At 73.5% G+C, this 57,122-nt stretch carries 48 protein-coding genes (1 of these 48 only partly in view); 26 read left to right on the top strand and 22 right to left on the bottom strand.

Annotated features, from left to right (window positions below; all coding sequences use genetic code 11):
• On the bottom strand, nucleotides 1-198 hold the 5' end (the start) of the coding sequence (gene rfbD, locus AC1C2W_RS02485) for a dTDP-4-dehydrorhamnose reductase (protein ID WP_495388435.1). 648 nt of this gene lie to the left of the window's left edge; the window shows 198 of its 846 coding nt (coding positions 1-198); its start codon is at nucleotides 196-198; its stop codon lies off the left edge, out of view.
• A gap of 138 nt (nucleotides 199-336) precedes the next feature.
• Here rfbD and AC1C2W_RS02480 point away from each other — a divergent pair, with 138 nt between their 5' ends.
• Nucleotides 337-954 (top strand): dTDP-4-dehydrorhamnose 3,5-epimerase family protein, encoded by a 618-nt coding sequence (locus AC1C2W_RS02480; RefSeq protein ID WP_495412278.1) that lies wholly within the window; start codon nucleotides 337-339, stop codon nucleotides 952-954.
• A 300-nt stretch (nucleotides 955-1,254) separates the two neighbouring features.
• Here AC1C2W_RS02480 and AC1C2W_RS02475 read toward each other — a convergent pair whose 3' ends face one another.
• From AC1C2W_RS02475 to AC1C2W_RS02460, 4 genes are read right to left on the bottom strand one after another with little or no spacing between them, the layout of a single operon-like run.
• On the bottom strand, nucleotides 1,255-2,214 hold the full coding sequence (locus AC1C2W_RS02475) for a lysylphosphatidylglycerol synthase domain-containing protein (protein ID WP_495387951.1): 960 nt from the start codon (nucleotides 2,212-2,214) through the stop codon (nucleotides 1,255-1,257).
• On the bottom strand, nucleotides 2,211-3,356 hold the full coding sequence (locus AC1C2W_RS02470) for a glycosyltransferase (RefSeq protein WP_495387952.1): 1,146 nt from the start codon (nucleotides 3,354-3,356) through the stop codon (nucleotides 2,211-2,213). Before AC1C2W_RS02470 ends, AC1C2W_RS02475 begins: the two co-directional genes overlap by 4 nt.
• The gene (locus AC1C2W_RS02465; RefSeq protein WP_495387953.1) at nucleotides 3,353-4,474 is read right to left on the bottom strand and encodes a glycosyltransferase family 2 protein; all 1,122 of its coding nucleotides are present in this window, start codon (nucleotides 4,472-4,474) and stop codon (nucleotides 3,353-3,355) included. Before AC1C2W_RS02465 ends, AC1C2W_RS02470 begins: the two co-directional genes overlap by 4 nt.
• Nucleotides 4,471-6,150, bottom strand: a complete 1,680-nt coding sequence (locus AC1C2W_RS02460; protein ID WP_495412277.1) for a DUF2142 domain-containing protein — start codon at nucleotides 6,148-6,150, stop codon at nucleotides 4,471-4,473. The genes AC1C2W_RS02465 and AC1C2W_RS02460 overlap by 4 nt, the downstream gene beginning before the upstream one ends.
• Before the next feature lie 81 nt (nucleotides 6,151-6,231).
• On the opposite strand from AC1C2W_RS02460, the gene rfbB reads away from it, so the two are divergent.
• From rfbB to AC1C2W_RS02445, 3 genes are all read left to right on the top strand, one after another.
• Entirely contained in the window at nucleotides 6,232-7,227 is a 996-nt protein-coding gene (gene rfbB / locus AC1C2W_RS02455; RefSeq protein ID WP_495387955.1) for a dTDP-glucose 4,6-dehydratase, read from the top strand.
• Between the two features lie 93 nt (nucleotides 7,228-7,320).
• On the top strand, nucleotides 7,321-8,688 hold the full coding sequence (locus AC1C2W_RS02450) for an LCP family protein (protein WP_495412276.1): 1,368 nt from the start codon (nucleotides 7,321-7,323) through the stop codon (nucleotides 8,686-8,688).
• Between the two features lie 13 nt (nucleotides 8,689-8,701).
• Complete coding sequence (locus AC1C2W_RS02445; protein WP_495412275.1) at nucleotides 8,702-10,087, top strand: LCP family protein; 1,386 nt, start codon at nucleotides 8,702-8,704, stop codon at nucleotides 10,085-10,087.
• 108 nt (nucleotides 10,088-10,195) lie between these two features.
• Here AC1C2W_RS02445 and purE read toward each other — a convergent pair whose 3' ends face one another.
• The 4 genes from purE to AC1C2W_RS02425 are packed head-to-tail and all read right to left on the bottom strand — an operon-like array spanning nucleotide 10,196 to nucleotide 14,047.
• Nucleotides 10,196-10,723 (bottom strand): 5-(carboxyamino)imidazole ribonucleotide mutase, encoded by a 528-nt coding sequence (gene purE, locus AC1C2W_RS02440; protein ID WP_495387958.1) that lies wholly within the window; start codon nucleotides 10,721-10,723, stop codon nucleotides 10,196-10,198.
• Nucleotides 10,720-11,955: a 5-(carboxyamino)imidazole ribonucleotide synthase gene (locus tag AC1C2W_RS02435; RefSeq protein ID WP_495412274.1), complete on the bottom strand. Its 1,236-nt coding sequence runs from the start codon at nucleotides 11,953-11,955 to the stop codon at nucleotides 10,720-10,722. Before AC1C2W_RS02435 ends, purE begins: the two co-directional genes overlap by 4 nt.
• Before the next feature lie 37 nt (nucleotides 11,956-11,992).
• Nucleotides 11,993-13,336 (bottom strand): ATP-binding protein, encoded by a 1,344-nt coding sequence (locus AC1C2W_RS02430; protein ID WP_495387960.1) that lies wholly within the window; start codon nucleotides 13,334-13,336, stop codon nucleotides 11,993-11,995.
• A gap of 27 nt (nucleotides 13,337-13,363) precedes the next feature.
• Nucleotides 13,364-14,047, bottom strand: coding sequence for a response regulator transcription factor (locus AC1C2W_RS02425; protein WP_495387961.1), 684 nt, complete (start codon nucleotides 14,045-14,047; stop codon nucleotides 13,364-13,366).
• A gap of 199 nt (nucleotides 14,048-14,246) precedes the next feature.
• Here AC1C2W_RS02425 and AC1C2W_RS02420 point away from each other — a divergent pair, with 199 nt between their 5' ends.
• Both AC1C2W_RS02420 and AC1C2W_RS02415 read left to right on the top strand, forming a co-directional pair.
• On the top strand, nucleotides 14,247-15,656 hold the full coding sequence (locus tag AC1C2W_RS02420; protein ID WP_495412273.1) for a sensor histidine kinase: 1,410 nt from the start codon (nucleotides 14,247-14,249) through the stop codon (nucleotides 15,654-15,656).
• On the top strand, nucleotides 15,653-16,375 hold the full coding sequence (locus AC1C2W_RS02415; protein ID WP_495412272.1) for a response regulator: 723 nt from the start codon (nucleotides 15,653-15,655) through the stop codon (nucleotides 16,373-16,375). The genes AC1C2W_RS02420 and AC1C2W_RS02415 overlap by 4 nt, the downstream gene beginning before the upstream one ends.
• Before the next feature lie 114 nt (nucleotides 16,376-16,489).
• Here the strand turns inward: AC1C2W_RS02415 and AC1C2W_RS02410 are convergent, their stop codons facing one another.
• Nucleotides 16,490-17,422 (bottom strand): hypothetical protein, encoded by a 933-nt coding sequence (locus AC1C2W_RS02410; RefSeq protein WP_495387964.1) that lies wholly within the window; start codon nucleotides 17,420-17,422, stop codon nucleotides 16,490-16,492.
• Between the two features lie 400 nt (nucleotides 17,423-17,822).
• On the opposite strand from AC1C2W_RS02410, the gene AC1C2W_RS02405 reads away from it, so the two are divergent.
• From AC1C2W_RS02405 to AC1C2W_RS02395, 3 genes are all read left to right on the top strand, one after another.
• A complete protein-coding gene (locus AC1C2W_RS02405; RefSeq protein WP_495387965.1) occupies nucleotides 17,823-18,623 on the top strand; it encodes an ABC transporter ATP-binding protein in 801 nt (266 codons plus the stop codon).
• Nucleotides 18,620-21,256 (top strand): ABC transporter permease, encoded by a 2,637-nt coding sequence (locus AC1C2W_RS02400; protein ID WP_495412271.1) that lies wholly within the window; start codon nucleotides 18,620-18,622, stop codon nucleotides 21,254-21,256. Before AC1C2W_RS02405 ends, AC1C2W_RS02400 begins: the two co-directional genes overlap by 4 nt.
• Before the next feature lie 70 nt (nucleotides 21,257-21,326).
• Nucleotides 21,327-25,526: an FtsK/SpoIIIE domain-containing protein gene (locus tag AC1C2W_RS02395; protein ID WP_495412270.1), complete on the top strand. Its 4,200-nt coding sequence runs from the start codon at nucleotides 21,327-21,329 to the stop codon at nucleotides 25,524-25,526.
• On the opposite strand, the gene AC1C2W_RS02390 is transcribed toward AC1C2W_RS02395, so the two are convergent.
• Nucleotides 25,489-25,917, bottom strand: a complete 429-nt coding sequence (locus tag AC1C2W_RS02390) for a hypothetical protein (RefSeq protein ID WP_495412269.1) — start codon at nucleotides 25,915-25,917, stop codon at nucleotides 25,489-25,491. The two genes, AC1C2W_RS02395 and AC1C2W_RS02390, sit on opposite strands and share 38 nt — an antisense overlap.
• 214 nt (nucleotides 25,918-26,131) lie before the next feature.
• Between AC1C2W_RS02390 and AC1C2W_RS02385 the strand changes: the two genes are divergently transcribed.
• Nucleotides 26,132-26,380: a WhiB family transcriptional regulator gene (locus AC1C2W_RS02385; RefSeq protein WP_166849954.1), complete on the top strand. Its 249-nt coding sequence runs from the start codon at nucleotides 26,132-26,134 to the stop codon at nucleotides 26,378-26,380.
• A gap of 84 nt (nucleotides 26,381-26,464) precedes the next feature.
• Here AC1C2W_RS02385 and AC1C2W_RS02380 read toward each other — a convergent pair whose 3' ends face one another.
• Complete coding sequence (locus AC1C2W_RS02380; RefSeq protein WP_495388436.1) at nucleotides 26,465-27,949, bottom strand: sensor histidine kinase; 1,485 nt, start codon at nucleotides 27,947-27,949, stop codon at nucleotides 26,465-26,467.
• A 63-nt stretch (nucleotides 27,950-28,012) separates the two neighbouring features.
• Between AC1C2W_RS02380 and AC1C2W_RS02375 the strand changes: the two genes are divergently transcribed.
• From AC1C2W_RS02375 to AC1C2W_RS02350, 6 genes are all read left to right on the top strand, one after another.
• Entirely contained in the window at nucleotides 28,013-28,534 is a 522-nt protein-coding gene (locus AC1C2W_RS02375) for a DUF2505 domain-containing protein (protein ID WP_495387969.1), read from the top strand.
• Between the two features lie 184 nt (nucleotides 28,535-28,718).
• Nucleotides 28,719-30,071, top strand: coding sequence for an ABC transporter substrate-binding protein (locus AC1C2W_RS02370; RefSeq protein WP_495412268.1), 1,353 nt, complete (start codon nucleotides 28,719-28,721; stop codon nucleotides 30,069-30,071).
• A 109-nt stretch (nucleotides 30,072-30,180) separates the two neighbouring features.
• The gene (locus tag AC1C2W_RS02365; RefSeq protein ID WP_495387971.1) at nucleotides 30,181-31,347 is read left to right on the top strand and encodes a carbohydrate ABC transporter permease; all 1,167 of its coding nucleotides are present in this window, start codon (nucleotides 30,181-30,183) and stop codon (nucleotides 31,345-31,347) included.
• On the top strand, nucleotides 31,344-32,258 hold the full coding sequence (locus AC1C2W_RS02360) for a carbohydrate ABC transporter permease (RefSeq protein ID WP_495412267.1): 915 nt from the start codon (nucleotides 31,344-31,346) through the stop codon (nucleotides 32,256-32,258). Before AC1C2W_RS02365 ends, AC1C2W_RS02360 begins: the two co-directional genes overlap by 4 nt.
• A gap of 79 nt (nucleotides 32,259-32,337) precedes the next feature.
• Nucleotides 32,338-33,912 (top strand): glycoside hydrolase family 1 protein, encoded by a 1,575-nt coding sequence (locus tag AC1C2W_RS02355; RefSeq protein ID WP_495387973.1) that lies wholly within the window; start codon nucleotides 32,338-32,340, stop codon nucleotides 33,910-33,912.
• Nucleotides 33,913-33,921: 9 nt separating this feature from the next.
• Nucleotides 33,922-34,932 carry a LacI family DNA-binding transcriptional regulator gene (locus AC1C2W_RS02350; RefSeq protein WP_495412266.1) on the top strand — a complete coding sequence of 337 codons (1,011 nt, stop codon included), beginning with the start codon at nucleotides 33,922-33,924 and terminating at the stop codon, nucleotides 34,930-34,932.
• A 40-nt stretch (nucleotides 34,933-34,972) separates the two neighbouring features.
• Here AC1C2W_RS02350 and AC1C2W_RS02345 read toward each other — a convergent pair whose 3' ends face one another.
• Nucleotides 34,973-36,583, bottom strand: a complete 1,611-nt coding sequence (locus tag AC1C2W_RS02345) for an APC family permease (protein ID WP_495412265.1) — start codon at nucleotides 36,581-36,583, stop codon at nucleotides 34,973-34,975.
• A 437-nt stretch (nucleotides 36,584-37,020) separates the two neighbouring features.
• Nucleotides 37,021-40,593, bottom strand: coding sequence for a proline dehydrogenase family protein (locus AC1C2W_RS02340; RefSeq protein WP_495412264.1), 3,573 nt, complete (start codon nucleotides 40,591-40,593; stop codon nucleotides 37,021-37,023).
• 53 nt (nucleotides 40,594-40,646) lie between these two features.
• Here AC1C2W_RS02340 and AC1C2W_RS02335 point away from each other — a divergent pair, with 53 nt between their 5' ends.
• Nucleotides 40,647-41,504: a helix-turn-helix domain-containing protein gene (locus AC1C2W_RS02335; protein ID WP_495412263.1), complete on the top strand. Its 858-nt coding sequence runs from the start codon at nucleotides 40,647-40,649 to the stop codon at nucleotides 41,502-41,504.
• Between the two features lie 13 nt (nucleotides 41,505-41,517).
• Here AC1C2W_RS02335 and AC1C2W_RS02330 read toward each other — a convergent pair whose 3' ends face one another.
• Nucleotides 41,518-42,807 carry an Nramp family divalent metal transporter gene (locus tag AC1C2W_RS02330; protein WP_495412262.1) on the bottom strand — a complete coding sequence of 430 codons (1,290 nt, stop codon included), beginning with the start codon at nucleotides 42,805-42,807 and terminating at the stop codon, nucleotides 41,518-41,520.
• A 204-nt stretch (nucleotides 42,808-43,011) separates the two neighbouring features.
• Here AC1C2W_RS02330 and AC1C2W_RS02325 point away from each other — a divergent pair, with 204 nt between their 5' ends.
• From AC1C2W_RS02325 to AC1C2W_RS02315, 3 genes are all read left to right on the top strand, one after another.
• The gene (locus tag AC1C2W_RS02325; RefSeq protein ID WP_495412261.1) at nucleotides 43,012-43,605 is read left to right on the top strand and encodes a biotin transporter BioY; all 594 of its coding nucleotides are present in this window, start codon (nucleotides 43,012-43,014) and stop codon (nucleotides 43,603-43,605) included.
• Between the two features lie 360 nt (nucleotides 43,606-43,965).
• Nucleotides 43,966-45,252 carry a Glu/Leu/Phe/Val family dehydrogenase gene (locus AC1C2W_RS02320; protein WP_495387980.1) on the top strand — a complete coding sequence of 429 codons (1,287 nt, stop codon included), beginning with the start codon at nucleotides 43,966-43,968 and terminating at the stop codon, nucleotides 45,250-45,252.
• The gene (locus tag AC1C2W_RS02315) at nucleotides 45,249-46,139 is read left to right on the top strand and encodes a putative protein N(5)-glutamine methyltransferase (protein ID WP_495412343.1); all 891 of its coding nucleotides are present in this window, start codon (nucleotides 45,249-45,251) and stop codon (nucleotides 46,137-46,139) included. Before AC1C2W_RS02320 ends, AC1C2W_RS02315 begins: the two co-directional genes overlap by 4 nt.
• Before the next feature lie 119 nt (nucleotides 46,140-46,258).
• On the opposite strand, the gene hemQ is transcribed toward AC1C2W_RS02315, so the two are convergent.
• The 4 genes from hemQ to AC1C2W_RS02295 form a co-directional block, all read right to left on the bottom strand.
• A complete protein-coding gene (hemQ, locus tag AC1C2W_RS02310; protein ID WP_495387981.1) occupies nucleotides 46,259-47,020 on the bottom strand; it encodes a hydrogen peroxide-dependent heme synthase in 762 nt (253 codons plus the stop codon).
• Entirely contained in the window at nucleotides 47,017-48,174 is a 1,158-nt protein-coding gene (locus tag AC1C2W_RS02305) for a ferrochelatase (RefSeq protein ID WP_495412260.1), read from the bottom strand. Before AC1C2W_RS02305 ends, hemQ begins: the two co-directional genes overlap by 4 nt.
• 80 nt (nucleotides 48,175-48,254) lie before the next feature.
• Entirely contained in the window at nucleotides 48,255-48,860 is a 606-nt protein-coding gene (locus AC1C2W_RS02300) for a MarR family winged helix-turn-helix transcriptional regulator (protein ID WP_495412259.1), read from the bottom strand.
• Between the two features lie 92 nt (nucleotides 48,861-48,952).
• Entirely contained in the window at nucleotides 48,953-49,714 is a 762-nt protein-coding gene (locus AC1C2W_RS02295) for an isoprenyl transferase (protein ID WP_495387984.1), read from the bottom strand.
• 303 nt (nucleotides 49,715-50,017) lie between these two features.
• Here AC1C2W_RS02295 and trhA point away from each other — a divergent pair, with 303 nt between their 5' ends.
• Nucleotides 50,018-50,806: a PAQR family membrane homeostasis protein TrhA gene (trhA, locus tag AC1C2W_RS02290; protein ID WP_495412258.1), complete on the top strand. Its 789-nt coding sequence runs from the start codon at nucleotides 50,018-50,020 to the stop codon at nucleotides 50,804-50,806.
• 4 nt (nucleotides 50,807-50,810) lie between these two features.
• Here the strand turns inward: trhA and AC1C2W_RS02285 are convergent, their stop codons facing one another.
• The 3 genes from AC1C2W_RS02285 to mca are packed head-to-tail and all read right to left on the bottom strand — an operon-like array spanning nucleotide 50,811 to nucleotide 53,013.
• Nucleotides 50,811-51,794 (bottom strand): carbon-nitrogen hydrolase family protein, encoded by a 984-nt coding sequence (locus AC1C2W_RS02285; protein ID WP_495412257.1) that lies wholly within the window; start codon nucleotides 51,792-51,794, stop codon nucleotides 50,811-50,813.
• On the bottom strand, nucleotides 51,791-52,141 hold the full coding sequence (locus AC1C2W_RS02280; protein WP_495387987.1) for a hypothetical protein: 351 nt from the start codon (nucleotides 52,139-52,141) through the stop codon (nucleotides 51,791-51,793). The genes AC1C2W_RS02285 and AC1C2W_RS02280 overlap by 4 nt, the downstream gene beginning before the upstream one ends.
• The gene (mca, locus tag AC1C2W_RS02275; protein ID WP_495412256.1) at nucleotides 52,138-53,013 is read right to left on the bottom strand and encodes a mycothiol conjugate amidase Mca; all 876 of its coding nucleotides are present in this window, start codon (nucleotides 53,011-53,013) and stop codon (nucleotides 52,138-52,140) included. Before mca ends, AC1C2W_RS02280 begins: the two co-directional genes overlap by 4 nt.
• Before the next feature lie 106 nt (nucleotides 53,014-53,119).
• Here mca and AC1C2W_RS02270 point away from each other — a divergent pair, with 106 nt between their 5' ends.
• The 5 genes from AC1C2W_RS02270 (at nucleotide 53,120) to AC1C2W_RS02250 (ending at nucleotide 57,005) form a co-directional block, all read left to right on the top strand.
• Nucleotides 53,120-53,539 (top strand): DUF4307 domain-containing protein, encoded by a 420-nt coding sequence (locus tag AC1C2W_RS02270; protein ID WP_495412255.1) that lies wholly within the window; start codon nucleotides 53,120-53,122, stop codon nucleotides 53,537-53,539.
• 197 nt (nucleotides 53,540-53,736) lie between these two features.
• The gene (gene greA / locus AC1C2W_RS02265; protein WP_495387990.1) at nucleotides 53,737-54,219 is read left to right on the top strand and encodes a transcription elongation factor GreA; all 483 of its coding nucleotides are present in this window, start codon (nucleotides 53,737-53,739) and stop codon (nucleotides 54,217-54,219) included.
• Between the two features lie 284 nt (nucleotides 54,220-54,503).
• Entirely contained in the window at nucleotides 54,504-55,124 is a 621-nt protein-coding gene (ectA, locus tag AC1C2W_RS02260) for a diaminobutyrate acetyltransferase (RefSeq protein ID WP_495412254.1), read from the top strand.
• A 114-nt stretch (nucleotides 55,125-55,238) separates the two neighbouring features.
• Nucleotides 55,239-56,537 (top strand): diaminobutyrate--2-oxoglutarate transaminase, encoded by a 1,299-nt coding sequence (gene ectB, locus AC1C2W_RS02255; protein WP_495387992.1) that lies wholly within the window; start codon nucleotides 55,239-55,241, stop codon nucleotides 56,535-56,537.
• A 63-nt stretch (nucleotides 56,538-56,600) separates the two neighbouring features.
• On the top strand, nucleotides 56,601-57,005 hold the full coding sequence (locus AC1C2W_RS02250) for an ectoine synthase (protein WP_495387993.1): 405 nt from the start codon (nucleotides 56,601-56,603) through the stop codon (nucleotides 57,003-57,005).
• The last annotated feature ends 117 nt before the right edge of the window (nucleotides 57,006-57,122 follow it).

Here is a 57,122-nt window from a genome sequence, read left to right as displayed (position 1 = left end):
CTCGGCGTCGTCCACCGCCGTCCACGCCGCGCAGTTGACCACCACGTCCACGTCGCGCACGACGGCAGACACCGCCGCCGGGTCGGTGATGTCCAGGTCGGCCCGGCGGGCCGCGACGACCGGCGCGTCCGCGGCGCGCAGCAGGTCGAGGAGGTCGTGGGCGAGCATCCCGCCCGCGCCGACGACCAACCAGCGCAGGTCGCGGGCCCGGGCGGTCGACGCCTCCCGCCGTGCTGCGGCGGGCGAGCGTGCGTCGGCGGCGGCGTCGGTGGTGCTCACCCGTAGGATCCTAGGACCTGGACGTCCCGACCCCCGTCCCGACCACTGGAGCGCAGCGTGGAGTTCCGCGAGCTGGCCGTGCCCGGCGCCTACGAGATCACCCCGAAGCAGTTCGGCGACCCCCGCGGCCTCTTCCTCGAGTGGTTCAAGGCGGGCCCGTTCGCCGACGCCGTCGGGCACCCCCTGGACCTGCAGCAGGCCAACGCCTCCGTCTCCGCCGCCGGCGTGCTGCGCGGCATCCACTTCGCCGACGTCCCGCCCGGCCAGGCCAAGTACGTCACCTGCCCGCAGGGCGCCGTCCTCGACGTCGTCGTCGACATCCGCACCGGTTCCCCGACCTTCGGCCGCTGGGACGCCGTCCTGCTCGACGACGTCGACCGCCGCGCCATCTACCTCGGCGAAGGGCTCGGGCACGCGTTCCTGTCCCTGCAGGACGGGTCCACCGTGCTCTACCTGTGCTCCACCGGCTACAACCCGGGCGCCGAGCACGGCGTCCACCCCCTGGACCCCGGGATCGGCATCGCCTGGCCCACCACCGCCCGCGACGGCTCGCCCCTCACCCCGCAGCTCTCGGACAAGGACCAGGCCGCCCCCACCCTCGCCGAAGCCGAGCAGCAGGGCCTGCTCCCCACCCACGACGCCGTCCAGGCCCACCTGCGGACCCTCGCTGGTTGAGCTTGAGCCGTCCTGAGCCTGCCGAAGGATCGAGACCCCGCCGCGCGAGGTAGTAACGATCTCGACGAGGTAGTCCAAGACCCGGCGAGGTAGTAACGATCTCGGCGAGGTAGTCCGAGACCTCGCCAGGACGAGGCGCGGTCTGCGCACGACGAATGCCGCGAGGTGGTGCGGGACGCCTCGCGACGAGACATCCCGCACCACCGCGCCCGCAACCCGAACTACCTCACGGAGCGGGGAAGCCGGTTGAGACCGCCGAACTACCTCGCGGGGTTTCGCACTACCTCGGCGAGATCCGGACTACCTCGGCCGGGCCAGCGCCCCGAGCGCGGCGAGCAGGAGGTCGGCGAACGTCACCAGCACCCGGCTGACGAGCACCAGCAGCAGCACGGCCGCGTGCGGCAGCACCCCGGCGAGCACGGCGAGGAGCACGAGCTCGCGGGCGCCGGCACCGGCGGGCACGACGACGACGAGGAACCCGACGACCCATGCGAGCGCATAGCCACCCACGGCGAGCGCCACCCCGCGCATATCGGCCGCCATCCCGAGCCCGACGGCCAGCACCCAGACCTGAGCCCCGGCGAGCAGCCACCCGGTCACCGACCACAGGGTGGCGGCGCCGAGGCCGCGCCAACCGAGCGGCCGCTCCAGGGGCGGTCGGCGCGCGACGCGCAGCGCCCACGCGACGAGGCGGTTCAGCACGGGCGGCAGGAGCACGACGGCGACGGCCGGGAGCGCCCACAGCACCGGCGTCGCGGCCCCGAGCGCCCCGGTCGCGACGAGCGGCAGCGCGACCAGGCCCACCACGGCGCCGGACACGACGCCGACGAGGGTCGCCACCGCGGTCGTGGTGACCGACGTGCGGCGCGCGATGCCGTGGTCGGCGCCGATTTCCGCTGCGGCCACCACGTTCCACACCCCGCCCGGCACGTACTTGCCGAGCTGGCTCAGGCCGAACACGCGCAGCGCAGCGCGCGGCGCCACGGGGGGCCCGAGGTCGGCGAGCACCGCCCGCCACGACGCGAAGGTGCAGCCGACGAACGCGACGGACAGCACCAGCGCGAGGGCGATCCGCTGCCAGGACAGGGCGGAGGCCGCGCGCGCGAGGTCGTCGCGGGCCGCCACCACCGCGTACACCGCGAGGCCGACCGCCAGCACCAGGAACCCCCAGCGCACCCACGGCGAGCGCAGCACGGCGAGCGCGCGACCCAGCGTGCCGCGTGTCCCGGCCACCGTGCCCTCCGCCCGGTCCCCCGTCACGACGCGACCCCGCGCGTCCGCAGCGCGTGCACCAGGGGCTCGACGACGGCCGCGGGGCGCACCAGGTCACGACCCGCGGCGGCGGCGGCGCGGGCAGCGTCGAGCACCGCCGGGTCCCGCAGCGCGAGCAGCCGCGCGGCCAGCGCCTCGGGGTCGGCCGGTGGGACGAGCTCGAGGTGGTCGCCCAGCAGCCGCCGCTGCGGCGGGGTGTCGGAGGTGACGACCACGCAGCCCGCGGCGAGACCCTGGAAGACCTTGTTCGGCACGACGCGCAGCCCCTTGGGGGTGGCCGAGAAGATGCCGAGGCAGACGTCGTGCGCCGCAACCAGGGAGGGCAGCTCCGCGGGCTCCACCCAGCCGACCCACGTCACGCCCGGCACGCCCTGCAGGCGTTCGCGGGCGGCGGGGAGGTCCTGCCCGGACCCCACGAGGGTGGCCTCGATCGGGCGGCCCCCTGCCCCCGCGTCGGCCGCCGCCCGCCGCAGCGCGACGGAGAGGGCCTCGGCCAGCACGTCGGCGCCCTGCAGCGGGGTGAACAGACCGAAGAAGACGACCCGCAGCGGTCGGGAGTCGTCGGCCGGGTCGGCAGCACGGGCGGCGTCGAACCACTCCCGCGCGGCGCCCACGGGAACGACGACCCCGCGGCGCCCCCGGGACGGTGCCAGGTCGCCCAGCATCGCGGCGTGCTCCGGCGTGTCGACCAGGACGACGTCGGCGCACCCGGTCGCGAGGCGGTCCAGGCCGCGCAGCAGGACGACCCGCGCGCCGCGGGCGCCGCGGTCGGCGGCGGTGTCCCCCGCGAAGACGAGGTGGTCGAGCAGCACCGGGGTACGCGGGAAGAGGGCGCGCGCCAGGACGACGTCGAAGTGGCCGAGGTAGCCGACCAGCACCGCGTCCGGGCGCCCGTGCCGGCGCCGGTGCGTCGCGGCGTCGGCAACGAGCAGCGCCCAGCACCGCAGCAGCCGCACCGCCAGGCCCGGCAGCCGCCACGGCTGGCGCAGCATCCGCACCCGCTCGGCGGTGCTGAGGCCGAGCGGCCGGTCGACCTCGTGCACCGTGTACCCGTGCGCCCGCAGGCCCGCCACGAGCACCCCGACGCGCGGGTGCCGGGCGGTGTCGTACGTGCCGAACGCGACGATCACGCGGGCGCGTCCTCGCCCCGCGCCGCGCGCCGGGAGAGACCGTCGTCGTGCGCCCCGACCCGCCCGTCGGTGTGGACGCCGTCCGGCCCGTCGACCGGCCCGTCGGCAGCTCCGTCGGCCTCCATGTCCAGCGCCGGGTCGAGCACCGTGTCGAGCACCGGGTCGAGCACCACCGGTCGGGGCCCGTACTGGAGCTCCTTGACGCGCTCGAGCGTCTCCTCCACCAGGGTGCGGTTGGTGCGCTGCAGGTCGGCGATGACCAGCAGCGCCAGGCACAGCAGCGCCCCGACGAGCATCGCGCCGGCGAAGACGAGCGACTGGACGTGCCCGCCCGCGTCCCCCTGGACGAGGAACACGAGGAACCGCACGGCCGGCACGGCCGCCATGAGAAAGAAGACCGCCGCCAGCGTGAGGAACACCAGGTGCGGCCGGAACATGATCGAGGAGCGCACGATCGCCCGGCCGGACCGGCCCATGTGCTGCCAGATGTTGGTGAAGAGGCGCGACTCGCGCGTCTTCGGGTTCGTGGTGATGGGCAGGCTCGCGATCCGCAGGCGCTTGTTGCCCGCCTGGATGATCGTCTCCATCGTGTAGCTGAACTGCGTCACCACGTTGAGCCGCAGCAGCGCGGCCCGCGAGTAGGCGCGGAACCCGCTCGCCGCGTCCGGCAGCGACGTGCCCGCGGCGGCGCTCACCACCCGGCTCCCGAGCCGCTGCATACGCTTCTTGAACGGGGAGAAGTGCTCGATCGTCGCGGTCTGGCGGTCGCCGACGACGATGTCCGCCTCCCCCGCGACGATCGGGGCGACCAGGTCGCCGATGCGCTCCGAGGGGTATTGGTTGTCGCCGTCGGTGTTGACCACGACGTCGGCGCCGTGGGCGAGGGCGTAGTCGACGCCGTCCCGGAACGACCGCGCGAGCCCCATCGTGCTGGCGTGCCGCACCACGTGCCGCACCCCGAGCCGCCGAGCGACCACGGCGGTGCCGTCCGTGGAACCGTCGTCGATCACGACGACCTCCACGCTGTCGAAGCCGTCGACCTCGGGCGGAATCGTCGCCAGCACCAGCGGAAGCGTCCCGGCCTCGTCGAGGCACGGGATCTGGACGAAGAGCTTCATCGCGCTTCCTTCACGGGACCGGAGGTCACCGGCGACACGGGGCCGAGGGGCAGGACCGTCGGCGAGGACGCCGCGAGTCTACGGGGCCACAGGGCCCCGACGACCAGCGCCGACACCGTCGCGACTGCGCCGAGCAGCACCACGGCGAGCAGCGCGGGCGCCTCCATCGGGCTCCAGGCGAGCCACCGGTCGGCGGCGTCGCCGAACGTCTCGCCCGGCCCCTGGTAGAAGGTGCTGAAGCCCCACACCAGCCCGCCGACCCCGGCGGCGACCGCGAGCGCGACGACCACGGGGACGGCCCACGCCAGCCGCCTCCCGCTCCTGCCCACGAGGTGCCACACGGCCACGGCGAGCACGGCGGCGAGCGCCGGCACCCCGCCGAAGACGTACCGCCCCTGGACCGCCACGAGCCCCCCGGTCGCCGCGTGGAAGTCCCAGCTGTTGTACGCGACGCCGAGGGCGAGCCCGCCGGGCAGCAGGAGCAGCACCGCGGACGCCCGCCGGGCCCCGGGCAGCACGAGCGCGGCCAGGGCGGCGGCGATCAGCACCATCGAGCCGGCGACGACCCACTGGCCCGGCAGCCGCACCTCGAGCCAGGAGAGGTTCCCGAAGAACGCCTGCGCCAGCTTCTCCACGATGACCGACGCCACCTGGTCGTCGGGCACCTGCGCGTACGTCGCCGGGTCGCGGACCAGCCCGACGGGCTGGACCGCGCCGAGCGTGATCACGTTGCGAACCCACCACCAGCCGCCGACGACGCCCGCGACTCCGGCGGCCACGGCCACGCGGCCGAGCCGCGCGGGCCACAGGCGCCCGCGCGCCAGCAGGTAGGCGATGCCCACCATCGGCAGGGCGAACGCCACCATCACCTTGGTGAGCAACCCCAGCCCGACCACCAGCCCGATCGCGATCGCGACCCGCCACCGGAGGTCCCCCGTGACGACGCGCGCCGCCAGGTAGGTGGCGGCGGCGCACGCGAGCATGACGAGAGCGTCGTTGTTCACCGCTCCCATGATGTGGCCGAGCTGCGGCAGGAACAGCGGGAACGCCGCCGCCACCAACCCCGCCGACCGGGACCCGGTGACCCGGCGGGCGGTCTCGGCCGCGAGCGGCACCGTGAGCGCGAGCAGCAGCACGTCGAGCAGTCGCAGGGCGAGCATCGCGACGTCCCAGCGCCCGTCCGCGAGCCCGGTGGCGCGCAGCACCCCGGCGCCCACCGCGTAGTAGAGCGGGGGGTGCTGCGTCATCTGGTCGACCTCGGTGCCCGACGCGGCGTCCCCGAGCGCGGTGGTGGCGTCGATGCGGGTGCGCTCGTCGCGCGGCACCGGTTCGACGTCGACGAACTGGCGCGCGTCGGGCCGGTAGGTCCAGCGGCCGGGCGGGTCGGAGTGGTAGGCAGCCTCCTCGACGGCCTGCACGACCGCCGGCGAGAAGTAGGCGTCGCCGGGCGCGGGCCAGCCGCCGCCGTAGGCGATGCGCAGCACGCTGTTGAGGTGGTGCTGCTCGTCGGGCGCCTGGAACGGCGGCGCGACGACGGCCCAGACGGCGCCCCACGCCGCCACGGCGAGCGCGAGCACGACGAGGGCGCGCCGGTAGCCGCGCAGGCTCCGATGCGGGGGGCTCGTGGTGGGAGTCGGGGCAGGCTCCGGGCGCACATGTGGCGTGGTGTCCGTCACGACCTCAGTGTGCCAGGGCTTCACCCACCCCTCTCGACGAGGCCCCTCCCACGGCCCGCGACGCGCCGATAGGGTGCCGCCATGCGTGTTCTCGTCACGGGCGGCGCCGGGTTCATCGGTGCGAACTTCGTCCAGCAGACCGTGCGTTCGCGTGCCGGGGCGCGGGTGACGGTGCTGGACGCGCTCACCTACGCGGGTGACCGGTCGTCGCTGGCGCCGGTCGCGGACGCCGTCGCGCTGGTCGAGGGGTCGATCACCGACGCGCCGCTGGTGGACCGGCTGGTCGCGGACGCGGACGTGGTGGTCCATTTCGCGGCCGAGTCGCACAACGACAACTCGCTGGCCGATCCCTCGCCGTTCGTGCAGACCAACCTCGTGGGCACGTACACGCTGCTGGAGGCGGTGCGCCGGCACGACGTGCGGTTCCACCACGTCTCGACCGACGAGGTCTACGGGGACCTGCCGCTGGAGGGTACCCAGAAGTTCACCCCCGACACCCCGTACAACCCGTCCAGCCCGTACTCCTCCACGAAGGCGGGCTCGGACCTGCTGGTGCGCGCCTGGGTGCGCTCGTTCGGGGTGCGCGCCACGATCTCGAACTGCTCGAACAACTACGGGCCGTACCAGCACGTGGAGAAGTTCATCCCCCGCCAGGTCACCAACCTCATCGACGGGGTGCGCCCCCGCCTGTACGGGGCCGGGCTGAACGTGCGGGACTGGATCCACGTGGAGGACCACAACGCGGCGGTCTGGGAGATCGTCGACGGCGGCCGCCTCGGGGAGACGTACCTGATCGGGGCGGACGGGCAGACGTCGAACCTCGAGGTGGTGCGCACCCTGCTGGAGCTGTTCGGGCACGACCCGGGCGACTTCGACCACGTGACAGACCGGCCGGGGCACGACCTGCGCTACGCGATCGACGCGACCAGGCTGCGCGACGAGCTCGGGTGGGCGCCCCGATACACGGACTTCCGTACCGGGTTGGCCGCCACCGTGGACTGGTACCGCGAGCACGAGGACTGGTGGCGCCCCCACAAGGCCGCCGCCGAGGCCAAGTACGCCGCGACCGGCCAGTAGGGGGAAACCGGTGACCGACCCACACATTTCCTCTACCGTCCCGGTCCGCGGGCACCTCAGCCGCGTAACTCGAACCCTCTATGCTCGCTTCCCGTGACCCGCTTCACCCCTCGCCACGTCGCCTCGCACACCGAGCCCGCCAAGGGCCCGGCGCATGCCCGCGCCCTGCGCCAGCACTCGCTGGCGCGCGCCCTGGGGATGGGGCTGACCGCGGTCCTGGCGTTCGCCGCCGTCGGAGGCGCGACGGCGGCCGTCAGGCTCACCGGCAACATCACGTCCGTCGACGCCGACAAGCTGCTCGGTGACAACCGGCCCGAGAAGAAGGTGCCGGAGGACCCCAACGCCGACGAGCCGCTGAACCTCGTGCTCATGGGCTCCGACAGCCGCGGCGGCGACAACGCCGACATCGTCGGCGACGGCACCGAGGGCGCCCGCTCGGACACGACGATGATCATGCACATCTCGTCCGACCGCTCCCGCGTGGAGATGCTGTCGATCCCGCGCGACACCACCACCGACGTCCCGTCGTGCCCGACGTCGTCGGGCGGCGAGACCTCGCCGCAGTCCGGCGTGAAGTTCAACGCGGCCTTCGCCCAGGGGGTCAATACTGGCGGGGACGTCGAGTCCGGCGCCCTCTGCACGATGCGCACGATCGAGACGATCACCGACGTGCAGATGGACGGCTTCGTCGTGGTGGACTTCGCCGGCTTCGAGAAGATGATCGACGCCCTCGGCGGCGTCGAGCTCTGCGTCCCCGAGGACGTCGACGCTCCCAAGGCCGACCACCTGGTGCTGTCCGCGGGCAAGCAGGAGCTCGACGGTGACACCGCGCTCAAGTACGCCCGGGCGCGGACGGGCAAGGGTCTGGGCGACGGCTCCGACCTCGGCCGCATCGGACGCCAGCAGGAGCTCATGGCCGCGCTGGCCCGCACCGTGCTGAGCCAGAACATGCTCACCGACTCCCCGAAGCTGCTGAAGTTCCTCGGCGCCGTGACCGGCTCGCTCACGATGAGCAGCAACTTCGCGTCGGTCCAGGGACTCGCCGGGCTCGCATACAGCTCCCGCAACGTCCGTCCTGACACCATCTCGTTCATGACTGCGCCGTACGCGTACGACCCGAACAACGCGGCGAACGTCCTGCTCACGGACGAGGCCGATCAGGTCTGGGAGAACCTCTACGACGACAAGCCACTCAGCGACGTGATCGAGACCGAGAAGTCGGACGACAAGGACTCCAAGGACTCCGGCGCGAAGGACTCCGAGGGCGACGACGCGGCGGCCGCCGAGGGCGCGGACGGCACGGACGCGACCCCGGTCTCGGACGACGACACCGGCTCCACCACGGACGGCGGAGCAGATGACGGATCAGATGACAAGGAGAGCGACCCCGAGCCGACGCAAACCCGCGAGGCAGGCGAGGAAGCTTTCACCGGGGCCGACGTGACGTCGGTGTGCGGTTGAGCGCGGAGGTCCCATGAGCAACGACGAACAGCGCATCCCGCCGAGCTTCACGCCGTCCGGCGGCTCGTCCGACCGCCCCCACGGCGCGGGCGACGCTATCCCCGTGGGCGGCGCCTCCCGGGCGGCCGGCCGGCCCACCGGCGGGCGGGTGGGTCGTCGTGACGACGCCACCCCCATGGAGCCGCGCGTGCGGCGCCAGTCGTCGCGCGAGATCCCGACCACCCCGGCCGAGCGGCGCGGCGGCGCACAGCAGAAGCCGCGCTCGATCGCCCCCCGCGGCGCGCAGTCGGCCGCGGCACCCCGGCAGGCGTCGTCGCGGCAGGCTGCCTCCGGGCACGGCTCCGGCACCCGCGTGATGCCCGCCCAGGCCCGCAGCGGCCAGGCGCGCCGCACTCCCCCGCCCGCACGCCCGGGCGGAGCTGCGGCCGCGGCCGCCGGCGGCGGATTCCGCGTGCGTCGGGGCCGCATCGTCGGGCTGGTCCTGGTGCTCCTGCTGGTGCTGCTGCTCGCGTGGCCGATCGGGCTGATCCTCTGGGCCAACGGCAAGATCCAGCACGTCGACGCTCTCTCGGGCGCGGCGAACACCCCCGGCACCACATACCTGCTGGCCGGGTCGGACGCGCGCGGCACCGGCAGCATCGCCGACGACGGCACCGAGGGCGCCCGCACCGACACGATCATGGTGCTGCACCAGCCCTCGAGCGGTCCGACGTCTCTGATCTCCATCCCGCGCGACACGCTCGCGGACATCCCCGGGCACGACCCGAACAAGATCAACGCCGCATACTCGTTCGGCGGTGCCCCGCTGCTCGTCGAGGCGGTCGAGGGCCTCACCGGCCTGACGGTCGACCACTACGCCGAGGTCGGGTTCGGCAGCGTCGAGGAGATCGTGGACGCGGTCGGCGGCGTCGAGCTCTGCTACGACGACGACGTCGACGACAAGAAGAGCGAGCTGAAGTGGGAGGCCGGCTGCCACATGGCAGACGGCGAGACGGCGCTCGCGTTCTCCCGCATGCGCTACTCCGACCTCAAGGGGGACATCGGCCGTGCGGAGCGGCAGCAGCAGGTCATCGCCGCTGCGGCGGCCAAGGTCGTCAAGCCGGGCGTCGTGCTGAACCCGCTCAACCAGGTGCAGCTCGTCGACGCCGGCACCGGCGCGCTCGCCGTCGACGAGAAGACGGGCATCATCGACCTCGGGCGCCTCGCCCTGGCCTTCAAGGCCGCGACCGGGCCCGAGGGCGTCACCGGCACGCCGCCGATCGCGAACCCGGGTTACGACCCCGGCACCGGGGTCGGCTCCACCGTGCTGCTCGACGAGGAGAAGACCGGTCAGTTCTGGACCGACGTGCGCGACGGCGGGCTCGAGCCCGGCAGCACCGTCGGCGGCCTCCCCGGCTGACGACCGGATCGCCGGTCGAGCCTGCGCCGTCCTGAGCCTGTCGAAGGGTCGAAACCTCGTCCCGCTGGTTGAGCCTGCGTCGTCGGCTCAACCAGCGGGAACGGAACGTCAGAAGCCGGGGTGCTGGGCGCGGGACGCCCGCAGCTTCTCGCCCTTGGCGCGCGCGACGTCGCCGAGGTCGGCCTGGAACGCGACCATCCGCTCGCGCAGGGCGAGGTCCTCGGCCTCGGTCCCCGCGCCGAGGATCCGCGCGGCGAGCAGGCCGGCGTTGCGCGCCCCGCCGACCGACACGGTCGCCACCGGCACGCCCGACGGCATCTGCACGATCGACAGCAGCGAGTCCATGCCGTCCAGGTGCCGCAGCGGCACGGGGACCCCGATCACCGGCAGCGGCGTGACGGCGGCGAGCATGCCCGGCAGGTGCGCGGCGCCGCCGGCCCCGGCGACGATCACGCGCAGCCCGCGCTCGGACGCCGAGCGGCCGTACTCGATCATCTCGGTGGGCATGCGGTGGGCGGAGACGACGTCCACCTCCACCTCCACGCCGAGCTCGGCGAGCGCGTCGGCGGCCGCCTCCATGACGGGCCAGTCGGAGTCCGACCCCATGACGATGCCGACGACAGGCTGCGTGCTCATGCGTGCTCCTTGTTCTCGGTGGTTGAGCCGGGCTCGCCCCGCAGCAGCGCGGCGGCCTCGACGGCGCGACGACGCACCCGCTCCAGGTCGGGGCCGCTGACGTTCACGTGCCCGAGCTTGCGCCCCGGCCGCACACCCTTGCCGTACAGGTTGACGCGCGCCTCGGGGTAGCGGGCCATCAGCTCGGGCAGGGCGTCGGTGAGGACCTCCAGCCGTGAGCCGAGCACGTTCGCCATGACGGTCCAGGGCGCGCGCGCGGTGGTCTCGCCCAGCGGCAGGTCGAGCACCGCCCGCAGGTGCTGCTCGAACTGGCTGGTCACGGCGCCGTCGATGGTCCAGTGGCCCGAGTTGTGCGGGCGCATCGCGAGCTCGTTGACCCACAGCTGCACACCGCCGTCGGCGTCCCGCGTCTCGAACAGCTCCACGGCCAGCACGCCGGTGACGTCGAGGCCCTCGGCGACGGCGACGGCGATCTCGCGGGCCCGCGCGTCCACCTCGGGCCGCAGGCCGGGGGCGGGCGCGATCACCTCGGCGCACACGCCGTCGCGCTGGATCGATTCCACCACGGGCCAGGTGCGCACCTCCCCCGACGGCCGGCGGGCGACCAGCGCCGCGAGCTCGCGCACGAACGGCACCTTCCGCTCCACCAGGAGCGCCGGGCCGCCGTCCGCCACCGTCTGCAGCCAGTCGGCGACGGCGTCCGGGTCGGCGACGACGCGCACGCCCTTGCCGTCGTAGCCGCCGCGGGAGGTCTTGACGACCGCCTCCCCGCCGGGCTCGTCGGCGAGGAACGCGGCGAGCGCCTGGCGGGCGTCCTCCGGGACGGTGGGCAGCGCGGCCCAGCGGGGGCAGGGCATCCCGAGCTCGGTGAGGCGCCGGCGCATGACGATCTTGTCCTGCGCCTGCACCAGCGCATGCGGGCCGGGCCGCACGGGCGTGCCGTGGTCGATGAGGTCCTGCAGGAGCGCGTTCGGCACGTGCTCGTGCTCGAACGTCAGGACCGCTGCGGGGGCGCGCCCGTCGTCGGGCGAGATGAGGTCGCGGATCGCCGCGTCGTCGGACGCCGTACCCACGGGGGCGTCGGTCACCACCTGGGCCGCGGACGACGCCGGGTCCTCGACGAGGACGCGCAGGCCCACCCCCAGCTCCGCGGCGGCGGGCGCCATCATGCGGGCGAGCTGACCACCTCCGACGACGGCGACGACGGGGGCGGAAGTGCGGGGTCCGGTCACGGGGATCGAGGATACCGGCCGTGGTGCGGCGACGTGGTCACTCGCCGTGGTGGTGCAGCCACCCGCGACGTCGGCCGCGCGAGGAGATCGTGGTGCCCGGGGGCAGCACCATGTGCGGGTCGAGGGTGCGGGGCACCCCGGCCAGGAAGAGCGCGAACACTGGCGGGCGGCGCTGCGCCAGCTCGATCCGGCCGCCGTCCGCGGCCGCCAGATCGCGGGCCAGCGCGAGCCCGAGCCCGGTGCTGTGGCCCGTCGTCGTGCCGCGCTCGAAGATCTTCGGCGCGATGTCGTCGGCCACCCCGGGCCCCTCGTCGGCGACCTCGATCGCCACGGCGCCGGTGGTGCCCGACGGCCGCGCGCGGACGGTGGTGGTGCCCTCCCCGTACTTCAGCGAATTCTCCAGCAGCGTCGCGATGATCTGCGCCAGGGCGCCGGGCGTCGCGAGCACCTGCATGCCGTCGGGCACCTCGACCACCAGGGAGCGCCCGGCCCGCGCGAACGTCGGCGCCCACTCCTCCTCCTGCTGGTGCACCACGTCGGCCAGCACCACGGCTTCCGTGGTGCCCCCCTGCGCCCGCCGGGACGCGGCGAGCAGGTCGTCCACGACCGTGACCAGCCGCTCCACCTGCTCGAGCGAGATCCGCGCCTCCTCCACAGCCTCGGGGTCGTCGGATGCGAGCGTGATCTCCTCCAGCCGCATCGTGAGTGCCGTCAGCGGGGTGCGGAGCTGGTGCGACGCGTCCTGTGTGAACTGCCGCTCGGCCGCGAGGCGCCCCGCGAGCCGGTCGGCCGAGCGCGCGAGCTCGGCCGCCACGAGGTCGATCTCCTCCACGCCCGAGGGCTCCAGCCGCGGGCGTACCTGCCCCGACCCGAGCTGCTCCGCGGACGCGGCGAGGTACACGAGGGGCGCCGACAGACGGTTCGCCTGCCAGACCGCCACCGCGATGCCCGCGGCGATCGCGACGATGCCGGCGATGATGACGAGCACCACCGTCTGGGCGGACTTCACGTAGGCGCTGACCGCCGACACCGTCATCGACACCGCCACGTTGCGGTCGGTGAGCTTGGCCTTCTCGATCGTCGGCGCGGAGACCGGCTCCCCGGCCGTGAGCTGGGTGCCGTCCGGCAGGGTCACGACCACGTACGCGGGCAGGTCCCCGTCGCGGCCCTCGCTGGCGCGCTCCACCGTGCCCTCGCCGAGCTCGTCACCCTCCTCGAGCGTGTTGTCGATGCTCCGCTGGAGCGTGTCCACCCGGTCCGTGACGCGCTGCTCCTCGTTGGCGAGCACGTACCGGGCACCGAAGATGCCGAGCGGCACGCCGAGCAGGAGCACGGCGACAGCGACCGCCGAGATGGTCGCCAGCAGGACGCGGCGACGCACTTCGTCTGCCCCTGTCCGCCGACGCCGTCAGCTCGCGCCGAGCTCGAAGCGGAAGCCGAGCCCGCGCACGGTCGAGACGTAGCGCGGGGCGTTGGCGTCGTCGCCGAGCTTGCGGCGCAGCCACGACACGTGCATGTCGAGGGTCTTGGTGGACCCCACCGGGTCCGAGCCCCACACGTCGCGCATCAGCGTGTCGCGCACCACGACCGACCCGGCGTTCGCGACCAGCACCTTCAGCAGGTCGAACTCCTTGGTGGTGAGGTGCAGCTCGCGGTCGCCCTGGAACGCGCGGTGCGCGGCCACGTCGACCCGCACGTCCTGCGCGCGCAGCTCCTCGTCCTCGCCCGTATCGCCGTGGGTGCGGCGCAGCAGGGCCCGGACGCGGGCAAGCAGCTCGGCGAGGCGGAACGGCTTCGTGACGTAGTCATCGGCGCCCGCATCGAGGCCGACGACGAGGTCGACCTCGTCGGCGCGCGCGGTGAGCACGAGGACGGGCACGGTGAGGCCCGCACCGCGGATCTCGCGGGCCACGTCCAGCCCATCCATGTCGGGGAGGCCGAGATCCAGGACGACGATGTCCGCGGCCCCGGCGTTGTCGACGGCTCCTTGACCAGTTCCTTGCACGATGACGTCGTAACCCTCACGTGTGAGAGCCCGCGCCAAAGGCTCGGCAATAGCCGGGTCGTCCTCGGCCAGCAGTACGTGGGTCATTCCCTCATGCTAGCGGCATCCTCCCAGGTCCTGGGCCCCGCTCCACGCCGCGTCGTCAGACGTCGCTGTGACATCGAGATGACGGCGGGGCGACGACGCGTACGACGGCGCCCCGTCCGCCCACGGGCCGACGCCGCGCTGGACGCCGTCCGCCCGCAGGCGGACGCGCACCCCGCGGCGCGCACATACCCTGACCGTCATGGCCTGGATCGAGGGGATGAGGCGCTGGTTCGAGGCGCACCGCTTCGGCATCGACGCGACGACGACCGGGCTGCTCGGGTTGTTCATGCTCGTCTCGGCCACCGACCTGTACTTGACCGTGCCGAATCTCTCCCGCACCGGGTCCATCGCCTGGACCGTGGCCCTGCTGGCGCCCCTCCCCTGGCGCCGCACCCGGCCCGTGCCCTCCGCGATAGCCATCTTCGCGGTGGCGCTGGCGCAGATGCTCGCCGGCTACCCGATGATCCTGCCGGGCGACCTGCTCGTGCTCGTCGCACTCTTCTCGGTGACCGTCTACGGCCCGACCTGGGCGCACGTCACCGCGATCTGCTCGACGGCCGTCGGGAGTCTGGTCGTGCTGCCCGTCGCGGTCGCCGTCCACGGCATGCTCGGCGTCGCCGGCATCCCGGAGATGCTCCCCGTCGGCATCTTCTGCTTCGTCACCGGCCTCGCCGTATGGGCGTTCGCCCTCGCACGCCGCTCCCGCCGCGTCACGATGGACGCCCTGCGCGACCGGGCGCACCGGCTCGAGATCGAGCGCGACCAGCAGGCCCGGATCAGCGCCGCGGCCGAGCGCGCCCGCATCGCCCGCGAGATGCACGACATCGTCGCCCACTCGCTGTCCATCGTGGTCGCGCAGGCCGACGGCGGCCGATACGCCGCCGCCTCGGACACCGAGGCCGCGGTGCGCGCGCTCGGGACCATCAGCGAGACCGGCCGCACTGCCCTGACGGACATGCGCCGCCTGCTCGGCGTGCTGCGCTCCCAGGACGACGAGGACGCGCCGGCCCTCCCCGCGCACGCCGGCACGGGCGACCGCACCACGCCGGCGCCCGCCTTGCGCGACGACGCGCGGTCGACTCGCCCGGCCCCGCAGCCCGGGGTCGAGGAGATCGACGATCTGGTGGCCCAGGCGCGCGGTGGCGGCCAACGGGTCTCGCTCGTCCGCGTCGGCGAGGCCAAGACCTTGCCAGCCGGCATGGGCCTCACCCTGTACCGCGTGTGCCAGGAGTCGCTCACCAACGTGCGCAAGCACGCCGGCCCCGACCCGGCCGTCACGGTCGCCGTGCGCTGGACGCCGTCGACCGTCGAGCTCGAGGTCCTCGACGACGGCCGCGGCGCCGCCGCGTCCGCCCGCGCCGACCCCGGCTTCGGCCTGCGCGGGATGCGGGAGCGAGCCAACCTGTACGGCGGCTCCCTCGAGTCCGGCCCCCGCGCCGGCGGCGGCTTCCGCGTGCACCTCGAGCTGCCCCTGCCCGGCGCGACGCCGACCAGACCGCCGGCCGCACGGACCGCCACACCGACGAGCACGCCGACGAGCGTTGCGACGAGCACGCCGACGAGCGTTGCGACGAGCATTGCGACGACCGCACCCCAGGAGGACGCATGACCCCGCCCGCCGCCGACGCCTCGGCACCCCCCTCCGGCGATCCCGACGGCGCGGACGTCGTGCGCGTGGCGCTTGTCGACGACCAGCAACTGGTGCGCGCGGGCTTCCGCATGGTGATCAACTCCCAGCCGGACCTGGAGGTCGCGCTCGAGGCCGGCGACGGCGCCCAGGCACTGCGCCTGCTCGCCGACCACGAGGTGGACGTGGTGCTGATGGACGTGCGGATGCCGCACCTCGACGGGCTCACGGCAACCGCCCGCCTCACCGCCGCACCCGACGCCCCCCGCGTCATCGTGCTCACCACGTTCGACCTCGACGAGTACGTGCTCGAGGCCATCCGCAGCGGCGCGTCCGGCTTCCTGCTCAAGGACGCGCCGCCGGAGGAGATGCTCGCCGCGATCCGCACCGTGCACGCCGGGGACGCCGTCATCGCGCCGTCGTCGACCCGCCGCCTGCTCGAGCACCTCGTCACGGCACTGCCCGCCGACCAGGCCGCACCCCAGCACGACGCGCTCGCCGCCCTCACCGACCGCGAGCGCGAGGTGCTCGTGCTCATGGCCCGGGGCCGGTCCAACACCGAGATCGCGGCCGACCTCTTCGTCGCCGAGGCCACGGTGAAGACCCACGTCGGCCGCATCCTCGCGAAGCTCGACGCCCGCGACCGCGTACAGGCGGTCGTCACCGCCTACGAGGCGGGCCTCGTCCGCCCGGGCGCCTGACCCGCGACGTGTCAGGACCACGCGCAGGTATCCATGGCTCTGGCCCTGACAACTCACCGTGACCAAGAGTTGTCAGGGCCACGTGCAGGTCTTCGTGCTCCTGGTCCTGACAACTCACCAGCCCAGGTGGCGGCGCACGACGGCGAGCACGCGCTCCGGCTCGTAGCGCGCGGCCATCGCGGGCAGCCGCACGCGTACCGTGCCGGCCTCGGCGCCGATCTCGGCATCGCGCAGCAGGTCGTCGTACCAACGCTCGCGCTCCATGTGGCCGACGCCGTCGATCTCGACGACGAACCGTCGCCCGCCGGGCAGCCGCCACTCGACGTCGAGGAACCGCCGTCGTCCCCGCGCATCGGTGCGGACCGCCTGCCGCGAAGGTTCGGGTAGCCCGCCGTCACGGCACAGGCGAGCGAAGTCGATCTCGGCGAGCGAGTCGGTACCGCCCACGATGTCCGCCAGCGCCAGGCGCATGACCTTGCGGTGCCGGACCTTGCCCACCGTGTCGAGCATGGCGAACAGCTCGTCGGTGGTGGCGAGCCGCTGCTGCACGACGGCGGCCATCAGCCCCGCCGCGGTGCGCCACGACCGCTGCCACGCCGCGGCGTCGACGGCGGACCGGGCGACGACGTGCACGGGCAGCCCGCCGACCTCGACGACGTCCTCCTCGCGGAGCCGCCGGGACTCGTGCACGACGAGCCACGGGTGCCGGTCCGGGTAGGCACCACGCGGGACGACGACGTGGATCGGCTCTCGCGACCACCCCTCGAGCCCGTGCACCTCCAGTGCGCTCCACGCCCCGACCGCGCTCCCGGCCGGCGCTCCCAGGACTGCGGCCCATCGCCGTCCCGCGCGGGTGAGCGGCCCGCGGTGCGTGACCAGGACCTGCTCGCTCAGCGACCGCCACCGCATGGCCGCCAGGTGGCAGGCGGCCTCGGCCGGGCCCATACCGAGGACGGTCAGCTGCGGGCGTGTCACGACGTCCTGCTGCCGACGCAGCAGCTCACGCAGCCCGCCGACCCTTGCGTACACCTCGCGTGATCCGGTCATGACGACGAGCCTGGCCCGGCACGAGCCCGGCGACCGGCGTCGGCAGGTTCGCTGTGGACGAGGCGTCTCCGCTCGTACCTGTGGGCAGCCTCCGCCCGGCGACTTGTCAGGACCACGACAACCAGAACCTGCGCGTGGTCCTGACAGCACATTCAGCCACGGAGCTGTCAGGACCAGGACCACAAGGACCTGCGCGTGGTCCTGACAGCTCGTGGGAGCGACGGCGCAGGTCAGGGCCGGCTCAGGGTCGGCGTCATACCGGAGGATGACCTGGGAGCTCGCAGGACCCGACCTCGGACCGATGTCCGGGGGCCGCCCGCTCCGTAGCGTCACTGGTGTCCTGCCCCGCCGGCCGTCGTCGGCGCTCGGGCCCCTCGCCTCGACCACACCGGAGACCTCCGTGGACACCACCGTGTACGTCCCGATCCCCGACGACGCCCCCGCCGCGAGCGCGCGGCCGACCGTCACCCCCGCCGTGCGGGCACGCGCCCTGACCAAGACCTACGGCCGCGGCGAGGCAGAAGTGCGCGCCCTCGACGGCGTGGACGTCGACTTCGCCGCCGGCCGCTTCACGGCGATCATGGGGCCGTCCGGCTCCGGCAAGTCGACCCTGATGCACCTGCTCGCCGGCCTCGACTCCGCGACCAGCGGACAGGCGTTCGTCGGGTCCACCGAGGTCACCGGGATGAACGACAAGGCCCTGACAGCCCTGCGCCGCGAGCGCGTCGGCTTCGTCTTCCAGCAGTTCAACCTGCTGCCGATGTTCTCGGCCGAGCAGAACATCACGCTGCCGGTGGAGCTCGCGGGCGGCGCCGTGGACAAGCAGTGGCTCGGCACGCTCGTCGACACGCTCGGTCTGAGCCAGCGGCTCTCGCACCGGCCCAGCGAGCTGTCCGGCGGCCAGCAACAGCGCGTCGCCATCGCGCGCGCCCTCATCGCCCAGCCTGACGTCGTGTTCGCGGACGAGCCCACCGGCAACCTCGACTCCCGCTCCGGCGCGGAGGTGCTGAGCTTCCTGCGCCGCTCGGTGCGCGAGCTCGGACGCACGATCATCATGGTCACCCACGACCCGGCGGCCGCGGCCTACGCGGACCGCGTCGTGCTCATCGCCGACGGCAAGATCGCGGGCGACATCACCGACCCGACGCCTGAGTCCGCCCTCGCCGGCCTCGACGCGCTGCGGACGGTGGCCGCACGATGATCCGCATCACCCTGTCGCAGATGCGGCGCGGCGCCGGGCGGCTCGCCGCCGCCGGCCTCGCGATCGTGATCGGCACTGCCTTCGTCGCGATCACGCTGCTCGCGGGCAACGTCGTCACCGCCACCACCTACGACTCCATCGCCGCCCAGTACACGGGCGCCGACCTCGTCGTCCGCGGCGTCCCCGCCGACGACGCCCTCATCGACGCGGCGCGTGACGCGGACGGGGTCGCGACCGCGGACCAGCAGCTCATCACCTACCAGCAGCTGGAGAACGGCGGCCGCACGATCTTCCAGGGCGTGCTGGCCGCGCCCACGGACACGTCGGTGCTGCCGCTGGAGATCGCCGACGGCGCACTGCCCGAGGCCACCGGGGAGATCGCGCTGCCGGTCAAGGTGGCCGAGCGCCTCGACGCCGCTCCCGGCGACCAGGTCACCCTGGCGCGCAACGTGCTCGCAGGCGACCAGGACACCGACGAGGACGCGTGGACCGAGGTCCGCGAAAAGCTCACCGTCACGGGCACGCTCACCGACCCGTACGGCGCGTTCTCGATGATGGGCGGCGCGGCCATCGCGCCCGCTGCCGACGTCACCGCCTGGGAGGGCGACCTCTACGCCCCCGGCGAGACCACCGGCGAGCCCGCCACCGTGCTCGTCACGCTCGACGACGGGGCGGACGTCGAGCAGGCACGCACCGCCATCACCGGCGCCGTCACCAACGCTGCCGTGGCGTCCGGGGCCGACACCTCGAGCCTGGCGGTCGTGACGCCCCAGGAGCACGCCGAGTCGGTCGCGAACGAGATGACCGGCGGCGACAACATCATCTTCACGGTGTTCGTGCTGGTCTTCGCCGCGGTCGCGCTGCTCGTCGCCGCGCTGGTCATTGCGAACACCTTCCAGGTGCTCGTGGCCCAGCGCACCCGCACCCTCGCCCTGCTGCGCTGCGTCGGGGCGGACAAGGGGCAGCTGCGCCGCTCGGTGCTGTTCGAGGCGGCCGTGCTCGGCCTGCTCTCCTCGGTGGTCGGCCTCGCGGCCGGCATCGGCCTGGGCCAGGCCGCGCTGGTGGTCGGCCGGGGCTTTGACCTGGGCGTCCCTCTGCCCAAGACGGTCGACATCACGCCGGCCGTGATCCTCATCCCGCTCGTGGCCGGCGTCGTCGTGACGCTCGTCGCCGCGCTGTCGCCGGCGCGGGCCGCGACGCGCGTCGCCCCGCTCGCCGCGCTCCGCCCCGCGGACGCGCCCTCGGCCGCACGGGGCGCCGGCCGCGTCCGGCTGGTGCTCTCGACCCTCGTCGCCGTGGTCGGCTTCCTCCTGCTGGGCGGCGGCGTCGCCGTGAGCACGGTGGGCGGCCAGCCCAGCCTCGGCCTCCTGGCCGGTGTCGCGGGCGGCATCCTGTCGTTCCTCGGCGTGCTGGTCGGCGCCGTGTTCTGGCTGCCCCGCGTGGTGGCCCTCGCCGGCCGGCTGGTCGGCGCGTCCGGCCCGACGGCACGGCTCGCGGCGGCGAACACGCTGCGCAACCCGCGGCGCACCGCCGCCACGTCCACGGCCCTGCTCATCGGCGTCACGCTCGTCGGCATGATGTCGACCGGCGCCGCGAGCGCCCAGATGACCATGGACTCCGAGCTCGACGTGCGCTACCCGGTCGACGTCACCGTCTCGACGGACCTGTCGAGCGACCCCACGAGCGTCGCCACCGGGGACGAGACCACCCCGTCCGTGCCCGCCACGCTGGAGGGGACGGTGCGCGACCTCGACGGCGTCTCGACGGTGGTCGAGGTGCCGGCCACGGCCGCGCAGGTCACCGGCGACGGCATCGACGACGACGTCGCCTTCACCATCCGGGGCCTCGAGCCCGACGCCGCGGCGTCGGTGCTGCGCAGCACCGACGTGGTCGCCCCGCTCGCCGCGGGCACCGTCGTCGTGCCGGAGCAGCTGTCCGATGACTGGGGCTTCTCCGACGGCCAGACCGTCACCCTCACCGGCCCCCAGGGGTCGCTCGAGGTCACGGTCGCGCTCACCAGCATCGTGGACGACGCGCTCTTCGTCGTCCCCGACGACCTCGCCGCCCTCGACCCGGCAGCCCCGACCACCGGCCTGTGGGTGGGGCTGGACGACCCGGGCGACGCCGCGGACGTCGTGCCCGCCATCCAGGACACGGTGGCGGACACGGAGGCGCCCGCGGACGTCGTCGGCGCCGCGGTGGAGCGCGCGAGCTACCAGCAGGTGATCGACACCGCGCTGGGGATCGTCGTGGGGCTGCTGGCGGCGGCGGTCGTGATCGCGCTGATCGGCGTGGCGAACACGCTGTCGCTGTCCGTCATCGAGCGGCGGCGCGAGTCCGCCACACTGCGGGCGATCGGGCTGTCGAAGGCCCAGCTGCGCGGCATGCTCGCCGTCGAGGGTCTGCTCATCGCGCTGGTCGGCGCGGTGCTGGGCGTGCTGCTCGGCCTGGTCTACGGCTGGGCGGGTTCCGCGGCGGCGCTCGGCTGGGCGGGTACGCCCGCCATCGTGGTGCCGTGGCGCGACGTGCTGGTGATGCTGGTCGTGGCCGCCGTGGCGGGGCTCGTGGCGTCCGTCGTCCCGGCCCGGGCCGCGGTGCGGACATCGCCGGTGGAGGCCCTTGCGAGCGAGTAGCCCGAGCAGCACACGGGAGTTGTCCACAGGCCGTCCGTGACGGCCGCCCTGGGCGGGCACCCTGGAGGTCGTGTCGACCTCCGGAGTGCCCGCCCTCGCCGTCCCCGGTCGCGGGCCGAGCCGGGGCGACGGAGCCGTCCGGGTCACCGTGCCCCCCGGCGAGGACGTGCTGCTCCCCGCGGGCGTCCCGCTCGGCACCTGCCGGGCGGGCCTCGCGGCGCTGCTGCGCCGGCCGGAGCTCCGGCACGCGCCGCTCGCCGCCGACGGCGTCCCGGTCGCCGACACGGACGTCGTGGGCGACCGTCCGCTCCTGCCGGGCGCGGTGGTCGCGCCGCATGAGCCGGCCCGACGGCGCAGGTCCGGCACGACGTCGGAGTCGGCTCCGGGCGAACCCGGTCGCGCCGTGCTCGGCAGCCCCTGGCTGGTCGCGCGTGCGGACGGCACGGCGGCGGGCAGCGTCATCGCGCTGGGGCCGGGAAGCTCCACGACGCTGACCGACGCACCAGGGCCGCACGCCGTCGTGCGCATCGACCCGCGCCGCGCCGACCGCGTCACCGTGCGTGCCACCGCACGTGCCACCGCACGTGCCACCAAGGGGCCCGACGTGCGGGCCGACGTCCGGCTCGTGCGCGCGGGGGCACCGCGACGGCGGCGCGGGCGCGTCGGGCTCCTGCGCCGTCGGTGGCGTCCCGGCGACCGCCTCGAGGTCACCGGGCCGCAGGGCTCCCGCTCCTGGACCCTGCATCCGTCCGGCGACGTGGCCCGGTGGCTCGAGGCCGGACCCGCCACGGCGAGCACGAGCGCGGGCGACGGAGCCGGCCCGTCCGGCGCCGGGCTGCTGGCCACGGCCGCGGTGCCGATGGTCGGCTCGCTCGTGCTGGCGGCCATGCTCCGCCAGCCGGCCTACGCCTTGTTCTCCCTGATGGGCGTGCTCGCCCTGATCCCCCAGCTCCTCGCCGCCCGGCGCCGGCGGCACGCGGCGAAGACGCGCCCCGACCTCGACGGCCGACCCCCAGACGCCGGGACCGCCGCGGCATCGTCCCGCACCACCGGCCGCGACGTCGGGGACTCGCCCGGGCCGCTGGCGGCACGCTTGCTGGCGGCGCACCAGGCCTCGGACGGGGCCTGGAGCGCCGCCGGCGAGCGCGCCGCCGGGCGGTCACGGATCGGGCCGGCAGCCGGACCGGCTCCCGGCCCGATCCGTGCGCTGGCCGGTCTGGTGCCGGACGGCGCGGTCGCGGTCGTCGGCCCCCGCCCGGCCGTGCTCGCGGCGGCCCGGTCGGTCGTCGTCGAGCTCGCCACGGCGGGCGGGTCGGTCGCCGTGGTGGGCGCGCAGGACGCCTGGTCGTGGTGCCGCTGGCTGCCCGGCGGCGGACCGCCCGTCCTGGTCGTGGACGCGCCCGACGCCGCGGCTGGCGAGGTCGTGGGCGCCGCGCGCCGCGAGGAGGTGCTCGGGCGGGGCGGGGCGATGATCCTGTGCCTGCCCGACGGCGCGCCCGTGCCCGCGTGGTGCCGCACCACGTGGCGGGTGACCGGCGCGGGCACGGTGCGCCGAGCCGCCCCCGACGGCTCGGCGGCGACGGGCCCGGTCGTCGGCGTCACCGATTCCTGGGCGGAGCAGGCCGCGCGCCTCGTCGCGGGCCTGGCCGGCCTGCGGCGCTCCCTCGGCGAGCTGGACCACCCGGTCGCCCGGGGCGCCGCCGAGGACCCGGACGCCGACCCGGCCGATCCGCGGCTCCCCGCGGCGGTGCCCCTGCTGTCGCTGCTCGACCACGCCGAGGACCCGGGCGCCGCCTGGGACGCGCCGGGCGGCTGGGCCGTGCCGCTGGGCGTGGACGGACGCGGCCGGCCCGTCGCCCTCGACCTCGTGGCCGACGGCCCGCACCTGCTCGTCGCGGGCACCACCGGCGCGGGCAAGTCGGAGCTGCTGCAGTCGATGGTGCTGGGCCTCGCCGCGCGCCGGTCGCCCCGGGACCTCGCCCTGGCCCTCGTCGACTTCAAGGGGGGCGCGTCGTTCGGGGAGTGCGGCCGGCTGCCACATGTGGTCGGGCAGGTCACCGACCTCGACCCGGGGCTGGCGGGGCGGGCCCTGGCCGGGCTCCGCGCCGAGCTCCACCGGCGCGAACGGGTCCTGGCGCGCCACGGCGTCGCGGACCTGGCGGCGCTGCCGGCCGGGCTGCCCGACGCCCCGCCCCGCCTGGTCGTCGTGGTGGACGAGTTCCGCGCCCTGGCCGACGACCTGCCCGACTTCCTGCCCGGGCTGCTGCGGGTCGCCGCGCAGGGACGGTCGCTCGGCGTCCACCTCGTGCTCGCGACCCAGCGACCGGCCGGGGCCGTGAGCGCCGACGTCCGCGCGAACGTCTCGGCACGGCTCGCGCTCCGCGTCGTCGACGCCGCCGATTCGCTCGACGTGGTCGAGACGGCCGGCGCCGCGCGGATCCCGGCCGGGGTTCCCGGCCGCGCCGTCCTGCGCCTCGGCTCCGAGCGGCCGGTGGTGCTGCAGTGTGCGCACGCGGCGGGCCGGCTCGGGGGCGGCAGCGTCGTGCGGCGGGCGCCCGTGTGGGGCGCCGTGCCCGACGGCGGGCCCACGCTGCCGGACTCGACGCCCGGGCCCGGGCAGGAGGGCGGAGAGGCCGGTGGGCCGGAGGGCGTCGTGCACGAGCTCGTCGCCGCGGCCCGCCGGGCCGCGTCCCGGCGCGGGCTCCGGGCCGGGCGGGCGCCGTGGTTGCCGCCCCTGCCCGAGCAGGTGCGGGCCCGCGACGTGGACTCCGACATCGACGGCATCATCGGTGCCGAATCGGGCGACGACTCCACCCACCAGGGCGCTCGCGTCGCGCACGACGGCCTGCCCGTGGCGCTCGGCGACGACCCGGGGCGGCAGCGCCGGGCCCTGCTGCGCTGGGACCCGGCGGCCGGGCACCTCGGCGTGGTCGGGCGGGCGCGCTCCGGCCGCACCACGACCGTGCTGGCCCTGGCCCGGGCGGCGCTGGCCCGCGGGTGGCACGTGCACGTGCTCGCCCCGGCCGCCACGGCCCCGCGGTTCGCCGAGCTCGACGGGCACCCTGGCCTCGGCACGGTCGCCGGCCCGCAGTCCCCACGACGCGCGGCCCGGCTGCTGCGCCTGCTCGCCACGCGGCCCCGGGCGGCACCGGTGCTCGTGCTCGTCGACGGGGTCGAGGAGCTGCGTGCGGCCCTGGCCGGGCCCGACCTGTGGGATCCGCTCACCAGCGCCCTCGGGACGCCCGGCGTCGCGTTCGCCCTCGCGGCCGACAGCGGGACGCTCGGTGGGCTGGCGTCGCGCGTGGGGCCTCGCCTGGTGCTCCTGGGGCGTGACGCGCACGACGACGTCGTCCTCGGCGCGCCGTCCGGACTCGCGGGCCAGGGCGGCCCCGCCGGTCGGGCGGCGTGGCTCGGCGAGGAGCAGCTGCTGTGCCAGGTGCTGCTGCCCGACGTCGGTCCCGTCGCCGCGGGCCGCGCGCCCGCCGTGCCACCGCTCGTCGTGCGACCGCTCCCCGTGACGGTCGAGGAGGCCGATCTCGTCGACCTCCTGTGCGCCGACCCGGGGCGGCTGGTCGTCCCGGTCGGTGTCGGGGGCGACGAGGCCGCTCCGGTCGGCCTGGACGTCGCCGCCGGTGCGCTGGTCACCGGGCCACGGGGCAGCGGCCGCACGACGGTGCTACGCATCGTCGCGCGTGGCCTCGCCGCCTCGGGAAGGTTGGCGGCGGTGGTCGCGCGCGACGCCGCGCTCCGTCACGACGCGGGCCCGGCGCCCACCGCGGCGCTCTCCCCCGCCGCCCTGCGCGAGCTGCTGGACACCCTCTCGTCCGGGGATCATGGCGGAGACCCCGACAGTCCCGGGCCGGGCGTCGTCGTGGTCGACGACCTCGAGGCGCTCGCTCAGCAGCATCCCCTCGAGGCAGACCGGCTCGCGGAGCTGCTCGACTCCGGGCGGCTGGCCCTCGTGGCCGCGGCGACGACGACGGGGGCGCTCCTCGCCCACCGCGGCCCACTGGCCGAGCTGCGGGCGCGGCGCACGGGGGTGGTGCTCCACCCGGCCGAGCGGGGGGCCGACGAGGTGCTCGGGGCGCCGCTCACCGACGCGATCCGACCCGGGCCTCTGCGACCCGGCAGCGGCGCTCTTGTCGTCTCCGGCCAGGTGCGCGCCCTGCAGGTGGCACGCCCGGGAACCGGGCAGCCCGCCGAACAGAGTGCCGGCTCACCGCAGCTGGTGCTCAGCCGGACGTCGCCTCGACGACGCGGCGCGTCATGACGGACACCAGCACCGTCGCGGCGACGACGAGCAGGCCGAGTCCGCCGAGCACCTCCCAGGTCACGCCGGCGGTCAGGAGGCTCACGCCGACCAGCCCCTGCATGATCTGCCAGAGGACGATCGGCGCGCGGCCACCGCGCCGCCCCGCCCAGAGGGTGCGGCAGGCGGCGACGAGCATCCAGGCGATCCCGAGGAAGAACAGCACCAGGAACACGCTCACGGCCCCGCTGTTCGATCCCCCCTGCGCCGCCTCGAGGCCGACCGCCGCGGCGGCCGCCACCAACACCAGCACCTCCAGGCCGATGCCGGCCGCGACGACCCGCAAGCCGGGCGGTCGAGCCGGGCTGGGAGCGTCATCGGCGCCGGACAGGGGGGTGACAGGAGGGCGCATGACACGCCAGAATACGTGCGACCTGCGGTTTCACGACAGTGTGATGAAGCACTCACGCTTCATGCGCGAGAAACTTCCACGTAACCCCTTGTGCGGCACTTCACGAGGTGTGACGCTGGACAGCAGATTCCGCACCCACCCACCGGACCCGGACGGGCGCGCCTCGACGCGCCGCCAACTCCGCACCGGGTTCCCCTGCACCGAGGAGAATGACATGGACTGGCGCCACAAGGCCGCCTGCCTCGACGAGGACCCTGAGCTCTTCTTCCCCATCGGCAACACCGGCCCCGCCCTCCTCCAGATCGAGGAGGCCAAGGCCGTCTGCCGCCGCTGCGACGTCGTGGACACGTGCCTGAAGTGGGCGATCGAGTCCGGACAGGACGCCGGCGTCTGGGGCGGTATGAGCGAGGACGAGCGCCGCGCGCTCAAGCGCCGCACCGCTCGCGCCCGCCGCGCCGGCTGAGGCTGCCGAGATAGAGAAGCTCCCTCGGCGAGATAGAGAAGCTCGGAGGACGCCGCGACCGGTCGCGGCGTCCTCCGAGCTTCTCTATCTCGCCGACTGCTGGCCGTCGCGGAGCTCGAGCTTCAGCACCACCTGCGTGCCCCCGCCGTCCCGCGCCTCCCAGTCGATGGTGCCGCCCAGCTCGTTCGTCACCAGGGTGTGCACGATCTGCGAGCCGAGACCGCTGCGCGAGGCACGGCCCAGGGTCGCGATGCCGTCGGGCATCCCGACTCCGTCGTCGGCCACCACCACGCGCAACGACGTGCCGGTGCGCTCCACGTCGATCTCCACGATGCCGGACTCCCGGCCCGGGAACCCGTGCTCGACGGCGTTGGTCACCAGCTCGGTGAGCACCAGCGCCAGCGGGGTGGCGTCCTGGGCGGGCACCATCCCGAACGACCCGGTCTGGCGCGTGCGCACCTTCGCGTGCGTCGAGGCGACGTCGGCCGCGAGGCGCAGCGCCCGGCTCAGCATGTCGTCGAGCTCGACGTTCTCGTCGAGCGTCTGGGAGAGCGACTCGTGCACCATCGAGATGGTGGCGACGCGCCGCATCGCCTCCTCCAGGGCCGCCCGCGCCTCGGGCACGTCCATCCGGCGGGCCTGCAGCCGCAGCAGCGCCGCGACGGTGGCGAGGTTGTTCTTGACGCGGTGGTGGATCTCGCGGATCGTCGCGTCCTTGGTCATGAGCTCGCGCTCGCGCCGCCGCAGCTCGGACACGTCACGGCACAGCAGCACCGCTCCGATGCGCTGCCCGTGGTCGGTCAGCGGGAGCGCGCGGAGCGACAGCGCGACACCATTGGCCTCGATGTCGGTGCGCCACGGCGCCCGACCCATCACCACCAGCGGCAGCGACTCGTCCACCGTGTTGTTCTGGTGCTGCACGATCTCGGCCGTCACCTCGACCAGGGACTGCCCGACCAGCGGCCCGATGACGCCGAGCCGGTGGAAGCAGGAGAGCGCGTTCGGGCTGGCGTAGAGCACCTCACCCTCGGAGTTGAGGCGGATCAGGCCGTCGCCCACGCGCGGCGCCCCGCGGCGCGGCCCCGTGGCGGCGTTGGGTGCCGGGTACTCGCCGCGCGCGATCATCGCGAGGATGTCGTCGGCCGACTCCACGTAGTTGAGCTCGAGGCGGCTCGGGGTGCGGCCGGAGCCGAGGTTGGTCTGCCGGGCCACGACGGCGATCGCCCGCCCGTCGTGCACCACCGGCACGGCCTCCTCCCGCACGGCGTATGCGCCGAACCAGCGAGGCTCGCGCGAGCGCTGCGCCCGCACCTCGGTCATGGCCGCCGTGAGCTGCGGGCGCTGCCCGTCGGGGGCGAACGACCCCACGATGTCGTCGTAGTGCACCGTCGCGCCGGTGGACGGCCGGCACTGCGCGATAGCGACGAACCCGCTTTCGGCGGTCGGGAGCCAGAGCACCAGGTCGGCGAACGCCAGGTCTGACACGAGCTGCCAGTCGCCGACGAGCAGGTGCAACCATTCGCCGTCCCCCTCGGAGAGGTCGGTGTTCTGGGCGATGAGGTCACTCATGGCGGACACGCCCACCAGCCTACGGGCGCTGCCGCGTGGCCCCGGCGTCGGTAGGGTGAACACGTGCACCTGACCGTGGACCTCCCGTACGCCGCGGACGCCGACCACGTCGTGGCGATGCTGGCCGACGAGACGTTCGTGCGCTGGCGCGCGGCCCGAGGCCCCGGCGGCAGCGTCGAGCAGGCTGAGGTCACCGGGAGCCCGGACACCGGGTTCACCATCACGGTGCGCCGCGCCCTGCCCACCGACCTCATCCCGGCGCAGGTGCGGCCGTTCGTGGGCGACCGGCTGGAGGTACGCCAGGTGGAGGTGTGGGAGGCCCCGGCCGCCGGCCGCCGCACGGGCACGATCGCCTTCGAGATCGCCGGCGCTCCCGTGCGTGTGATCGGCACGGTCCGGCTTGAGCCACTCGGCGATGGCGGCACCCGGCAGGTGTACGACGGCGAGGTCCGCGCTTCGGTCCCGCTGTTCGGCGCCGCGGTGGCGGAGGCCGCCGCACGGGCGGTCCGGTCGGCCCTCGAGGCCGAGGGCGAGGCCGGCCGGGAGTGGCTCGCCGAGCACGCGAAGCCCCGCGACGACCGGTAACGATCCGGTCACGCACCGATCCGGCCACACCGGTCACCTGCGGCGACGCCGCCATGGACGCCGCGATGCGGCATCGTTACCCACCACGGGCTTGACTCTCGGCGCGCCGACGGCGAGCATCGTGCTCTGGCCGTGGGAGCGCTACCACCATGGAGGTGGTAGCGCTCCCAAACCTCCACCTCGCATGCCCGAACCAGACAAGGGAGTCATCGTGCTCGACAGCACCCGACCCACCCGCCGAACCCGCCGCGCCGCCGCGGTCACCGCCGGCGTCGCGACCCTCGCCCTCGCCCTGACCGCCTGCGGCGGTGGCTCCGACGACGACGCCGCCGCGGACCCCGACGCGAAGGTCACCCTCACGGTCGCCACCTTCAACCAGTTCGGGTACACCGACGAGATGCTCGCCCAGTACACGGAGGAGCACCCGAACGTCACGGTCAAGCAGGTCACGGCCGCGACCTCCGAGGACGCTCGCAACAACCTCACCACCAAGCTCGCCGCCGGCGGCGAGGGCCTCGCCGACATCGAGGCCATCGAGGTCGACTGGCTCCCCGAGCTCATGACGTACCCCGACCTGTTCGAGGACCTCACCGACCCGGAGCTCGACGGCCGTTGGGTGGACTGGAAGGTGCAGCAGGCCACCACCGCCGACGGCAAGGTCATCGGCTACGGCACCGACATCGGCCCCGAGGCCATCTGCTACCGCGCCGACCTGTTCAAGAAGGCCGGCCTGCCCACCGACCGCGAAGAGGTCGCGGAGCTCCTCGGCGGCGACGGTGCCACGTGGGACGACTACTTCGAGGCCGGCAAGAAGTTCGTCGCGAAGTCCGACTCCGCGTGGTTCGACGGCGCCGTGCCGACCTACCAGGGCATGGTGAACCAGCTCGAGGGCGCCTACGAGGACCCCGCGACGGGTGAGCCGAAGGACCTCGCGACCAACCAGGAGATCAAGGACCTGTACGACCAGGTCCTGGCAGCCTCCGTCGACGGCAAGCTGTCCGCCGGCCTCGAGCAGTGGGGCGAGGACTGGACCGCCGGGTTCCAGAACAACGCCTGGGCCACCATGCTCTGCCCGCCGTGGATGACCGCGTCCATCGAGCAGAACGCCGGCGGCGTCGAGGGCTGGGACGTCGCCGACGTCTTCCCCGGTGGAGGCGGCAACTGGGGCGGCTCGTTCCTCACCGTCCCGGCCTCCAGCGCGAACGCCGCGGCGGCCAAGGAGCTCGCTGCGTGGCTGACCGCCCCGGAGCAGCAGACCACCGCGTACGAGAACGCCAACACCTTCCCGTCGCAGCTGGAGGCCCAGGCCTCCGACGCGGTGCAGTCGTCCACGAACGAGTTCTTCAACGACGCCCCGGTGGGCCCGATCTTCTCGACCCGCGCGCAGGCGATCGAGGGCGCCCCGTTCAAGGGTGCGAACTACTTCTCGATCCACACCGCCGTGCAGGACGCGCTCAACCGGGTGGACCTCAACGGTGACGACGCCGAGAAGAGCTGGCAGGGCGCGCTCGACGACTACGCCTCGCTCGGGCTCTGACCCGCTGACCACCCCCTGACCCCCTCGCTGGTCGAGCCTGTCGAAGCCAGCTTTCGACAGGCTCGACTAGCGGCCGGTGCCCTCGACCGGCGAGCACAGGAAGCAGCAAATGGCCGTCCTCTCCCCCACCCAGCCCACGCGCCGGCGCGGTGCGCCAGAGCACCGCCCGCCCCGACGCGTCGGGTTCTCCCAGCGGCTCGGCCGCTGGGACGTCAAGGTCTCGCCCTACCTGTACATCTCGCCGTTCTTCATCCTGTTCGCGATCACCGGCCTGTTCCCGCTCGGGTACACGGCGTTCGTGTCCCTGAACGAGTGGAACCTGCTGGGCGGGCAGGGCGACTTCGTCGGGCTGCAGAACTACTCCGACGTGCTCGCGCAGCCCATGTTCTGGAAGACGCTCGTCAACACGTTCTCGATCTTCGTCTTCTCCAGCATTCCCCAGGTGATCCTGGCGATCACCATCGCGGCGCTGCTCGACCAGAACCTGCGGGCCGCGACGTTCTGGCGCATGGGAGTGCTCATCCCCTACGTCGTGGCTCCGGTCGCGGTCTCCATGATCTTCGGCCGTATGTTCGCCGACAACTACGGCCTGATCAACGAGCTCCTGGGGCTCGTGGGGATCGACCCGGTGGGCTGGCACACGGACCGCATCTCCAGCCACGTCGCGATCGCCACCATGGTGAACTTCCGCTGGACGGGCTACAACGCGCTGATCTTCCTGGCCGCCATGCAGGCCGTGCCCCGCGAGCTGTACGAGGCTGCCGTCATCGACGGCGCCGGCCGCGCGCGCCAGTTCTTCTCCGTCACCGTGCCGCAGATCCGGGCCACCATCATCTTCGTGGTCATCACCTCGACCATCGGCGGCCTGCAGATCTTCGACGAGGTCCGGATGTTCGACCCGAAGGGCCTCGGCGGCCCCGACAAGGACTGGATGACCACCGTCCTCTACCTGTACGACGTCGCGTGGGGCAACCAGAAGAACTTCGGCCGCGCCTCCGCCGTCGCCTGGCTCCTGTTCCTGCTGATCATCGTCATCGGCATGGTGAACTTCCTCATCAGCCGGCAGATCTCCACGTCCGGCCCGAAGGGGCCCCGCGTGAGCCGCCAGCACACCCGGCGGCTGCTCGAGCAGGCACGGGCCGCGGGCCGTGCAGGCACCGCGACGACGGCCACGCCGGCGAACGCACCGGCACCGCCGCCCGGAGCGGCTCCACCCTCGATCCCGCCCGCCACGAAACCCACCGACACGACCACCGACCGGGAGGACCGTCGATGAGCTCCGTCGCCGTCACCGCCCAGACCGCCGGCAAGCGCGCGGCCAGCAACGCCGCCAAGCGCCGGAGCCGCGGCACCCACTCCGCGCAGCGCCGGCCCGGCCGGGTCACATACATCCTGCTCGGCATCACGCTGCTGATCTCGGTGTTCCCGCTGTACTTCACGCTGCTGCTCGGATCCTCCGACCCCGTGACGATCGCGCAGCGCGCCGTCCCGCAGTGGCTGCCCGACTCCAGCCTGTTCCAGCAGTTCGCCACGGTGTTCGGGTCCGACCGGATCAACTTCTGGAAGGCGCTGACGAACTCGGTGATCATCGCCGTCGTCACGTCCGCGTCCGTGGTGCTGTTCTCGACGCTCGCCGGCTACTCGTTCGCGAAGCTCCGGTTCCGCGGGCGCGGGCCCCTGCTGGTGTTCGTCATCGCGACGATGGCCGTGCCCACCCAGCTCGGCGTCATCCCGATGTACATCCTCATGTCGGACCTCGACTGGATCGGCAAGCTCCAGGCCGTCATCGTGCCGGGCCTGGTCACGGCGTTCGGCGTGTTCTGGATGACCCAGTACCTCTCCGAGGCTCTGCCGTACGAGCTCATCGAGGCGGCCCGGGTGGACGGGGCCTCCATGATCCGGACGTTCTGGTCGGTGGCCCTGCCGGCCGCGCGCCCCGCGGCCGCGATGCTGGGCCTGTTCACCTTCGTGCAGCAGTGGACCAACTTCTTCTGGCCGTCGATCGTGCTGAACAGCGAGAACCCGACGCTCCCGCTCGTGGTGCAGTCGCTCCAGGCGAACTACTTCGTCAACTACGCGCTGGTGATGGGCGGCATCTTCCTCGTGACGCTGCCCCTGCTGGTGATCTTCGCGTTCGTCGGCCGCCAGCTCGTCGCCGGCATCATGGCCGGCGCCGTCAAGGGCTGAGCCGCAGCGTCGTCACGCCCCCGCAGCCGCCCGTCGCCGCGGCTGCGGGGGCACCCCTCCGATGGAAAGATCCGAATCCATGACCCTCCCCACCCTCGGCGCGCGTCTCGCGGCCCCCGGCACCGCCGTGCCGTTCGTGCCCACCGCGCCCCTCACGAGCTCCCCGAACGCCGAGGGCTCCGTCGCGTTCCCGACGGGCTTCCTCTGGGGCACGGCCACCGCCGCGTACCAGGTCGAGGGCGCCGCGACCGAGGGCGGCCGCGAGGACTCGATCTGGGACACGTTCTGCCGCGTCCCGGGCGCTGTGGTGGACGGGGACGACGGCTCCGTCGCCTGCGACCATTTCCACCGCTACCGCGAGGACGTGGCGCTCATGCAGCGCCTCAACCTCGACACGTACCGGTTCTCGACGTCGTGGGCCCGCGTCATGCCGGACGGCAAGACCGTGAACGCGGAGGGACTCGACTTCTACTCGCGCCTCGTGGACGAGCTGCTCGGCGCCGACGTGCTGCCGTGGCTGACGCTGTACCACTGGGACCTGCCGGAGGCGCTCGAGGACCTCGGCGGCTGGCCCGCGCGCGACACCGCCTCCCGGTTCGTCGACTACGCGGTGGCGATGCACGAGGCGCTCGGCGACCGGGTCAAGGTGTGGACCACCCTCAACGAACCCTGGTGCTCGGCCTTCCTCGGCTACACCGCCGGCGTGCACGCCCCGGGCAAGAGGTCGCCCGAGGCCGGCCTGGCCGCGGCCCACCACCTCATGCTGGCCCACGGCGGCGCGGTGCAGGCGCTGCGGGAGCGCGACCCGGAGGCCGTGCTCGGGCTCACGCTCAACTTCACCGTCTCGGACCCGGTCGACCCGACCGACCCCGCCGACGTGGAGGCCGCCCGCCGCGACGACGGCATGTTCAACCGGATCTTCCTCGACCCGATCCTGCGCGGCGCGTACCCGCGGGACATCTTGGCCGACGTCGCCCACCTCGGCCTCGCCGACCACGTCCTGCCCGGCGACCTGGAGGTCATCTCCACGCCGATCGACGTGCTCGGCGTCAACTACTACAACGGCGGCGCCGTCTCGGCGCGCCCGCAGCAGGACGACGGCGCGGCCCCGGAGGGCACCGCCGGGCCGGACGGGGCCCGACCCGCGGACGCCACACTGTGGGAGACCCGCTCGCCCAACCCGGTGCCGGACGGCATCCACCACCACAGCCGCGGCCTGCCCACGACGGACATGGGCTGGGAGGTGCAGCCCGAGGGCCTCACCCGGCTGCTGACCCGCCTGCAGCACGAGTACACCGGCCCGCGCGGCACGTCGATGTTCATCACGGAGAACGGGGCCGCCTACCCCGACGTCGTGCAGCCCGACGGCACCGTCGACGACCAGGACCGGCTCACGTTCGTCGACCTGCACCTGCGCGCCACCAAGGACGCGATCGACGCCGGCGCCGACGTGCGGGGCTACTTCGCCTGGTCGCTCATGGACAACTTCGAGTGGGCGCTCGGCTACTCCAAGCGCTTCGGGCTCGTGCACGTGGACTACGAGACGCAGGAGCGCACGGTCAAGGCCTCGGGCCGCTGGTACGCGGACGTGGCGCGCGACGGCGTCGTGCCGGGGCGCGACGCGGCCGGTCTGACCGGCCCGGGCGCAGAGTAGTCTCCGCTGGTGGTCATCGAGCACGCCAGCCCGACGCTGGACGACGTCGCCCGGACGGCGGGAGTCTCGCGGTCCACGGCGTCGCGCGCGATCAACGGGGGCGACCGGGTCTCGCCGGAGGCCCAGGCCTCCGTCGACGACGCCGTCGCCCGCCTCGGGTACGCCCCGAACCGGGCGGCGCGCTCGCTGGTCACCCGCCGCACCGACTCGATCGCGCTGGTGGTGCCGGAGCCCGACGCCCGCATCCTCACCGACCCGTTCCTCGCGGGCGTGCTGCGGGGCGTCAGCGAGGGCCTCACCGGGACCGAGCTGCAGCTCGTGCTGCTCCTCGCCCGGCCGGGCGAGCCGCCGGGGCACATCGCGCGCTACCTGCGCTCGGGGCACGTGGACGGCGTCATCGTGGCGTCGCACCACAAGGAGGACCAGCTCGAGGGCGAGCTGATCCGCTCGCACCTGCCCGCGGTGTTCGTGGGGCGCCCGTTCGACACGGAGTCGCTGCACTTCGTCGACGTGGACAACGCCTCCGGCGGGCGCACTGCCACGCAGCGCCTCGTGGGCCGCGGCTGCCGGCGCATCGCCACCATCACGGGCCCGCTCGACATGACCGCCGCCGTGGACCGCCACGACGCCTGGCAGCACACGCTCGACGAAGCCGGGCTGCCGCCCCTGGCGGTCGTGAACGGCGACTTCACCGTCACCGGCGGCGCCACGGCGATGCAGCAGATCCTGGCGGACCACCCCGACGTCGACGGCGTCTTCGCCGCGTCGGACCTCATGGCCACGGGCGCCCTGCAGGTGCTGCTCGAGTCCGGGCGGCGCGTGCCCGACGACGTCGCGGTGGTCGGCTTCGACGCCCTGGGCGCCGAGCGGACGACGCCGCGGCTCACGACCGTGCTCCAGCCGGTCGTCGAGATGGTCACCGCCGCGACGTCGACCCTGCTCGACATGCTCGGCGGGGCGGGCGCGCCGGCGCAGCCCGAGATCTTCGTCCCGCGCCTCGTCGAGGGCGAGTCGGCCTAGTCCGTCGACCGGGGTGCGGTGCCGGGTGGCGCCGGGAGGGTCAGTCGCGACGCGGCGTGTCGTCGTCGACGCCCACGCTCGTCTGCAGGGCCTCGCGGTAGTCGGCCGCGATCTGCTCCGGGTGCTTGCGCAGCTGCGAGTTGCGGTAGCTGTACCCGAAGTAGATGGCGAACCCGAGGGCCAGCCACACCAGGAACCGCAGCCACGTCTCGACATCGAGCTGGAGCATCAGCCACAGGCACAGCAGGCCCGAGACGATCGGGAGCGCCGGCGCCCACGGCACGCGGAACCCCTCGCCCTCGGGCAGGCCGGCCTGCTTGCGACGACGGCGCAGGAGCGGGATGCCGAAGCTCACGAGCACGAACGCCGACAGGGTTCCGATGTTCACCATGTTGCCGAGCACGTCCACCGAGAAGAAGCAGGTCACGATGACGAGGAGCACGGCGGTGCCCACCTGGATCGTGACGGGGGTACCGCGCTCGGACGTCTTCGACATGCCGCGGGGCAGCAGGCCGTCGCGGCTCATCGCGAAGACGATGCGGGTCAGGCCGAGCATGAGCACCATGACCACGGTCGTGAGGCCCACGAGGATGCCGACCGTGATGACCTGCGTTGCCCACGTCGGGGCGTTCTCCTGCAGCTGGAACGCCGTGATGATCGTGGCGGACGCGCCGCCGTCCGGCGTGGCGTCGCGCAGCTGCTGCGGGGTGGCCATGCCGGACAGCGCGATCGACACCGCGATGTAGAGCACGGTGCAGATGGCGAGGCCACCCAGGATGCCGCGCGGCACGTTCTTGCGCGGCTCACGGGTCTCCTCCGCCGCCGTGGCGACGACGTCGAACCCGATGAACGCGAAGAACACCGTGCCGGCGCCCGCGAGGATGCCCATCACGCCGCCCACGGACAGCTCCGCGCCGGCGAGCCAGGAGAAGAGGGTCTGCGTCATCGTGGTGCCGTGGGTCGTGGACTCGCCGAACGACTCCGGGCTCGGCACGAACGGGCTCAGGTTGGACGCGCTGAAGAACGCGAAGCCCACCACGATGATGAGCAGCACGATCGCGACCTTGATGGCCGTGAGGACGCCGGTGACGCGCGTCGAGAGCTTGGTGCCGACGGCGAGCAGGATCGCGAGCGCCACGATCAGCAGGGCCGTGCCCCAGTCGAACGTGACGCTGCCCAGCTGCACGGTGTTGTGGATGCCGGAGGCCACACCGTTCGAGTCCACGCCGCCCAGGCCGAACACGTTGAGGAAGTTGTCGAGGTACAGGCCCCACGCCTTGGCCACGACGGACGCGGCGAAGAACATCTCGAGGATGAGGTCCCAGCCGATGATCCAGGCGAGCAGCTCGCCCATCGACGCGTACGAGAACGTGTACGCAGAACCCGCCACCGGCATGTGCGACGCGAACTCCGCGTAGCAGAGCGCGGCGAGCGCGCACACGGTGCCCGCGATGATGAACGAGATCACCACGGAAGGGCCGGTCTGGGTGGCCGACACCTGCGCGGCCTTGGAGAAGATCCCGGCTCCGATGACCACGGAGATGCCGAGGACGACGAGGTCCCAGGCTCCGAGGGTGCGTTTGAGCTGCCGCTCCGGCTCGTCGGAGACGGCGACCGTGGCCTCGATCGACCGTCGGCGCATGAGCTGCATCGTGGGGGCTCCTTCGGGGTAGTTCGGTGCCGCCAGGTCTCGACGGCCGGCAGACCCTTTCCGACGCTACGACGTCGTGAAGGGTCCGTTCAGCCCGCGCGATCCCGGCGTGGTCACGTCCCGGCGCGACCATCCGTCGATGCTTCCACGCCGAGATCGAGAGGCAACCGGACAGGAGAACACCAGACCGCGAGATAGAGAACCCCCGAGCGCGAGATAGAGAAGAGGGGGGGGGGAAAGGACAAAAGGGGGGGGTGATCGAGGGTTTTTTTTTCTTTNGCGCGAGATAGAGAAGCTCGGTCGAGACCGCAACGAGGTGCGGTCTCGACCGAGCTTCTCTATCTCGCGCTCGGGGGTTCTCTATCTCGCGTAGGTGGGTTCTCTATCTCGCGCTCGGGGGTTCTCTATCTCGCCGGGGTGGGCTCTCTATCTCGCGGTCAGGCGTGCACGTGGCCGTACCGGTGGCGGGTGCGGCTGACGGCCTGCTCGCGCACGACGGCGAGCAGCTCGCGCCGACCGCTCGCGACCACCGGTGCGTCCAGCACCGTGACGGTGCCGAGACGCTTCGAGGCGGCCGCGTGCAGGCCCGGCGCACGACCGAGCACGCGGACGCGCCCGGTGACGCGGCCCGCCGCGACGGCTGCCGCGAAGTCCTCGTGCGACATCGGCGCCTCGTGCGGCACGCCCCATCCGCTGTCCGTGTCGGGGACGACGACGGCCGGCACGCCCGCGCGCCGGGCGGCGGCGAGCACCCGCTGCACCTCGATCGGCAGGGCGCCGTCGCCGACTCGGACGGTCAGCCGGTCGATCGGGCGGTAGCGGAAGGTGTTCTCCTCCACCCGCAGGCCGGACCTGTCGTGCCCGACGCCGATCTCGGCCTCCCAGGCCGCGTCGTCCGACGCCTTCGCCCGGGCGAGCCAGCCCTCGGGGTCAGTCGTGCGCGACGGCACCGTGGCGTCGTCGGCCCACCGACCGAGCTCGGCGACGTAGTTCGGGCCGCCCGCCTTGGCGCCCGGCCCGACGGCCGACGCCTTCCAGCCGCCGAACGACTGCCGCTGCACGATGGCGCCGGTGATGTGCCGGTTGACGTACACGTTGCCGGCCTCGACCCGGTCCAGCCAGGTGGCGATCTCGTCGTCGTCGAGGGAGTGGATGCCGGCGGTGAGGCCGAAGTCCACCTGGTTCTGCAGGCGGATCGCCTCGTCCAGGTCCTTGGCCGTCATGATGCCGAGCACCGGGCCGAACACCTCGGTGAGGTGGAAGAACGACCCCGGCGCGACGCCGTCACGCAGCCCTGGCGACCACAGGCGGTCGGGCTCGATGCCGGCGGCCGCGGCGACCTCGTCGAGGCGCCGCGGGCGCACCAGCCACGACTCCCCCGGCTCGACCGACGTGAGGGCGCGCAGCAGCTTGCCCTGCGCGGGCTCGGTGAGCGGGCCCATGACCGTGGACAGGTCGGCGGCGGGGCCGACGGCGAGCGAGTGCACCGCGTCCACGAGCTGGCGGCGGAACCGCCGGCCGGTCTCGGTGGACGGGTCGCCCACGGAGCCGACCAGGATCACCAGCGACGCGGCCGAGCACTTCTGCCCGGCGTGCCCGAAGGCGCTCTTGACGAGGTCCGAGACGGCGAGGTCGAGGTCCGCCGACGGCGTCACGACCAGCGCGTTCTTGCCGGACGTCTCCGCGAGCACCGGGTGCTCGGGACGCCACGACGCGAACAGCTCGGCCGTCTCGATGGAGCCGGTGAGGATCACGCGGGCCACGTCGGCGTGCGTCACGAGGTGCTGACCCAGGTCGCCGTCCGGCACCCGCAGGAACTGCACGACGTCGCGTGCGGCCTGCGGGTCCAGCCCGATCTCGGGGGCGACCTCCTCGAGCCCGGCGCGCACCGCGTCCACGGCGATCTCATAGCAGCGGGGCGTGGGCGGCGCCGGCTTGGCCAGCACCGCGGAGCCGGCCGCGAGCGCCGCGACCACGCCGCCGGTGGGGATGGCGACAGGGAAGTTCCACGGCGGGGTCACGAGGGTGACGCCGTCCGGTGTGAAGGTCGCGCCGTCCACCTGCTCCAGCGCCTCGGCCGAGGCGGCGTAGTAGTTCGCGAAGTCGATCGCCTCGCTGACCTCGGGGTCGGCCTCGGCGACGGTCTTGCCCGGCTCGTGCACCATGGCGGCCACGAGGTCGGTGCGGCGGTTCTCGAGGTGGCGGGCCGCGGCGCGCAGCGCCTTGGCCCGGTCGGCGGGGGCGGCGGCGGCCCAGGCCTGCCGGGCGGCGACGGCGCGCGCGACGGCGTCGTCGATCTCGGCGGTCGTGGTGACCTCGGGCGCCTGGACGGGCACGAAGCCCGACTCCGGGCCGACGACGTCGCGGGCCCACGCGCGGTGGGCGGCGACGGCCGGGTCCGTGTCGACGGCGTTGTGGAAGGCCGTCCCGCCGGTCGAGCCCGCCGAGTGGGAGAACCGGTCGCGGCGGCGTGGCGCGACGTCCGCCGGCTGGTAGTGCACGCCGTGGCTGACGGACGCGCGGAACGCCAGCTCCTGACGCTCCATCGGCGTCGCCCGGACGCCGGGCTCGGCGCCCGAGCTGTCGGCGGGCGCGAATGCCGCGTGCAGGAAGTTCTGCTCGGTCGCGTTCTCCTCGAGCCGGCGCACCAGGTAGGAGATCGCGACGTCGAAGTCCTCGTCGCGCACCACCGGGGTGTACAGCACGACGCGGCCCTGCTGGTCGGGATCGCCCTTGGCCACCTCGTCGCGCACGAGGCGCGCCTCGATGGGTGCCATGCCCTGCAGCATCTCGATGTCGAGGCCCTCTGAGACTCCGCGCCGCCGCCCCAGGAGAATCGCGAGCGCCACGTGGAAGAGGTTGTGCGACGCGACGCCGAGCCGGACGGCGGAGGTGCGGTCGGCACGCAGGTGGTGGTCGAGGATGCGGACGTAGTTGGCGTCCACGTCGGGCTTGGTCGGGTACGGCGCCTGCGCCCAGTCGTGCAGCTCGGCCTCGACGTGCTCCATCGCGAGGTTCGCGCCCTTGACGAGACGCACCTTGATGCGGGCGCCGCCAGCGGCGACGCGCTGCTGCGCGAACTCGGTCAGCCCGTCGAGCGCACCCATCGCGTCGGGCAGGTATGCCTGGAGCACGATGCCGGCCTCGAGGTCGCGGAACTCGTCGCGGTCCAGCACCTGCGTGAAGACGGCCGCGGTGAGGGCCAGGTCCTTGTACTCCTCCATGTCGAGGTTGAGGAAGACGTCGTGGTCACGGGCCGCCCGGTAGAGCGGCAGCAGGTGCTCGACGACGCGCTCGCGGGAACCGTCCAGGTCCCACGTGACGAGCTGCGCCGCCACCGAGGAGACCTTGACGGACACGTAGTCGACGTCGGGCCGGCGCACCAGGTCGATGGTGCGCTGTAGGCGCGCGGCGGCCTCGTCGTCACCGAGCACGGCCTCGCCCAGCAGGTTGACGTTGAGGGTGTACCCCTCGGCGCGGGTGCGGGCGAGGTGCTGCCCGAGGCCCTTGCCGGCGTCGGCCACGAGGTGCCCCACGAGCTGGCGCAGCCGCACCCGTGCGGCGGGCACGACGACGGACGGCAGCGCCGGAGCGACGATCGCGCCGACCTTGAACAGCGCCCGGTCGATCGGCCCGAGGAACGTGGCGGAGCCGGCGTCCCGGCCGAGGCGGGCCAGGGCGGTGGCGGCCACGGCGAGGTCGTGCGGGCGCGCCACGTCGTCGACAAACCCGACGGCGAGCTCGAGGCCCGCTGGGTCGGAGACGAGCGCGCCGAGGCGCTCGGCCGTCGCGCGGGTCTTGCGGTCGGCCCGAGTGGTGGACGCGCCCGCGGCCTGCGGAGACGTCCCCGAGGCGACGGCGATCCAGTGGTGGGCGAGCGCGACGGCGTCCTCGATCAGGGCCTCGGCGCCCGGGGTGAGGGCCGCGTCGGCGTCGACGGCGGCGGTGCTGTCGGCGCTGCGCACGGCGGAGGACGTGGCGCCGCCGTGCGCCGGAACGGAGGTACTCATGCCCCCAGGGTGCGCCCTCGAGCCGGTGCCCGTCTTGTACGATCGGGCCCGCGATGGGCGCAGATTCCGACAACACCAGCAGCACGCCGGACGAGGTCCGCGCGGGCGGCGACGCCGACGTCCCGACCGACGTGCTGACCGACGTGCTGACCGACGTGCTGACCGACGTGCCAGGCACCGCTGCGGTGCTGGCCGCGCTCTCCCCCGTCATGGTGGCGCTGATGGACGAGCTGTCCGACGTCATGTTCTGCGCCAAGGACGCCGACGGCCGTTATCTCGCCGTCAACCAGGTCTTCGTGCGCCGCACCAACGAGCGCTCGCGCCGCCAGGTGCTGGGCCGGCGCGCCGCCGACCTCTTCGTGCCCGAGCTCGCCGGGCGCTACGAGGCGCAGGACGCGGAGGTGCTGCGCACCGGCCGGCCGCTGCGCCACGAGCTGGAGCTCATCCGCCGCGTCGGGGGCACGCCGGGGTGGTTCCTCACCGCGAAGCTGCCGGTGCGCGACGGCGGCCGCGTGGTCGGGCTGGTCTCCGTGTCGCAGGACCTGCGTTCCGGCGACGCCGACGACGGCACCATGGAGGCGACGGCCCGCCTGGTCGCCGGCGTCGAGGCCCACCTGGACGCCTCGCCCGGGGTGTCGCTCTCGGTGGCCGACCTGGCCGCGATGGCGGGCAGCACCCCCGCGGTGCTGGACCGCCGGGTGCGGAAGGTCTTCGGGCTCTCGCCCCGCCAGCTCGTGCTGCGCACCCGGGTGGACCGCGCCGCGCACCTGCTCACGTCGACGGCGACCCCGCTCGCAGAGGTCGCCGCCGCCGCCGGCTTCTACGACCAGCCGTCGTTCACGCGCACGTTCGCGCGGCTCACGGGCGAGACGCCGTCGTCGTTCCGCCGTCGCGCCCGCAGCGCTGGTTGAGCCTGCTGGTCGATCAGCCCCCGAACGCCGGCGCGACCGCCTCGACGAGCTGCTGCACGCCCAGTACGACGAACATGCCGGCGATCACGACGAGGGCGATGTTGGTCAGCGGCCGGTTGCGCCACTTCGCGGGCACCCGCGAGGAATTCATGAGGAACAGCAGCGTGATCGCGAGGAACGGCATGAACAGCGAGCCGAGCGCGCCGTAGGCCACCACGAGGGCGATCGGCTGGTCGAGCAGGAGCAGCAGCATCGGGGGGAACGTGAGCCACAGGATGTAGGCCCGGTAGTAGGTGCCGCCCGACTTGCGGCGGGAGTCGTCCTCGGACAGCCCCCGGGCCGTGGCGACGAAGTCGGCGAACATCAGCGACACGCCGTTCCACACGCCGAGCACCGACGAGAACGACGCCGCCCAGAAGCCCACGAGGAACAGCGGTGCCATGAACTCCCCGTACCGGTCGGCGAGCACGTCGGCCAGGTCCACCAGGCCCCCCTCGCCGTCCGCGATGGTGACGCCCGAGGAGTACAGCAGCTCGGCGCCCACGATGAGCATCGAGACGACGAAGACGCCGGAGATGACGTAGGCCACGGCATTGTCGATCCGCATGACCTTCATCCAGTGCGGGGTGTGCCAGCCCTTCTCCTTGAGCCAGTACCCGTAGGCGGCCAGGGTGATGGTGCCGCCGACGCCGCCCGCGAGGCTGAGGGTGTACAGGATCGAGCCCTCCGGGATGCGCGGCACGAGCCCGCCGACGATCTCGCCGAGGTTCGGCACCGTGAGGACGGCCGACCCGACGATCGTCACGAACATGACGCCCACGAGCACAGCGATGACGTACTCGAACGTCTTGTACTTGCCGAACCACACGACGGCCGCGCCGATGAGCCCCGACACGATCGCGAACCAGATGAGGTCGACCTGCGGGAACAGCGCCGCGAGCGGCAGCGCGGAGCTCGACATCGCCGCCGCGCCGTAGCTGAAGCCCCACACCACGATGTAGACGCCGAAGTAGACGCTCGCCCAGGCGCCCAGCGACTTCCAGCCGTCGAAGATCGTGCGGCCCGTGGCCAGCGACCACCGGCCGGCGCCCTCCACCAGCACGATCTTGATGAGGACGCCGACGATGGCGGCCCACAGCAAGGTGTACCCGAAGCGGCTGCCCGCCACGAGCGTCGCGACCAGGTCGCCGGCACCGATGCCGGTGGCGGCGACGACGAGACCCGGCCCGACGAGGCGCCAGCGCGGGCGTTCCTCCCGGAGTTCGTGGTCGAGGGCGGGGCTTGCGACATCCTTGTCTGCCATGCCGCCGGAGAGTAGCAAACGCCCCGGACCGGACACCGGCGCCGTGCCGCGCGGAGGGCAGGTCGCGTGCACGATTCCCACAACGACCGGGGTCCTCCACGCCGTACGCCGCCTCGCGTCTGTCCGACCTGCACAATCGTGGGCCCCGGACTCGTGATGCACCGGGCTGTGACCCGGGTCCGGCGGGCACCTAGCGTCGTCGTCATGACCGCAGCCGCACTCTCCCTCGCCCCGGCCCGCCCGCGCCGCGTCCTCGCGGACCTGCTGCCCGGCGCCCTCGCCCGCGACGTCGTCCTCGTCGTCGCCGTGGCCGCCCTCACCGCGCTCGCTGCCCAGGTCGTGATCCCGGTCCCCGGGCTGCCGGTGCCGCTCACGGGCCAGACCTTCGCCGTCCTGCTCGGTGCCGCGGCCCTCGGACCCTGGCGCGGGGCGCTCGCGCAGGCCGTGTACCTCGGCGCCGGCGTCGCGGGCCTGCCCGTGTTCGCGGGCGCGACGGCGGGCTGGCAGTCGGTGGCCGGCGCCTCCGGCGGCTACCTCGTCGGGTTCCTCGTGGCCGGGATGGTCGTCGGCGCGCTCGCGCGGCGCGGCGCGGACCGCCGGGTGCTCACCACGGCCGGGACGTACGCGATCGGCACCCTGACCGTCTACGCCGTCGGCGTGCCGTGGCTCGCCGTGAGCACCGGGATGCCGATCGGCGCCGCCCTGCTCGGCGGCGCGGTCGTGTTCCTGCCGGGCGACATCCTGAAGGCGGCGCTCGCCGCGGCCCTGCTGCCGACCGCCTGGCGGCTCGCGCGCTGACCCCGCCGGTTGAGCTTGTCGAGACCCGGGACGTGGTCTCGACAAGCTCGACCGGCGAGTCCGCCGGTTGAGCTTGTCGAAACCCGGGACGTGGTCTCGACAAGCTCGACCGACGAGTCCGCCGGTTGAGCTGGTCGAAACCCGGGACGTGGTCTCGACAAGCTCGACCGACGAGTCCGTCATGGCCAGGTCAACGCACGGACACGGCTCCGCAACCCCCCGAGCCTCGCCTGCAGGGGCACCCGCGCGAGGGGCTACCGTGGACGCCGAGGCCCACCATCCCGGGCCGCGCCGCCCCTGCCGGCCCCCACCCCGGGGTCACCGGCACCGTGTCCTGGAGGACCCGTGACGACGACGTCGATGACCTCGGCACCCCTGGCCGATACCCCGGCCCCCGCCCCTCACCACAGCTCTCCCCTCGCCACCGCGCACAGCCAGCTCGCGAGCGCGGTGGCTGTGCTCGGCTACGACGAGGGCCAGCACCAGATGCTTGCCACCCCGCGGCGCGAGATCCACGTCGCCGTGCCGCTCGGCCGGGACGACGGCCAGACCGCGCTGTTCCACGGCTTCCGCGTGCAGCACAACATCTCCCGCGGCCCCGGCAAGGGCGGTCTGCGGTACGCCCCCGGCGTCGATGTCGACGAGGTGCGCGCGCTCGCCATGTGGATGACGTGGAAGTGCGCCATCGTCGACCTGCCGTACGGGGGCGCCAAGGGCGGCATCGCCATCGACCCGCGCGAGTACTCGACGGCCGAGCTGGAGCGCGTCACCCGCCGGTACACGTCCGAGATCATGCCGATGATCGGCCCGGACACCGACATCATGGCGCCCGACATGGGCACCGACGCCCAGACCATGGCCTGGGTCATGGACACCTACTCCGTCAACCGCGGGTACACGATCCCCGGCGTCGTGACGGGCAAGCCGCTGGCCGTCGGCGGCTCGCGCGGGCGCGGCACGGCGACCAGCGCGGGCATCGTGCACGTGACCGCCGCGGCGCTCGGCGACGCCGGCGTGCCGCTGTCGGACGTGACCGTCGCCGTGCAGGGCTTCGGCAAGGTCGGCTCGCACGCTGCCGCGATCTTCGCGGGCCGGGGCGCCACGGTCGTGGCGGTGAGCGACCAGTACGGCGGGCTCCGCAACGACGCGGGCCTCGAGGTCGACCGGCTCCTCGAGCACGTCGCCGCCACCGGGTCGGTGGTCGGGTTCGACGGCGGCGACGCGGTGTCCAACGACGAGCTGCTCGCCCTCGACGTCGACGTCCTCGTGCCCGCGGCCGTGGAGGGTGTGCTCGACGAGGTCACGGCCTCCCGGGTCCGGGCACGCTGGGTGGTCGAGGGCGCCAACGGCCCCACCACCACCGAGGGCGACCGGCTCCTGGCGAAGAACGGCGTCACCGTGGTGCCGGACGTGCTCGCCAACGCCGGCGGTGTGGTCGTCTCCTACTTCGAGTGGGTGCAGGCCAACCAGGCGTACTGGTGGTCAGAGCAGGAGATCGCCGACAAGCTCGAGTACCGCATGACGTCCTCGTTCGGCGACGTGTCCACGCTGGCCAAGCGGGAGGGGCTGTCACTGCGCGACGCCGCGCTCGTCATCGGCGTGCAGCGCACCGCCGAGGCCCACCGCATCCGAGGGCTGTACCCCTGAGCCACGACCGGAGCACCTCGCTCGCGCGGCCCGCTGCCGACGACGACCTCGTCGCACGGCTGCGGGCCGCGGGCTGCGTGTTCGCCGAGGACGAGGCAGCCCTGCTCGTCGAGGCCGCCCGTCTGTCATCCCAAGACCGCTGGCACGACGACGTCAACGGGCCCGTGCTCGAAGACCTGGTCGCGCGTCGCGTGGCGGGCGAGCCGCTGGAGCACCTGCTGGGCTGGGTCGAGTTCGCCGGCCGCCGCTGGTCGGTGGGGCCCGGCGTGTTCGTGCCGCGCCGGCGCACCGAGCTGATGGTCGCGGCCGCCCTCGGCCTGCCCGCGCCCCAGACGATCCTCGACCTGTGCTGCGGGTGCGGCGCCGTGGGCGGGGCCGTGCTGCTCGGCCTCCGGGACGCCACAGCGGCTCCCGTGCTGCACGCGAGCGACGTGGAGCCGGCCGCCGTGGTCTACGCGCGCCGCAACCTCGAGCCGCTCGGTGCCGCCGTGCACGAAGGCGACCTGCTCAGCGCCGTCCCCAGCATGCTGCGGGGCCGCGTCGACCTGCTACTCTGCAACGCGCCGTACGTCCCCACCCACGCGATTGCGACGATGCCGCCCGAGGCCCGCGACCACGAGCCCGCCGTCGCCCTCGACGGCGGCGCCGACGGCCTCGACATCCTGCGGCGGGTGGTGGTCGCCGCTCCGGGCTGGCTGGCCCCCGGCGGGTCGCTGCTCTTCGAGGTGGGCACCGGTCAGGTCGCCGCGGCGACCGCGCTGGTCGAGGGCGTCGGGCTCGCCGCCCGCGTCGTCACGGACGACGACCCCGACGCCGACGACGCGACCGGCGGCACGGTCGTCGTCGCCACCGCCACCTCGCTGGTTGAGTCCGCCACCGCTGGTTGAGTCCGGCACCGCTGGTTGAGTCCGGCACCGCTCGTTGAGTCCACCACCGCTGGTTGAGTCCGCCACCGCTGGTTGAGCTTGTCGAAACCCGGGTTTCGACAAGCTCAACCGGCGGGAAGTCAGGCGCGGGGCTGCTTGTCCGCCCAGTCGGCCAGCGTGACGCGCGGGCCGGTGAAGAACGGCACCTCCTCGCGCACGTGCCGGCGCGCCTCGGTGGCGCGCAGGTCGCGCATGAGGTCGACGATGCGGTGCAGCTCGTCGGCCTCGAACGCGAGCAGCCACTCGTAGTCGCTCAGCGCGAAGGTGCTCATCGTGTTGGCGCGCACGTCCTTGTAGCCGGCGGCCGCCATGCCGTGGTCGCGCAGCATCGTGCCACGCTCGGCGTCGGGCAGCAGGTACCAGTCGTAGGAGCGCACGAACGGGTAGACGCTGAGGTAGTCGCGCGGCCGCTCGCCGGCGAGGAAGGCCGGCACGTGGCCCTTGTTGAACTCGGCGGCGCGGTGCAGCGCCACCACCGACCACTCCGGCGCCAGCGCCGAGCCGAGCCGCGACGCGCGCAGGCGCTGGTAGGCGCCCTGCACGGCCTCGACGGACGGGCCGTGCACCCACACCATGAGGTCGGCGTCGGCCCGCAGCCCCGCGACGTCGTACACGCCGCGCACGACGACCTCGCCGTCGGCCCGCACGGGGTCGCGGGCGGCGTCGGGCTGGCCGTCCCACAGCGCGGCCTCGGCCTCGACGGCGACCGCGGCGCGCTCGGCGTCACCGGCCGGCAGCGGCTCGGCGAGGGAGAAGACCGCGATCATCGCGTACCGGATGGACTCGTTGATCGCGGCGGCCTGGACGGCCTCGCCCGTGTCGCCGTGGGTGTGTTCGCTCATCGGTGCATGTCCTCGCTGCAGAGGGCCGGGATGCCGCTGGGCTCGGCGTGACGCCGCAGGCAGCAGTCGTCCGGCGTGACGGACGGGAACGCGGGCAGGGTGCCCGCGGTGGCCTGGTCCACGTCCTCGCCGCGGGCCAGGGCCGCGCGCTCGAGGATGAGGTCCACCAGGCCGGAGACGAACACGGGGCGGGTGCCGACCGTGCCGGCGCGCACCGCAGTCATGCCCAGCTCCGTGGCCGTGGCCATCGCCTCGGTGTCGAGGTCGTACGCCACCTCCATGTGGTCGGAGACGAAGCCGATCGGGGAGATCACGACGTTCCGCAGGCCCTCGCCGGCGCGCTCGGTGAGCAGATCGTTGACGTCGGGCTCCAACCAGGGCTGCGACGGCGGGCCGGAGCGCGAGCAGTACGCGAGCTCCCACTCGACGGCGTGCCCCCGGGCCTCGGCGACGGTGGCCGCGATCACGGCGGCGACGTCCAGGTGCTGCGCGGAGTAGGTGGCGTGCCCGACGCCGGACGCTGCCTCCATCGTGTCGGGGATGGAGTGGGTCACGAAGACGACCTTCGCGTCGGCGGCCGGCCCGCCCCCGTCGGCAAGCTTGGCTTCGAGCTCGTCGTATGCCTCGAGCACGGCCTCGACGTTGCCCTGCACGAAGCCGGGGTGGTTGAAGTAGGCGCGGACCTTGTCGAACTGCACGCCGGTGGAGCCGTCGGGGCCGAGCTGGCCGCGCTTCTCCAGCGTGACCGCGAGGTCCTCGCGGTACTGGCGGCAGCCGGAGTAGGAGGAGTAGGCGGAGGTGACGAGGGCGACGGCGCGGCGGGCGCCCAGGTGCTCCAGCTCGTCGATCGCGTCGGTGGTGTACGGCTCCCAGTTGCGGTTGCCCCACACCACGGGCAGCTCGATCCCGCGGGCGGCGAGCTCGGCCTCGAGCGCCGCCTTCAGCGCGAGGTTCTGCTCGTTGATCGGGCTCTTGCCGCCGAAGCCGTAGTAGTGCTCGCCGACCTCCTTGAGTCGCGAGTCGGGGATCCCCTTGCCGGCGGTCACGTTGCGAAGGAACGGGACCACGTCCTCCGGCTTGTTCGGACCACCGAAGGAGTAGAGGAGCAGGGCGTCGTACGGGCCGGAATCGGCCGACCGGGGGGTCATCGGCATGATCGTCATCATGGCACCCGGCCGCAGGCCTGCAGGCCGCGGAGGCCGCTCTTCCGACGTGACATTGACAGCACGCCCTGTCACATCGACGAGGAACGGTCCGGGATGCGCGCCTGCGCCGCGCGGAGCCGCCCGAGCAGGCTGGTCAGCGTCTCCAGCTCGGCGGGCTCCAGCCCCGTGCCCACGTACTCCGCGATCGTGCGCACGTGCGCACGCCCGGTCTCCCGCTGGCGCCGCGCGCCCTCGTCGGTGAGCCGCACCAGCGTGCCGCGGGCGTCGGCGGCCGGCACGGACCGCTCCACCAGCCCCCGCGCCTCGAGCCGCTCGACCATGCGCGAGAGCGAGGACTGGGCCAGCAGGATGTCCTCGTTCAGGTCACGCAGGCGCAGCTCGCCGCCGGGCGCTCGCGACAGCGTGAAGAGCACGTCGTACTCGCGCATCGTGAGGTCGTGCCAGATGTCGTCCGCCTGAAACCGGCGCATGATCGTCACCTGCGTGCGGAACAGCGACTCCCAGGCGTCGGCGGCCAGGCGGGCGCTCGCCGTGGTCCGGTGCTCGGCCGTCTGCTCGGACGTCTGCTCGATCGGTTGCTGGCTCGGTTGCTGGGTCGATTGCTGGGTCGGTTGCTGGGCCGGTTGCGCGGTCTCGGGTTCCGACGACTGCGTCGGCACGGGCGGCGGGGTCACCGTGGCAGTGTGCCGCAGGCCACCGACGTCCGCTCGATGGTTGAGCCTGTCGAAACCACCGGATGGTCTCGACAGGCTCAACCACGGGCCGGTCACCGGCCGAGTCGTCGCTCCCGGCGGGAGAAGTCGCGCAACGCGCGCAGGAAGTCCACGCGGCGGAAGTCGGGCCAGTAGGCCTCGCAGAAGTACAGCTCGGAGTGCGCGCTCTGCCACATCAGGAAGCCGCCCACCCGGAGCTCGCCCGAGGTGCGGATGACGAGCTCCGGGTCCGGCTGCCCCTTGGTGTAGAGGTGCGCGGCGATGTCCTCGACGTCGATCCGCTCGGCCAGCTCCTCGAGCGTCGCCCCGGTCGCGGACTCCTGCTTGAGGTAGGAGCGCACCGCGTCAGCGATCTCGTGCCGGCCCCCGTACCCGATCGCGACGTTCACCTGCAGCCCCTGGACGTCGCTCGTGCCGTCCGCGGCGGCGCGGACGGCGTCCGCCAGCTCGGAGGGCAGGAGGTCGAGGCGGCCCATGACCCGCAGCCGCCAGCGGCGGGACTCCGCGAGGTCCTGCACGGCGTCGCGGATGATGTCGAGCAGGTCGGTGAGCTCGCCCTCCGGTCGCGCGAGGTTGTCGGTGGAGAGCATCCACAGCGTCACCACCTCGACGCCGAGCTCCTCGGCCCAGCCCAGGAACTGCGTGATCTTGTCGGCCCCCCGGCGGTGCCCCGTCGCGGCGGTCTCGCCGAACGACCGGGCCCAGCGCCGGTTCCCGTCGAGGATGACGCCCACGTGCCGGGGCTTCTGCGCCGTCGGCAGCGATGCGGCGAGGCGTCGCTCGTACAGGCCGTAGAGCAGGTGGGGCATGCGCACGCGTGTGACCTCGGTGGATAGGGCCGCGCCGCACCGCGTACGACCGCACGCAGGTGTCCGGCGGGGGGTCGGACGGGGAGCGGGACAACGGTACCGCTCTCGCGCACCGGCCCGTTCCGCACCGATCCTGCCGCACGCGGCGCCCCTCGTCCGACACCGGACGCCGACCGGCCGCACCGGCTCGCGACGGACAGCAGCCCGCCCCAGGATCTTCACAGCCCTGGTCGACCTGCCCCGCTCGCGTCGCCTACGCTTTGACTAACCTACGGATGCGTAGGTTACGTCCCGAGTGAGGAGACCACCGTGGCAGCTGCCGCCCAGCAGAAGGGCCGCGCGACCGATCGTCTCGACCTGCCCGTCGTCAAGGAGGTCGTCGAGGGCGCGAAGGACGCCGCCGGTGAGGCCCGCGGCGCCGTGACCGACGCCGTCCAGACCGTCTCGGAGGCCGCCGCAGCGCAGGCGGCCCGGCTCAAGCCCCACCTTCGCGGCTGGATCCACGCCGTCACCACCCCGCTGGCGCTGGCCGCGGCGATCGTGCTGGTCGTGCTGGCCGACACCCCAGCGGACAAGATCGCGTGCGCCGTCTTCGGGGTCACCGCCGTCCTGCTGTTCGGCACCAGCGCGGTCTACCACCGCGGCACCTGGTCCCCCCGCGTCGCGGCCGTGCTGCGACGCCTGGACCACGCCAACATCTTCCTCATCATCGCGGGCACCTACACGCCGCTGGCCGTGATGCTGCTGCCGCAGCAGAAGGCCGCCGTCCTGCTGGCCATCGTCTGGAGCGGCGCGGTACTGGGCCTGGTGGCCCGCGTGCTGTGGATGGGTGCGCCTCGCTGGCTCTACGTGCCGGTGTACGTGGCGCTCGGCTCGGTGGCCATGGGGTACATCGGGCAGTTCGGCGCCGCCGGCGGGCCCGCAGTCGGCTGGCTGGTCGCCTCGGGCGGCGTCGCGTACGTCCTCGGAGCGGTGGTGTACGGCACCAAGTTCCCCGACCCGTCGCCGCGGTGGTTCGGGTTCCACGAGATCTTCCATGCGCTGACGGTCATCGGCTTCACGTGCCACACGGTCGCGATCTACCTCGCGGCGCTGTAGCCGCTCACGACCTCGGCACGACGAGGTAGCGCCGGTTCGCCAGCGACGGGTTCTGCCGGCGCACCTGCGCCAGCGGATCCGGGTCGAGGTCGACCGTGCGCACCTGCGGCGTCTCGTCGAGCTCCAGCCCCACCACGCCGTCGGGCCCCGCCAGCAGGGAGCGACCCACCAGTCCCGGCCCGGCCATCCCGACGCCGATCACCACCGCGGTGTTCTCGATCGCCCGGGCGCGCAGCAGCGTGTGCCAGTGGTCGGCCTTGAGCGGCCCGTCCACCCACGCCGCCGGCACCACGATCACGTCCGCGCCCGCGTCGACGAGGCGGCGCGCGGACTCCGGGAAGCGCAGGTCGTAGCACGTGATGACGCCGAAAGTGAGGTCACCGAACCGGAGGACCAGCGGCGGCACGTCCGCCGGGCCGGGCTCGAGCCGGTCGGACTCGCGCGAGCCGAACGCGTCGTACAGGTGCACCTTGCGGTAGGCGCCGACAAGCGCGCCCGTGGCGTCCACGGCGACGACGGTGTTGGACCCCCGGGTGGCGACCCGGTCGGCGGCGGGCTCGGCCGACGACGCGCTCGGCGTCGTCCCGGTGATCGCGGGGACGGACCCGGTGACCGCGGGGAACGCCCCCGTCACGGCCGGGAACGCTCCGCTCACCGCGGGGAACGCCCCGCTGACCGCCGGGATCTGCCCGGTGCGCGACCCCGCGGCTCTCCCACCGACCGCCGGCAGCGTCGTGCCCGCCACGACGGTGATGCGGTAGCGGGCGGCGTGCTGGCGCAGGGCGGTGACGAACGGGCCGTCGAGCGGCTCCGCGTGTTCGACGCCAACGCCGCGGCGGTCGTATCCCGACGCGTACTCGGGCAGCAGCAGCAGGTCGGCGCCGACCCGGCCTGCCGCGAGGAACGCCTCGGCGACCGCCTCCCGGTTCGCGTCGTGATCGGCGGTGATCGCGAGCTGCCCGACCGTGACGCGCACCGACGCGCTCATCGACGCTCCTGGCCGTCCTCGTCCGGCCCGTCGCCCTGCCCGCCCTGCCCGTCGCCCTGCCCGTCGGCCGGATCGGCGCCGGTCGGGTCGCCCTCGCCCGGCTGGCTGAATCCGATCCGCCTGGGCTCCTCCACGGGGATGCCCTGCTCCTCCGCGTTGTGCCGGGCCTTGCGCAGGTGCCGCGTCAACGACAGGAACAGCAGCACGCACGCCACGGCGACGGCGAACGTGGCCACGAACCCCGCCAGGCCCGGCGTCACCTCGAGCTCGGTCAGCTGCGAGGTCGGGCTGGGGCTAGGGCTCGGGTCGGTGGCGAGGACGACGGCCGCAGACCAGACGGCGCTCATCGGCCCTCTCCCCGCAGACCGGCGAACAGGTCGTCCTCGGGGAGCGTGGTCGGGACCCGGGAGTCCGCGAGCTCGAACTCCTCGGTGGGCCACACGTCCGCCTCGATGTCGCGGGGCACCGCGAAGAAGAAGCCGTCGGGGTCGATCTGCGACGCGTGCGCCACCAGCGCGGCGTCGCGCTGCCCGAAGTAGCCGGCGACGTCGATGCTGGTGGTCACCTCACGCTCGGGGATCTCGCGGGCGGCGCGGGACTCGATCCAGTCGCCGAACGGCGACTCCAGGCCGGCGCCCTGCATCGCCTCGTGCACGGCACGCATCCGGTCCATCGAGAACCCGTGGTTGTAGTACAGCTTGCGCGGCGCCCAGGCCTCCGCCCCGCCCTCGACGACGTACCGCGAGGCGTCCCCGGCCGCGTGGTACGCCTCGTACGCGACCTCGTGGCACTTGATGTGGTCGGGGTGCGGGTACCCGCCGGACGGGTCGTAGGTGGTCACGACGTGCGGCCGGAACTCACGCATCAGCTCGACCAGCGGCGCGGAGGCCTCCTCGAGCGGCATGAGGGCGAACGAGCCCTCCGGCAGCGGCGGCAGCGGGTCGCCCTCCGGCAGCCCCGAGTCGACGAAGCCGAGCCACGTCTGCCGGACGCCGAGCGCCTCCGCGGCGGCAGCCATCTCCAGGCGCCGCACCGCGCGCCGACCCTCGACCGTCTCGAACTCGTAACCCTCCGGCGGGCGGAAGCTCGGGTTGAGCACGTCGCCGCGCTCCCCGCCGGTGCAGGTGACGACGAGCACATCCACGCCCTCGGCGGCGTAGCGGGCCATGGTCGCGGCGCCCTTGCTCGACTCGTCGTCCGGGTGCGCGTGCACCGTCATCAGACGCAGGGGCTCGCGCTCGCCCGAGGGCGGTGCAGAGGAGGCGGAGGACAAGGTCCCTCCCGGGTGACGTGTCGGCGGCTAGGTTCAGGGACAATGGTGCACCATGAGCGAGCCCGGCAACCCCACTCCCCCCGCCGACCGGTACGGCACGCGCCCAGGGCGCCGCAGCATCGGGACGGGCGGCAAGGTGGCGATCGGCGCCGCCCTCGCCGCGGCGGTGGCCGTGGCTGCGTGGTTCTCGATCGAGCAGACGCGCCGCGACCCGGTGGACGTCGACGTGGTGGCCTTCCACGTGCAGGACGCCGAGCGGGTCGAGGTCACGTTCCAGGTGCACATGCCCCCCGGCACCACGGCCGTCTGCGAGGTCGAGGCGCTCGCCCCGAGCTACGCCCAGGTGGGCACCCTGGACGTGCCGGTCGGGCCGACCGAGGACCAGACGACCGCCTACACCGTCACGGTCCGCACGTCGGAGGAGGCGACCACCGCGGTCGTCGAGACCTGCGACATCACCGACCAGGGTTGAGGCCCTCGGCCCACGCCCGGCCCCATCGCCGCTCAGAAGCTTGTTCGCCCAGGGCGGAGACCTGGGTTCTGCGCCCGGTCCGGGCTATCCTGAATGATTCACACGCCAGTCCTGCCCAGCCGACGCGCGTGCCGACGCACGTCGGACGCATGAGCGTTGCCGGAACAGGCCACGAGCACCACGAAAGGAGAGCCCTCGTGACCGAGAGCACCGTCACCTGGCTCACCCAGGAGGCTCACGACCGGCTGCAGGCCGAGCTGGAGCACCTCTCCGGCCCCGCCCGCACCGAGATCGCCGAGCGCATCGCCGCCGCCCGCGACGAGGGCGACCTCAAGGAGAACGGCGGGTACCACGCCGCGCGCGAAGAACAGGCGAAGAACGAGGCCCGCATCCGAGAGCTCGCCGAGAAGCTGCGCCACGTCCAGATCGGCACGCCCGCCGACGACGGCGTCGTGGAGGCCGGCATGGTCGTCACGGCCCTGGTCGCCGGGGACGAGATGACGTTCCTGCTCGGCTCGCGCGAGATCGCAGGCACCACCGACCTCGACGTGTACTCGCCGACGTCGCCGCTCGGTGCCGCGATCGACGGGCACCGCATCGGCGAGAAGGTGGCCTACACGGCGCCCAGCGGCCGCGAGATCCCGGTCGAGATCAAGAAGGCCACGCCCTTCGTCGGCTGACCTCCCGGGCAACGTCCCGGACCCAGACGCATGCCGTGGGCGTGCCCGTTGCAGACGGGCGCGCCCACGGTCGTTCCCGGCCCAGGCACCCGCGGAAGCGATGGAAAGTCTCAGCATTCGAGACAGATGACCTGCTGCAGAACCGTCGATGATTCGTCGATGATCGTCGCGACATATCGCTGATCTGCCAACGATCGTCGGGGGGCGCCAAGGGTCGCGTCGGTCGAGGAACGGTCATGGCCGAGGTGAACTTCCCCCTCGATGCGTCTATGGTCGATGGCGGTATGGACACGACGGACCCCGCAACGACCAACCACCCGACCACCGACAGCTCGACCGACGGCCCACCGCCGTCCCGCATGGCGGCAAGCACCGAGGCGAGCCTCGAGGGCCTGACGATCCGGCCGCCCACGACAGTCGACGGCGGCGCCATGTGGCGCCTCGCCCGCGACTCGGGCTCCCTGGACCTCAACTCCTCCTACGCCTACCTGCTGCTCGCGGACCACTTCGCCGCGACCTGCCGGCTCGCCGTCCTCGACGACGGAGCCGGCGGCACCGCAGGTCCCGCGCCAGTGGGCTTCCTCTCCGCGTACCGCCTCCCGGCCGACCCGCGCACGCTCTTCGTGTGGCAGGTCGCCGTGGACCCGCGGGTGCGTGGCCGGGGGGTCGCCCGCCGGCTGCTGGACGCCGTCGTCGACGCCACCGCGCACGACACACCCGCCGTCTCCCGCGTGGAGACCACGGTGACGACGGACAACCTCGCGTCCCGCCGCCTGTTCGGCCGCTGGGCCGCCGACCGCGGCGCCACGCTGCGCGAGACCACCGGGTTCGAGGCCTCGCACTTCCCGGACGGGCACGAGGCCGAGCCGCTGCTCGTGATCGAGGGATTCAGTCCCTCCCGCTGATCGCAGCGGTCCTCGACCAGATCTCAGGCTGCGCCGGTTCGGCGCGCAGGTGACGACGCAGCCCACCCTCACCAAACACCGCACCGGCGCGCACCACCCCAAGGAGTGTCCTTCGTGACAACCCCGACCGTCCCCTCCACCGAGGCGTACGCCGCCGACGATCCCCTGGGCTTCGTCGCCCTCGAGTCGGAGGTCCGCAGCTACTCGCGCTCCTGGCCCGTCGTGTTCGACCGGGCCGTGGGTTCGACCGTGTACGCCGAGGACGGCACCGAGTACCTCGACTTCTTCGCCGGCGCGGGCACCCTCAACTACGGGCACAACAACCCGCGGCTGAAGCAGGTGCTGCTGGACTACCTCGCCGACGACCGCATGGTGCACACGCTCGACCTGTTCACCACGGCTCGGCGGGAGTTCCTCGAGACCTTCTCCTCGACGATCCTGCGACCGCGGGGCCTCGATCACAAGGTCGTGTTCCCCGGGCCGGGCGGCGCGAACGCCGTGGAGGCGGCGCTCAAGCTGGCACGCAAGGTGACGGGCCGCGAGTCCGTCATCAACTTCACCAACGCCTTCCACGGCATGACGCTGGGCGCCCTGTCCGTGACGGGCAACTCGATGAAGCGCGGCGGCGCGGGCATCCCCCTCGTGCACGCCACGCCGATGCCGTACGACGACTACTTCGACGGCGAAGTCGACGACTTCCAGTACTTCAAGCGGATGCTCGAGGACGGCGGCAGCGGCCTCAACGAGCCCGCCGCGGTCATCGTCGAGACCGTGCAGGGCGAGGGCGGCATCAACGCGGCCCGCGCCGAGTGGCTGCGCGGTCTGGCCGACCTGTGCACCGACCACGGCATCCTGCTCATCCTCGACGACATCCAGATGGGCTGCGGCCGCACCGGCAAGTTCTTCTCGTTCGAGGAGGCCGGGATCGTCCCCGACATCATCTGCCTGTCGAAGTCGATCTCGGGCTACGGTCTGCCGCTGGCACTGACCCTCGTGCGCCCGGCGCTCGACATCTGGGAGCCCGGCGAGCACAACGGCACGTTCCGCGGCTTCGCCCCGGCGTTCGCCACCGCGAGCGAGGCCATCCGCACCTACTGGTCGGACGACGAGCTCGAGCGCACCACGATCGACAAGGGCGCGCTCGTCGAGGCGCACTTCAACTCGCTCGTCGCCCGCTACGGCGACGACGTCCTGGTGGCCAAGGGCCGCGGCCTGGCGCGCGGCCTGCAGACACCCGACGGCAAGACCGCGGGGGCCATCTGCGAGGAGGCCTTCTCGCGCGGCCTGCTCATGGAGACCTCCGGCCCCGAGGGCGAGGTCGTCAAGCTGCTGCCCCCGCTGACCATCACGTACGACGAGCTGCAGCGCGGGCTCAAGATCATCAGCGAGTCCGTCGCGGCCGTCCTGGCCTGACGAACCTGGCCTGACCGACCCGTAGAACCACCCCACCGCACCCGAACCACCGGAGGTACCCCTATGCTCGTCCGCACCCTCGACGACGTCACCGACACCGACTCGGACATCAAGAGCGAGAACTGGCGCTCCAAGCGCATCATTCTCGCCAAGGAGGGCGTCGGCTTCTCGGTGCACGAGACCACGCTCTACGCCGGGACCGAGAGCTTCTTCTGGTACGCCAACCACATCGAGGCCGTCTTCATCACCTCGGGCGAGGGCGAGATCGAGGACCTGGCGACCGGCGAGGTGCACCAGCTCAAGCCGGGCTCTCTGTACCTGCTCAACGACCACGACAAGCACAAGGTGCGCCCGCGCACCGAGATCAAGTGCGTGTGCGTGTTCAACCCGCCGGTCACCGGCCGCGAGGTGCACGACGCGGACGGCGTCTACCCGCTCGTCACCGAGCCCGAGGCCGCCACGGTCTGACCTGGTCGGCTCGCTCGCCCCCGCGAGCGTTGTGGGCGTGGGTTTGGGGGGGATCCCGGTCGGGATTTCCCCCTAAAGCCAGCCCCCCGAACTTTCCTGGCGTCCAAGGGTCGGAGG

Source organism: Isoptericola sp. Y581, from assembly GCF_059445475.1.
The sequence above is the reverse complement of the archived record's forward strand: the minus strand, read 5'-3'. Positions and strand labels throughout refer to the sequence as shown.

Excerpts from the sequence above, each read along its gene's own strand:
- hemQ (WP_495387981.1), bottom strand. The coding sequence starts at position 47,020 with ATGAGCGAACACACCCACGGCGACACGGGCGAGGCCGTCCAGGCCGCC.
- AC1C2W_RS02250 (WP_495387993.1), top strand. The coding sequence starts at position 56,601 with ATGCTCGTCCGCACCCTCGACGACGTCACCGACACCGACTCGGACATC.
- AC1C2W_RS02420 (WP_495412273.1), top strand. The coding sequence starts at position 14,247 with ATGGCCTGGATCGAGGGGATGAGGCGCTGGTTCGAGGCGCACCGCTTC.
- AC1C2W_RS02305 (WP_495412260.1), bottom strand. The coding sequence starts at position 48,174 with ATGCCGATGACCCCCCGGTCGGCCGATTCCGGCCCGTACGACGCCCTG.
- AC1C2W_RS02330 (WP_495412262.1), bottom strand. The coding sequence starts at position 42,807 with ATGGCAGACAAGGATGTCGCAAGCCCCGCCCTCGACCACGAACTCCGG.
- rfbB (WP_495387955.1), top strand. The coding sequence starts at position 6,232 with ATGCGTGTTCTCGTCACGGGCGGCGCCGGGTTCATCGGTGCGAACTTC.
- AC1C2W_RS02385 (WP_166849954.1), top strand. The coding sequence starts at position 26,132 with ATGGACTGGCGCCACAAGGCCGCCTGCCTCGACGAGGACCCTGAGCTC.
- AC1C2W_RS02340 (WP_495412264.1), bottom strand. The coding sequence starts at position 40,593 with ATGAGTACCTCCGTTCCGGCGCACGGCGGCGCCACGTCCTCCGCCGTG.
- AC1C2W_RS02335 (WP_495412263.1), top strand. The coding sequence starts at position 40,647 with ATGGGCGCAGATTCCGACAACACCAGCAGCACGCCGGACGAGGTCCGC.
- AC1C2W_RS02370 (WP_495412268.1), top strand. The coding sequence starts at position 28,719 with ATGCCCGAACCAGACAAGGGAGTCATCGTGCTCGACAGCACCCGACCC.
- AC1C2W_RS02345 (WP_495412265.1), bottom strand. The coding sequence starts at position 36,583 with ATGCAGCTCATGCGCCGACGGTCGATCGAGGCCACGGTCGCCGTCTCC.
- AC1C2W_RS02410 (WP_495387964.1), bottom strand. The coding sequence starts at position 17,422 with ATGACCGGATCACGCGAGGTGTACGCAAGGGTCGGCGGGCTGCGTGAG.
- AC1C2W_RS02425 (WP_495387961.1), bottom strand. The coding sequence starts at position 14,047 with ATGACCCACGTACTGCTGGCCGAGGACGACCCGGCTATTGCCGAGCCT.
- ectA (WP_495412254.1), top strand. The coding sequence starts at position 54,504 with ATGGACACGACGGACCCCGCAACGACCAACCACCCGACCACCGACAGC.
- AC1C2W_RS02270 (WP_495412255.1), top strand. The coding sequence starts at position 53,120 with ATGAGCGAGCCCGGCAACCCCACTCCCCCCGCCGACCGGTACGGCACG.
- AC1C2W_RS02285 (WP_495412257.1), bottom strand. The coding sequence starts at position 51,794 with ATGAGCGCGTCGGTGCGCGTCACGGTCGGGCAGCTCGCGATCACCGCC.
- AC1C2W_RS02320 (WP_495387980.1), top strand. The coding sequence starts at position 43,966 with ATGACCTCGGCACCCCTGGCCGATACCCCGGCCCCCGCCCCTCACCAC.
- purE (WP_495387958.1), bottom strand. The coding sequence starts at position 10,723 with ATGAGCACGCAGCCTGTCGTCGGCATCGTCATGGGGTCGGACTCCGAC.
- AC1C2W_RS02355 (WP_495387973.1), top strand. The coding sequence starts at position 32,338 with ATGACCCTCCCCACCCTCGGCGCGCGTCTCGCGGCCCCCGGCACCGCC.
- AC1C2W_RS02365 (WP_495387971.1), top strand. The coding sequence starts at position 30,181 with ATGGCCGTCCTCTCCCCCACCCAGCCCACGCGCCGGCGCGGTGCGCCA.
- AC1C2W_RS02360 (WP_495412267.1), top strand. The coding sequence starts at position 31,344 with ATGAGCTCCGTCGCCGTCACCGCCCAGACCGCCGGCAAGCGCGCGGCC.
- AC1C2W_RS02380 (WP_495388436.1), bottom strand. The coding sequence starts at position 27,949 with ATGAGTGACCTCATCGCCCAGAACACCGACCTCTCCGAGGGGGACGGC.
- AC1C2W_RS02465 (WP_495387953.1), bottom strand. The coding sequence starts at position 4,474 with ATGAAGCTCTTCGTCCAGATCCCGTGCCTCGACGAGGCCGGGACGCTT.
- AC1C2W_RS02445 (WP_495412275.1), top strand. The coding sequence starts at position 8,702 with ATGAGCAACGACGAACAGCGCATCCCGCCGAGCTTCACGCCGTCCGGC.
- mca (WP_495412256.1), bottom strand. The coding sequence starts at position 53,013 with ATGACGGTGCACGCGCACCCGGACGACGAGTCGAGCAAGGGCGCCGCG.
- AC1C2W_RS02415 (WP_495412272.1), top strand. The coding sequence starts at position 15,653 with ATGACCCCGCCCGCCGCCGACGCCTCGGCACCCCCCTCCGGCGATCCC.
- AC1C2W_RS02280 (WP_495387987.1), bottom strand. The coding sequence starts at position 52,141 with ATGAGCGCCGTCTGGTCTGCGGCCGTCGTCCTCGCCACCGACCCGAGC.
- AC1C2W_RS02400 (WP_495412271.1), top strand. The coding sequence starts at position 18,620 with ATGATCCGCATCACCCTGTCGCAGATGCGGCGCGGCGCCGGGCGGCTC.
- AC1C2W_RS02325 (WP_495412261.1), top strand. The coding sequence starts at position 43,012 with ATGACCGCAGCCGCACTCTCCCTCGCCCCGGCCCGCCCGCGCCGCGTC.
- AC1C2W_RS02390 (WP_495412269.1), bottom strand. The coding sequence starts at position 25,917 with ATGCGCCCTCCTGTCACCCCCCTGTCCGGCGCCGATGACGCTCCCAGC.